Below are 57,671 nucleotides of genomic sequence, written 5' to 3' on the forward strand. Positions count from 1 at the left end.
GATCAAGCCCTCGCTCCACGCACTCGACCGAGGCGTAGAAGGATTTTAGATCGATGACGGCGTAGGTGCTTGGGGGTAAATTCTCGCTTCGGTTTAAGGTTGAAATTCCGTTTTCGGTAAAATCGGTTTTTGAATCATTATCTCTAGATACCGTTAAGGTTTTATCAAATACGCTTTTGTTTTTCATGACGAGATTATAGAAAAAATTCGGTAAAATTTACGACAAACGATCTAAGCCGTATCGCCCTCAAATTTAAACCCTCCACCTAGCCAGCAGCCTTCTTTTATCTTCGACGTTTAAGCTTATAAAATCAATCCCAAAAAGCTTCGTCAAATTTTCGCCTATAAACTCTATAGTAAAAGTTAAAAGAAAAAATACTTTATGAATGTTTGTGGCTATTGCATAAAATATTTTTGTTTACTATTGTAGTTACGCAAGAACTAAATTTAAAGCATCATTTTAGTTTGATGAAGGCAAAATAAGTTTTTACTTCCATAGCATAATTCAATGCTACGCCTAGCATAAAGCAATCTACTAAAAAATAAGTTTTAGCTCCTATGGTGCTAAAACTTACTTAGCACCATCGTTTCACGATAGTGCTGTAAGGTCTTAGCCAGACAAGCAAATAGCCTAGCGGCTATTATAAAAATCAGCATAATTTTTATAAAATTAAACGGCTGATTTTTATACCAATCGGAGCATCCATATCTCAAATCAAAAGTCGCTCATTAGCTTTTTGCTTAAGATACAGGACTAATCCGCAAAATCTATTTTTGGTGAACTGTTTATGTTTTTATGCTGCAAGATTATTTGACTATTTTGCAAAGAAATTGTTATGTAGGAAAAATAGACGTTACATTCTCGGCCGAATAAATAGATGAAGCTACTTGCCATAAGGCCACAAGTTTGTAAGCATAGGATCAAAGATATAAAATTCCCGATTAAATTATTTTAGATTAATAGAATAAGCCCCGCAAGATGATACAATACCGTCTCAATAGAATTTGAAACGGTATTTTTTACTGGAGAAAGATATGAAATTTAAAGATTTTAAAGCTACAAACTGTGCTAACTACGACTTTTTCACCGCCGAAGAGCTAAGCTATAAAGAATTTATCAGTCTTAGTTTCGGCGAGTTCGCCCGCAAAAATCCAAACTCGAGCTGGATGCTTAGCATCGACGACAGGAGCCTCGATTCATTTCCAAATTTTACTCAAAAGCATCCAATTTGCTTATCCGATCTAAATTTTAAAGATAGCATCTTTCAGTTTAGGATATGCTCCGAAAACAGTGTCCAAAGTCTAGGGCACCGCATTTTCACTTGCCTAGACGGCATCCACAAGGACTTCGTCGCAAGCGAGATCAAGCAAACCGACGAAGTGATGATGAAGCTAAAGATTGGCGTTTTGAAGGACTTTGCCTGCGTCTCGAAGTGCGGCTGGTGGATAACCGACATCTGGCGCGATATGTATCCGGTGACGGATGAGAGCGAGAGTGAAAATTTCGTCGCGGATATGCTTGGTAGCGAATTTTCGGCTCAAATGCGGCTCATAAACGAGCGGCTTTTGAGCGCGCAAAATAGCGGAGAGCTTGACGAGCTCATTGCTGAGCTAAGGACGCAGAAGTAATTTTTAAAATTTGCCCATATTTTGTCCCTGCTATGGCGGGCGTACTCCCATATTTTATGGATAGATTTTGAAATTTACCGACTTAAATTTACCCCAGCCTGCCGTTTGTCGCACAGCTATTTACGGGGTACGGCGTGAGTCCGTAGTCTGCGGATTCGACATTCCAAAAGTCCAAATTCGCGCTGCGCGAGACGATATACTCAAAGCCCTTTTGATTTAGCTCGATCAAAATTTCAAATTCCTCGCCGTTTTTGCAAACGATACTTTCGAAAAAGTGCGAAAAGCAGGCGATTTTCGCGTTTTCTTTCTGCATCGATTGATTTAGCATGAGCTCCATATTGCTTAGAATTTTAAATACCGTCTGGCTCGTCTCAAACCTGCCGAAGCGCGCGTAATACTTCTCTAAATTTTGCTCATTTAGCGTAACGGCTTTGGTGCAGTTTTGCGTTATTTGCTCGTATATCACGCCAAAAAGCTCAATTGACGCGTTTTGATTATCTACTGCCTTGTTTTCGTGGTTTTCGATGACGACGAAGCCGTCTTTTATGCAAAATTTCTCGTTTTTATAGTAAAAGCTCACTCTCGCGATCTCTTGTTCGAAGCGCTTTTTATAAGTGAAGGGTAGATAGGTCGTAACGCCCATTTTATCGACGATCGCAGAGCTTTTTACGCCGCCGTCCAGCTCGTGCTGCATAAAGTAGCGGATGAAGCTACCCTGCTCGATATCGAAGCTATTTAAATACTCGATCTTATCCAGATACGCACAGCGGTAGAGCCGCACGAACTCTGAATTTAGCGAGATATTGATCTCGTCGGGGATGTCGCCGTATTTCTCGCTTTGCGGCGCGTTGATATGCTCTATGATATTCATCTGTTTTTCGACTTTGTCTTTTACGAAAATAGTTATTTTTACTTGCTGCATCTCATAAAAGCGTTTTATTGTCTCGGTTGCGCTCTTAGTGATGTCGGTTTTAAATTTTTTCGCGAGCTCTGATTTTTTGAGCGTCAGCGAAAAATCGCCGTTTTTTAGCTTATTCTGCGAATACAGAAGATAAAGCAACTCCTCATAAATCATCAAATGCGAATAGGTCAAAAAGGTATTATCTACAACTATGACATAGTAACAGCGCGTTATGGAGTATCTTCTATTGTTTTCTAAAAATTCTTCATAAATTTTTTGTTTGACAGAGTTTTTGCATACTTTAAAGACGTCATAAGATTCTAGAAATATATTTTCCATCTTTACCCCTTTATTTTTTGCTTGTTTAAATTTTACCCTAACTTTGTTTAAGCTAGTTTAAAATTTATATTTAAGAATTTAGAAGTATTAGGAATAAATCAAATATGATAAATAATATCCAATTTCTTATAAATAACTTATAAAAACTAAAAAAGTATTCAAATATATGTTTCTATATGGATAATATAGAAAAAAAATAAAAAAATGAGCAAAAAAATATATATTTTAATTTTAATTTAATAAATAAAATTATAGAATTTATTTCAGATATAGCATGCTTAATATATCAAATTTATTAAGAAAGGACGGTTTGAAATGGAATTTCTTATTTTGACGCTATTTTTGATCAGCGGGCTTATATTATATTTTAAGCCGCAGAGGAAAAATTTAGCTACGGGCTGCGCGGCGGTAGGCTGCGTGATACTGATCGCGCTCGAGTTTTACGTAAATTTATGGGTCGTCGTGCCGGTAGGCAACTTTTAGGAGGGCGATATGCAAAATTTAGAACAAAATCAAATTCCCGCCGCTGAGCGAGGATTTTTTAACCTAATGTCGCTAGCCATCATCGCCCTCGTGGCGCTCCCGGTCGGTATAGCCTGTTTGATACTGGGTTTTGGCATGGGAGATAGCCCGTGCGTGATGTGTTGGTCGGAGAGGATCACGATGATAGCCATTAGCCTCATTGCGCTTTTTATCCTTAGATACGGCCTAAGACCCGGTTACGTCGCGGCGCTTTTACTAATGGCTTGCTGGGGGATGTTCAATGGCTTTATCCATTATAGCCTTGACGGGACATTCGGCGGCTACCTCGACATAAAGCAGGGCTTCGGACTTGAAATTTTGGGTGCACACACGCAGCTTTGGGTCATCGTCGTAGATTTTTGCGTGATCGCATTTTTGGCGGTCATATTTTTATGTAGCAAAAATTTAGGCGAGATAATGAAAAAGAGCGCGAGCGGCGAATACGGCGAGTTTTTGCGCTATCTGCCTCTGGGCAAGATTGCAAATTTAATCTTCATCGTCATCATCGCCGCAAACTGCGCGCAGGCTTTCATCGTCTCAGGCCCGCCGCCGTATCTGGGCTCTAGTACGCCGGCTAGACTAAGTCTTGATCCTGCAAAATGGTTTTGGGAGAAAGATCACTGGCAAAGCGCACTTGATTTTAGATTTGATTGGAATCCGGAGCTTCCGGATCTGCCAAACTAAGGAGTAAAAAGATGAAAAAGCTGATGATTTTTACTGCGCTAGCGGCTCTGGCGTTTGGGTTTGAGTTTAATCTCGATGGCAAAGCGGGCGCGCTCGAGGGCGTGAAGGAGCTCGGCGCACCGAGTGCTGAAGTGAGTTTAAGCTTACAAAACGACGCGCCGATTACGGGAGCGGACTACGACGCAGATAAAAAGCAGTTCGCGCTGGTTTCTAAAAATAACGAATTTTACGTTGCGAACGAAAATTTAAAGCCGCTTAGATACGGCAAGCACGATCGCCATTTTATAATGGAGATGGAGGCGACCGTGGGTGCTGCGTGGTATAAAAATGAGCTCGGCATGATAAGCTTTAATAAAACCTTCGTATTTTATGAGCCTACGGACGGGCTTAGTGCAGAGGAACAAAATAGCCAGTGGAGGCATTTGACAGAGGGCTGGGATAAATGGAAGCTAAACGATCTCGGTAACAAAGGGCGCTTCTCCACGCTTCGAGCGAAGCAGCAATATATCCTCGGCTGGGATTACGACGCGGCTGCGAATAAATTTATCGTTGCGTCCGTGCCTAACGACGTGAGGGATTATTGGAGCGTGGCGGTGTTTGACGGCGACGATAAGATGATTTTGGAGGAATTTATTCCGCAAATCGGCTCAAATTTAAAGCTAGAAGAGGGCAGGAGCCTTGGCGAATACTACGTCACGGGCATCGACGCTCAGCCTGACGCAGTTTATCTTTTGAGTAAAAATTTCTCGACCATTTTAAAGTTAAATTTACAAACGCATGCAATTGAGGATGCGTATAGTTTTAGCGGAGCAGCAAATGCGAGAGCGCTTGCGGTGAAGGACGGCAAATTTTATGTTTTTTCGCGCGAAGGCAAAGAAAATAAAGTTTTCATATACGATATGAAATAAAGCCCACATTTAAGGAGAAGAGATGCAAAGACGTTCTTTCTTAAAAGGCGCGGGAGCGACTCTGGCTACGGCGGGAGCCTCTCCAAGCCTATTTGGTATGGAGCAGTTTGAGGTGGATTTTAAACCGAAATCCTATAAAAACGAACAGGGCGTAGAGTATCACTACCTCACCTGTCCTAGAAATTGCCGCGACGCCTGTTCGATGATCGCAGAGATCAAAGACGGTAAGATGGTTAGCATCAAAGGCGATCCGAAGCACCCTCTAACGCAAGGCACGGTCTGCGTCAAAGGACATACCTACGCGATGCACCTATACAACGCCGATCGTATAATGTATCCGATGAAGCGCGTCGGTAAAAAGTGCGAGGGTAAATGGGAGCGCATCAGCTGGGATCAAGCGCTAAAAGAGATAGCCGCCAAGCTTACCGAGATCAAGGCAAAATACGGCGGCGAGGCACTGACGGAATTTGTCTATTCGGGCAACGAAGGGCATATCTCAAAGACTATTTCGTCTGGAAATTTCTTTGAAAAATACGGCGCTACGAGGCTTGTGCGCAATCCATGCGACTGGCCGCGCTATGCGGGCACGCCGAGCGTCATCGGCACGGACTTTTCAAAAGACGCGCTGGAAGTCGATGAGAGCGATATGTATATCAGCTGGGGCTCAAACGAAGCCTATACGGCGGTGCACTGGATCAGATTTGCCCACCGCGTCAAAAAACGAGGCGGCAAGATCATCGTCATAAATACGATCAGAATTCCGCTCGCAAACCAAGCCGATATGTTTATCCAACTAAAGCCTTCAAGCGATCCTGCGTTTTGTCTAGCGGTGTGTAAGGTGCTGATAGAGGAGGATCTCTACGATCACGAATTTGTAGAAAAATATACGATGGGCTTTGACGAGCTGGTTAAAGAGTGTAGCCTCTACACCTATGGCGAGCTAAGCGATATGTGCGGCGCAAGCGTCGATCAGATCAAGGTTTTTGCGCGAGAATACGCTCATGCTAAAGCGCCCGCCATTATGCACGGCGACGGCGGGCAAAGGCACTTTAACGGCGCAAGGCTCGTGCGAGCGGTTACTTTCTTGCCGGTACTTACGGGTTGCCTTACAAAACTTGGCGGCGGATTATTCTGGGCTTACGTGCACGTAAAGGGCTGCTTTAACTTCGATAACTGCATGCCAGATCTTTCGCCGAAAGACGCGGAAGGCAAAAAGATAGAGCGCCAGCAAATAAGCTATATAGAATTTGGCAAAGGCATTCAAAAGGAAAATCCGACCTATCTAGGTAAGCCGATAAATACGGTAATTCGAGCCTGTATCAACTATAACTCAAATTTGATGGTAACGGCGCCCAATACGAATTTAATCAAAAAACGCGTGATGGACGACGATTTTTTCTTGGTAGTCATCGATCCTTACGATACCGACACCTGCGATTACGCTGACTACGTATTGCCGGGCGTTACCTTTATGGAGAGCGAAGATATTCAAAACGATCAAATTTCGGGCTACGTCTGTTACAACGCCCAAAGCGTCAAGCCGCTGGGCGAAGCCAAGACGAATTTGGAATTTTTTAACGCTCTAGCCAAGGCGATGGGATATAAAGAGGAGTGCTTTGATTGGGATAGCGAGACGGTTTGCAGGAGGTTTTTGGATACGGAATTTGCCAAAAAGCAAAATATCACCTACGAAAAGCTAAAGAGCGTAGGCTGGATTAAGCCGTTTAGGACTCCTGAGACGATGAAAGATCAGTTTCCTTACTACCCTTATGCGCCGAAGGACAAGCTTGTATTCGGTACTAAAAGCGGCAAGTGCGAGCTCTACTCTGAGACATTCAAAGAGGCAGGTTATCATCCAGTGATCGATCTTGATGACGATTGGGATTATTACCGAGCACATAAGAGTTTCGGCGACGGTTATCTCAAAAAATATCCGCTTTATTTTATGACGCCTGGCACGCAGCTTCAGGATAACTCAAACTGGGGCAATATGCCTTACATCCTAAAACGCGTCATAGTAAAGGGCAACGCTGAGCTATTTATGACGCGCGAGGATATGCTGGCGCGCGGCATCAAAGAGGGCGATACGGTTGAAGCCACGAACGAAAAGGGCACGGCGATATTTACGGCGGTTGAAACCAATCAGATGCAGCCGGGCATCGTCTATGCATGGAACAATATCTGGGTTAAGGTTACCAAGTCTCGCACGGGAGCAAATATCCTTTGCTCGGACGGAGTGAGTGATTTAGGCAACGGATCGACCTATACTGCAAGCTTTTGTGAAGTAAAAAAAGCTGCAAAACAGGAGGCATAAAATGAAACGAAAACAAGGATTTTTATTTGATTATAACTTTTGTATAGGTTGTAAGGCGTGCGAAATTTCATGTCAGGTCTATCATAACCAAGACCCTGACATCAACTGGCGCCATGTTGATATGATGCTTATTCATGAAGACGAGATTGAAAAGGAAATTTTCATATCGCACTCATGCCATCACTGCGATGAGCCTGCATGTATGGACGTTTGCCCCGTAGGAGCTTATATTAAACTTGAAAACGGCATAGTTCAGCCGTTGCACGATAAATGCATAGGCTGCGGATATTGCTTAGTCGCCTGTCCTTACGGCTCGATAACCAAGGGTAAAGACGGCAAAGCGCAAAAATGCAACCTCTGCGCCGAGAAGCTCGAGCGCGGCGAGGAGCCTGCGTGCGTAGCGGGCTGTCCTTGCGACGTGCTAAAGCTAGTTGATAGCGATGTGAGCGATAGTGCGGGAATGGAGAAAGAGATGCCTGGCTTTAAGCACTTTTTTACAAAACCAAACATCCGCTTCTATCCTAGGATGAAGCGCAATGAGTTTATCCACTAAGGATCAAAAGATGCGTAATTTAAAGCAGAGCCTTTGCGTCGAGGACTTTTTAAGGCAAGTATTTTTGGTGCCTCTTACAGATGAAAATTTGAACGAGCTTTTAAATTTGACACAGGATTTTGCGCCTAAGTTTAAAGAGCATAAATTTATCCTCGAATTCACTAAATGCAAAAACGAGTCAAATTTAATCGATGAAATTCGCTACGAATTCAATAGGCTCTTCGTAGGCCCTAAGCGCCCCAAAGCCGAGCCTTACGAGTCGGTGTATTTCGACTATCAAACGATGTTTGGGGCAAAGACGATGCAGGTGCGAAGCTTTTACGAGAGCTCTGGGCTAAAACTCGAGGATGCGCAGCTTGATAAATTTCCCGACGATTTCATCGGGTACGAGCTGCAATATCTTTACTTTTTAAGTTTTAGCGCGCTAAAGGCGGAGGACGAGGCTAAATTTAACGAAATTCTACGTAAAAAGGCGGAATTTATCGCCACTCATCCGTCGCAGTGGTTTTCTAAATTTGCCGCTCGCTGCGATGAGCATGCAAATTTAGACGTTTGGAAAAGTTTTGGGGGCTTTTTAAATCTCTACCTAAATAGTGAGATTGATGCGCTGAAAAGGGCACTAAAAGATCCTGAAATTTTTAAAAATTTAAAGGAATGACAATGGTACAGACGACTTGGGGATGGCTCATAGTCATCTATTTGTTTTTAGGCGGTTTAGGCGCCGGGGCGTTTTTGTGCTCGGCTTTGGCTTACAAAGGCTTTTTGGGCTCATTAAACGAGAGGTTTTATAAGTTCGGCTTTCTGCTAGCACCCGTTGCGGTAATAATAGGAACCGCGCTTTTGCTATTTGACCTGGCGCCGAGCGCTGCGATAAATCCTCTTAAAATTTTGCAGCTCTATACGCGTCCGGTATCGATGATGAGCATAGGTACGTATCTACTTACGTTTTTTATCGTAGTCAGCGTTTTGGTGCTTTTGCAGATTAAAAAGAGCGGTAAAATTTGCGATATGATGCTCACGCTCGGAGCTATTTTGGCTCTTGGCGTGATGGGATATACGGGGCTACTGCTTTACGTCGTAAAGGCGATCCCGCTTTGGGCTAGCGTGTGGCTGCCGATTTTATTTACGATCTCGGCGATCTCTACTGGGCTTAGCGCAAATGCCGCCGCTACGCTAAATGCAGGACACGGACTAAGCCACTGCGCGCATAAATTTCACGTTGTGTTAGTTGCGCTTGAGATCGTTGCGGTGTTAGCGCTGTTTGCAAGCGTGCGAAGTGAGGCTGCGGGCATGGCTAGCATAACTAAGATAGTCGGCGGCTCGCTTGCGCCGATGTTTTGGATAGGCTTTGTCGTGTTTGGGCTTACTTTGCCGCTGCTCGGCGGAAGCAAATTTATGCTTCGCAGCTGCAGCGTGAATGCGGACGGCAGCGTCTGTGCGCACGCCGGCGAGGAGATAAAAAGCTGTGTTTATAATGAATACGGCGTGCTTGTGGGCGGCTTTTGCCTAAGAGCGTTTATCGTACTCGGCGCGGTCTATATATTTTAGTTTCTCCCTTTTCCTAATACTTGGGTCGGATGAAAGTCCGACCTTTAAAATTTTAACTTTAAATTTTGATTTTTTGATAGATCTCCAAAGACGACACGGTGTTACAAAGCTCTTAATTTCAAAGTTTTGGCGCAAATTTTGACCACATAAACATAATAATCGTACAAACATGAAACCCACATAGACTCTTGCTTATTATCAAATTTGTGTTTCCTTACAGGTCTCCCAAGTGGCTAAAAGATAACTAGCCAATGATCCAGATAAATTAACAGCCAGCTCGGCATGACGCGATGCAGGTTTCGCACCGACTTTTCCTTTGCCGTGAGCATCGCTTAGACGGTTACGAAGTGTTCCTAATCCCTCAATAACGGCCGTGCAACCACCAAGAATTTGTTTGAATACTTCTTCCGTGTGCTGAGATGGAGCAAGATTTAAAACTTTTGCGGTTTCTTTATAAAGTTTGGGTAAATCCACCGTGTCATCATATTGTACATTCATATCATCAAGGATGTGCTTACAGACGGTTTCTATTAGCGTTCGAGCTGATGTAATTGCGCCTTCTGGATCGTTTGCTCTTCTGTCCAATGCTTTTGACCATGCTGTTTGCACGTGAGCAGAATCAATTTTCTTTATACCATTGGTCACAAATTCATCAGACGGAGCCAAGCCGCCTCGTTCTAGGACTTCTAATAATGAAAAAAACTCAGACCATATATAATCCCGACGTTCAGCATAACTGCCGAACTTATATTTTATAAACTGCCAAAATTGATCAAGATTTCTACAAGTTTTTATAAATTGAGGAACATATGCGTCAAGTGCTGTATTTGCAAGGACTGTCTGTCTTAGACGCGTGTATTCAACATTATTTTCTCGCCCTCCAGTGGCATGAGAAATCAAAAGGTTTTGTAGCGTTTCAGTTTGAGTAAATAATTCATTCATTCATTTATCCATAAAATTAAAAAATTATGCGGGTAGCTCACTAAGATAATCCAACTAGTTTTATGGCTACTAGCAGTTTTGGGATTCGTTCTTGTCTACTTTGGGTTAAATTCACGACGATATTATAGCAAACGGAGACTTTAAGCGACATAGTAAATCTATTTGATGGGATGTAAATTTGATAGAGAGTAAAGGGCTAAGCACCTTGTTTTGGATTATTTATAATTTTAAGCCGCCAAAGACGGCTTAAAATTTATCTCTCAAAAACGAAAATTTTATTGGCTCCGTTTTCTCTCGTCGCAACGTAAAATTTGTCGTCCTTGATAGCTAGCGCATGCGCGTCGTTTGTGCCTTTAAAGCCATAAACTTCCACGATCTTTCTGCTGCGCGGATCGAGCTTTAGGATGCTTGAGTATTGCTTCGAGAGCAGATAAACAAACTCGCCTTGCGCATCCATGCCCGTGACGTAGTAGTCGTTTATATCCCTGCCGTCCTTTATGCCGAGGGCTTCATCGAAGCTCGGCACGAACTCGGTCGAGAGCATGTTGTCGGCATCGCTAAAGCTCGCTATACTCCAGCTTTGCTTTATATTATCTGGCACGCTAGTGACGAAAAACTTGCCTTAGAAATCCGAGTGATCCCACGAGAGGATGAACTGCTGCTTGGTGCGCACGGTGGAGTAGCGGTCCTTGAAATCGAGCGTGAAATTTTCATATCCGTCGTGCAGATAGCGCCACGCCTTGTTTGCTTCCTCCTTGCTTTGATTCGGTGCGGGTTTGAAAAACTCATAGGTTTTATTATAACTCATGAGTCCTACCGAGTCTTTAAAAAAGCTCGCTGCAACGGTCTCTTCTATCTGTATTATCCAATCGGGCGTGCTTCGTAGATAGCTTTTTACGGTTTTTAGCTCGCCGTCCATTTCGTAGAGCTCGAATTTTAGCGTACCGACCAAAAAGCTTCCACTTGCCGCGTCGTAGTCAAGCCCCGTGACGGGATTATTGTTGTTTAAATTTAACGTTATCTCGCCGCTTTTGCGTAGCGGAGTCAAATTTGCCACGGCGCCGTCCGCATGATTTAGGTTAAATTCACCACCGAATGCTAGCGTGGCACACAATAAACCATACAGCAAGAATTCTATGCAGTCGCTTTTAGAACCAAGATATATAATACCCTAGAGGAGCTATAAGATTATTTAGATAAATGGCTAGAACATTACAACATGGAAAGAACTCATCAAGGAAAGAATTGCCAAGGCATGACTCCCATGGAATGCTTTGAAAAAACAAAACATCTTGCTAAGGTCAAGATGATAGGTTACAATCCATCGGGGTCGCAATATAGAGTGCCATAATATATGACAAATTTTATAAGAGCAATTGTCTTGTGTCAGATGAAGTTTAGATTTGTACAAACTATATACAGATATTGGCTATAGCATAGCTTTAATCTATCTCAATCCCCATATCCCTTCTTTCAAAAACCTCTCCTTTTATCTCTGGGGCATTGTCGTAGATAAACTCCTTTATGGCGGGAATTTTATTCGCTACGCTCTTAAAGAAATTTACAACTTTATCTTTAAAGGCTTTAAGCAGAGCATTCTCCTCTTTTAATCTTTTGTTTTCTTCTTCTAGCTTCTGTTTTTCTTTTTGTATCGTTCTATTGATTTTTGTGGCATTCTTTAGTTTATAAAGCGTTTTTTCTCGTTTTTTATTTAGGATTTTTGCTTTATCGGCTTGCTTTTTATATATGTTTATTTGCGTTTCTAATTTGGCTTTTTCTTCTTCTATATACTTGTTTTGTATTTCGATATTAATCTTTTGACCTTCGATATATCTTAACCTTTTCATTTCTGTCTCATTAGTCTGAGCTTGTTCTAGGATTTTTTCGTCGCTTGATATCTTATTTTCGAACTCTTTTACGACGATATCCTTTTGTTTTATAGCCTCTTTTAATTCCTTAATTTCGTTTTGTTGCGAGATGATTATCTCTTTATCGCTAAATTTCGCGTTTAATTCTTTTAGTTCTGAATTTTCTTTAAGCAAGAGTTCATTATTTGCCTCTAGCTCTTTGTTTTGTGCAAAAACTTCACTCTTGCTAGCTAATTGTTTTTCTAGCTCGTCTATCTGCTCTTTTAATTCAGGGGCTTGAAGTATCGTAATATTTTCTTCGGCAGCATCATAGATCACTTCGCTAATGGTTTTTGTGAACTCGCTCATGCCGTCCTTGGATATTTTATAGTACGACTCGCCTATTAGTGGGTTTACCTTCTCAAAATTTTCATTGACGTACTCTTGAACACTGGAATCTATTTCATTTTTTAACGCTTTTTCGTTTTCATAAGAGATCTCGGTTTTATGCATTTGTTTTAAATTTTGGTGGATCGCTTTGCTACCTCTTATTCCTCTGACGGCAATATTCTTAAAAGCATCTGCGCCCATATCTTGCAGTTCCTTGCCGTATTTGGACATCTGCGTTTTATTTCTCCTAATGCAAGTGTGATTGACATAATCGTAGTTTTCAAAAATTATCTGCCAATGTTTGGTCTTTTCGTCGTTGTGCTCGCATGCAGCAATACACTCTACGCCGTATTTGTTGCAATATTCATTTATAAATTTGTTTGCGTGAGAAAAAATATCTAAAGCATTGACAAAATCGGACTCCTCCTTGTTTAACCCTTCGTTTCCCCCCTTTTTTCTTTGAGTCCCGAAAGAGAGAATAATTTCGGTAAAAGGTGTCATCTTCTTTTGCCAAGCTCTCTTTTTTGCTTTTCCATTTTTATCGGTTATCTTTTGCTTTTCATAATCGGCCTTAAATTTAGACAGTTTTTCTTTTATAAGTTTTTCGATGTTATCGTGCGTCGTTTGGGTTTGAGACATATCCACTAGAGCACCAAAAGGGCTTTGAACATAATACTTATTGCTTTTAGAATCTCTTCTTAAATACCGAATTTTCTTGGCTTGTTTGGGCTCTCTTAAGTTGTGAGCCATCCTGCCGATGGCTTCTTGCGGAGTTAAATTATCGGATAAAACGTTAATTACGATCTCGTAGCCGTTTATTTTCATGAGTTTCCTTTATATTTTTGAATCTAAATTAACTTAATTATAAAAACTCAGGTTGGTTAAATAAAAATACTTAAAAATAATTCAGTTATTTAAAAAAAATGCTCCCCATTGCCATATAATAATAAACCACGAACCAAAGATCGTGCCGCAAACAAATGCTTTAACTCGTATCCATCTTGCTCTATGCTTAACCATCGAAGATAAGCAGGAGACGAAATCCATATAATATCTCATATCGTGAATTCTAGGATAAAAGTTCTTTTCATAAAATTTCATGCATTCGCCAATCTTTCCTGCGGCTTCTTCAGCGGAATCTTTACCTATACCGTCTTTTAAGCTTGCTATTTTACCGTCCATCTCTTCAAATAAAATCGCAAATTCCTTTATATCTTTTTCTAATTTTAACTCTGAAATACGCAATGCTCTGGTGCCCATATTAAATCCTTTTTATATAAAAATATTGGGCCCCTTTGGACCCATCAAGTCTCTAAGCTATATATAGATACTCATCTGATTCAAAAAGCTCGTCTAGTTCATTTTTCGTACGCTCATCAAGATAAATTACTTGCCTGATCGATCCATCGCTAATCCTTTTACATATAAAAGAGTTATTGGCCCTATAAAGCTCTTCATTGTAAATTAGCACTTCGTCTTCGGCGATATTTTCAGTAGCGTAGGCACTAGCTATGTTGTGCAATTTTTGAAACGCGAGTTCGGCTTTTAAAAGATCATTTTCTTTGATAAACATGGGTTTAGCTTTATAAATTTGACCCTCGTGATAATATTCAAAGGAACTAAGTTTGCTAAAATCTCTATTGGTTCCATCCGCATACTGTTTTTGTGAGTTTTTAAAGAAGTACTGGCGGCTCAAATTTCCGACTAACTCTTTATATCTAGCTTCGCCCCCTATACTTTGCTTCAAGATGTCTTCGTTTTGAAAAGCGAGTATAAGCTCTACTTTGGCTTCTCTTAATACGTCTGCGTAAAGATCGGTTGAGCCATTAAGAACCCTTTGGGCTTCGTCTATAAATACGCTTACCGGATTTTTATCACTTTTGGCTATTCTTTTAACTAAATTTGAAAGGGTCGAGTTTATCATTAGCTCGGTTGCGTTATCTTTTAGGCCGGCACAGTTAATTATAACGATTTTTCCATCATTTAAAAGCGAGCTTATGCTAGCGCCGTCATGATTTAAAAATTTAGAATCCGCCAAATCTTGTAGAGCCAGAAGCATAAAGCTATAGTTGCCGTAAAATTTCTCCTTTTGCTCCCTTGTGTCATGGTTGGCGCAATAAGCGTATTCACTAAAAGTTTCTAAGAAGCTGCCAACTTTATCTTTTACGGCAATTAACTTATGTATGTTTTTGGCTACTTCGGCTCTTAAGTCAGCTGGATCGTCTTTAAAATTTTGAAAACTTTTAAGAACATCGCTACCATTACGAATATAATTTTTGTATTCTTTTACCGTGTCGTAAAAAACTCTAAAATTAGATATTGCCTGAGTATGTTTAAATAGGTTTTTTATATTAGGCGTAGCATCTTCTAGACGTCCTCTCATAAGCTCGCAAAAACCGCTTTTGTTAAATTTATCGATACTGGCCAATAAAGAAATGCTTTTTAAAGCTATGCCTGTAGCCATATTGGCCCAAAAAGGATCGTTTTTGCCTCCGAAGCTTAACTTGAAAAAATTCTGTAATAGTTTTTCGCTAGCTTCTGCGGTTATGTTAATGCGTTCTCCCCAAGGAACATTAATCATAACTACGTCTTTTAGTCTTTTGTGTTTTTTGGCTAAGTACTTTATCTTAAAGTGTTCGCCGCCTTTATAATCAAATGTCAGCAATCCGTAGCCGGATTTTATGCGATCATCCATAATAGGCAATATAGCCGAAGTCGTTTTGCCACATCCGGTTTGACCGGTAATCATGGCATGGGTGAAGTCTTTATCTATATGAATAGCACCCTCTTTTTCTGCTTGACTACAAGACTTTGCGTCCACTTTTTTGTTTGACTTGTTTAAGATTGAAAATTTAGACATTAGTTATCCTTTTTATTTGATTTTTTGTTTTTCTATTTTTTGTAGGTTTTATGATGTCGTCAGCCAAGCCGTACTCCAATGCTGTTTGAGCATCTATATAGCAATCCCTATCGGTTATGCTCTCAACCCTTTTAAGATCTAAGGCGCTGTTTTGCGAGATCATATTGTTAATCCATGCTTTCAGCTTTAAAATTTGCTTTGAGATAAGCTCTATATCGCTAGCTTGCCCAGAAGCTCCACCTAAAGGCTGATGAAGCATGAGCTGTGAGTTTGGCATCATGTATCTGCGGTCACCGTTTAAAAATATTAGAGCCGACATCGATGCGGCTTGCCCTACGCATATGACGTTTATACGAGATTTTATCGTTCTCATGATATCTATTAAGCCCAGACCGTCGTTTATTGAGCCTCCTGGTCCCGATATATAGATATTTATATCGCTTTTGTCGTCTATGCCGTCAAAGTATAAAAGGGTTTTTTGGATACCAAGACAGATATCTTGATTTATTTCGCCGTAAAGAAATATATTTCTATCGGCCAGCAGAGAAGTCTGTATGTCGTTTGGATGAAACGAAATTTCGTTTGCCATTTTTTCTCCTTGTTTTTTGTTTTACGAGGAGAATTGTAGACTAAAAGGCGCTTGATTTCATTCCACCTATACTAGCTAGATCTGCAGTTGTGGGGGTTTTATAGAATTCTTATTTTAACGAACTTCTTATAAAAGTATATTTGAAAGTATCGGAGTTTTTGTATTTTTTGACAAATTCCGATAAAGATATGCCTATTTCTTCCCTCAAAAGGAGTAGCGCAACATCTTCTCTTGAAAGCGTTTTATTGCACCAGGGATTGCTGGCTTGATAAAGAAATTTTAGATCGCTTTTTAACCAAGCTTCGTTTAAATCGTTTTGTTCTTGTTTTGCGTATTTATATGATAGCGATTTTTTAAATTCCCCACCTAAAGCATCTTTAAAATCGTTCGATAGTAATAAACTACTTCGTTCGATGAGTCTCAAAGACTTATCAATATCCAAAGAGCCAGAGAGACAAGTATTTACTATGCGAGCAAAGGTTTCTTTTCCGTATATCTTTCGTCCTGCCCTAACGGCATCAATATTGTCCGTCGTCTCATCGAATTTGCCAAATCTAGGATATTTTCTTGAAAATATTACTAGACTATCCTCATATCTAAAGCTTATCCATCTATCTTTAAATATATCAAGTTCAAAAATTTCCATTCCTATATCTTTTAAATCTACGGTTCTATAATCATTATCTACGAGGGTTACTCCGCCTTTATAAGCTATTATTGCGGCTACGTTTTTTATGAAGTAATCAAATTTTATATTGCCGACTTCATTAGGGGTATAAAGATACAATACCATAGGGGAACTTGTGGCAGGTTCTTTTTGCATTTGTTCTTGCTTGAGTGCGGCTTCTTTTTTTAGAAGGTCTTTTATTGTTATAATTTCCCAAGTGTAACTAGCCTTAAGGCTGGTTAGGACTATAAAAGCACTATCTTGAAAAAGCCTATACTCTTCGTATTCGTCGATTTTAAAGCTTTTTATATTTCTAACGTGATTTTCCAAAACTTTGCATGGAGATATTATGTAACAGTTTTTATCGTTTATAGCCTGGGGTTGAGAAGATTTATTTTCAATACTAAGCAACGTAAGCCTTTCAAATAAGTCGTTAAATAAATTTTTAAGATGCCTATCCTCACTCCTGGTGTTCGACCGATTATTACTTATGTACTTTTTTATATAAAAAGTATTGATTAGGTATTTGTGCGGATCTTGCGCGCACTCTAAGCCCAACGTATTTTTTACTTGATCTGCGATCTTCTTTTCTCTGCCATAACCTTTCTTTTTGGTATCCAATAACGGATTGTAAGCTATACTTTTTAATTTTTCGTAATCGTTAGTCTCGTAATCTTTAAAATCGTAAAACTCTTTTTGTTTTAAGGCTAAGGCATATAGATTAATAATTGAATCTTTGATAAGTTTTTCTTTATGCTCATCATTATTTAATCTATAGACTGTTTTATTCGTCTCTTTTAGTTTTTTAGAATGAATGTTTGCGGTTGAGATAGAGATACACTCTTTGTAACTTATTTTAAAACTACTACCCATGATGTTTTCCTTTGAATTCTATTATACGATAAATAGATGCTAGAAGCAACATTTACGTCGCTTCTAGCGTAATAATTTTACTTATTAAACCCTAGTTCGCCTAAATAGCCATGCCACCACTCAAATACTCTTCTTTTTTCCGATTCGAATTTGGCTCTATTGTATGCTTTGTCCGACGCTACCGCGTGTCTTAGCCTATGGTCTATACAAAGCGAAAGGATTTTATCGCTAAATCCTTGAGCTATGGAGTTTTCATCGGCTATAGTTAAAAACGTGGTTCTAAATCCGTGAGATACGGTATGGTCACCAAACCCTATACGCTTTATGGCTTGATTTAGGGTGTTTTCGCTAAGCATTCTGGTTTTTGAGATTCCGGATTCAAATACATATCCGCTCTTTTTGACACCCTGTTCTTTTAAAATTTTTATAGCTGTATCGGTTAATGGAATAATAAAGTCCTGAGTCATCTTTATCTTTTCACCGGGTATAGTCCATATCTTTTTATTAAAATCTATCTCGTCCCAGCTTATGTTTCTAGCGTTTTGAGAGCGTAGGGCGTATAGCATCTGCCATTTAAGGCAGTTTAGTATACTAGCGTCTCCGCAGTAAGAGTTAACGCAGGCTATAAATTCTTTTAAAACCTCTGGATCGGTTATGGCTCTAAAATGTTTAGTAGGTTTTTGAACCATAAGGGATTTAAAGTTCTTGCCTATGATATCTGCAGGATTCGTTTTTAGATATCCTTTCATGATTGCAAAATCTAAAGACATTCTTACGTATCTTACGCATTTTCTTAGGGTTTCGGTTCTAGGGTTATCAGGAGTTTGAAGCTTTTTAAACTGAGTAAGAAGCATATCGGTAGTTTTTGTGTCGTTAAAGTTTTTAAGCATTATATTTCCTATTAAAGGAAGTATGCAGCGCTCTACTAAATTTAAAGTGCTCTCGTCGCTGCTATGCTTTATATCCGTTCTTGAGGCTCTTTGTTTTCTCCACTGAGTCCAAAGATCGCTATAGCTAAGCTCTATCTCTTTACTAATGCTTCCAGTTTCCTGATAATACATAAGTAGCTTTATGGCATCGTTTCTAGCTTCTTTTATAGAATATACCCCTTGCCTATACTCTCCTAGAGTCTTAGTAGTTCTATCGCCCGTTAGTTTATTTTCGTAGCGAAATTTAAATATCTTAGCTCCGCTTGCAGTAAGTATGAGTTTTAATTCTCTTAAGCAAGCTAGACTATGCATCTCTTTTTTTCCGCTTACGGGAAGTTTTTGTATCTGTTCTTCCTTGGTAATTATCATCTATGTTTTCCTTATTATCTTTTTATCTTATGCGTTCATTATAATGTTTTTTAAGATTTTTAAAAAGCAAAAAGGGGATCTAGAATGCCTTTTTGTGATCTTTTTTCTAAAAACCATATAGGAACGCCTAAAATTGGGTCTTTGAAAAACATTGCGGTATCTCTTAGGGTATCTCCTTTTCAAAAAGTAGCGAAAAGTTTCGTTTTTATCTAAAAAATTGCTATTTTTTACTTTCCAAAAAGTTGCGAAAAGTTCCGAAAAAAGGCACTTAACTCAAATTTATGGTATCTCCTAAAACCATATTTTTAAAGGAGATACCCTAAGAGATACCATGTTTTTCGGAACCATGATACAAAAAAACGAAAAGAAATAGAATAAAATGGAAATATAAGTAAAAGCAAATCTCGTATTTTAGGGCTTTTTTGATAAAAATCAGAATTAATCGGAAGCTTAAGGAAATATTAAGTGGCTCCGGATGCTGGATTCGAACCAGCGACCAATCGGTTAACAGCCGACTACTCTACCGCTGAGCTAATCCGGAACGTTTTAAAAGAAGTCGTATTATAGGCAAAAACGTATCGTTTGTCAATTAAATTTAGCTTAAATTTACTGATGGCAAAAATTTAGCCGTCAAAAAGGTAAATTTCCTTCGTAAAAATCACGCAAGTCGGTAAAATTTAGTCCCCGCCGCATCTACTATTTTTATCATTCCGTCCGATAAAAGCTCCTGCAAATTTAGCTTCGAGCCCTCAGAAAAGCTATTTGTTACGTCGTTTTCGCTTTGCGGGCGGCGTTTTACGAGCTCTAGTAGTTCCTCTTTGCTAAGTTCGATTTTTTTATCGCCGTATTTTGCCGACGCTATCACGCACGGTACGCCGGAAATTTGCTGTGCAAGCTCGTATAGGAGCTCTCGGCTCACGCCTTTGACCGGGTATGCGGGCGGGCGGTCAATGGTGCTTATGTCCGCGCGGGCTGGCAAAATTTGATTTAGCGCCGCATTTAGCGCTTCAAATTCGGCCTTTGTGTCGTTTAGCCCTTTTACGACCAGGATTTCAAGCACTAGCTCGCCTTTAAATTCTCGCCTAAATTTAGCCATCGCAGCCACTAGCTCGCCGACGCCAATTTTTTCGCCCAAGCGATCTATCCTAGTAAAGGTCTTTTGCACCACGCTATCAAGGCTAAATTTGACAATATCAAGCCCCTTTAACGCCTCGCAAATTTTAGGATCAAGCACGCCTGAGCCGTTTGAGAGGATGAGCGTTTTGGCGCGACCTTTTATCAAATTTAGCTCGCTTACGAGCCCTGCCAGATCCGGATAAAGCGTCGGTTCACCGTTTGCCGTGAGCGTGATGACATCAATGTGCGGATGCGCGGCGAGCGCAGCCTTCACCTCGGCGACCACTTGCTCTACGCTAGGCGGATTTTCTATCGCCGCGACGGGTTTTGCCGCCGTGAGCTCGCAGTAAACGCAGTCAAAGTTACAGCACTTTTGCGCAGGCGATAGATCGACGCCCAGCGAAACGCCAAACCTGCGCGAACTAACGGGACCAAAGACGATGTGCATTGATTTTCCTAAATTTAAGATGTGCGATTATACTAAAAGCCGGGGTAAAATTTATTAAAGCGGATAAATTTGAGGTAAATTTGACGGCCCTGCAAAAAAACAGAGCCGTCACGAGAGTTAAAATTTCTTCTTCCTCACGTCTTCGACGATAGCTTTAGCCATGTTGTCGACCTGAGCGGTTACTTCGTTAGTTCTACTTACGACGCCTACGTTGTTGTGAGTGAGCTCGTCTATCTGAGCCACAGAGCGATTGATCATATTTATGCCTTCGCTTTGCTCCTTGATGCTCTCGCTCATCTCGTTGATACTTTGAGCCAGTACGTTTGCGTTGGCTTCGATTTCACCGAGCGATTTTTGGGTGCGTTCGGCTAGCTTTCTAACCTCATCGGCTACAACGGCAAAGCCGCGTCCGTGCTCGCCTGCACGAGCAGCCTCGATAGCTGCGTTAAGCGCTAGTAAGTTTGTCTGATCGGCGATATCTCGGATGATCACGATGATGTTTTTGATCTCTTCACTTTGTCTCATGACGTCACCAGTCTTTTGACTGATGGCGTTCATAGAGCTACTCATCTGCTCTACCGCAGCGGCGCTTTCTTGTAACGAGCTTGCTTGTACGTTAGCGCCGTTTGTGAGCTCTTTCATCGACTCGGCCAAAATGCCTGCTTTTTCTTCCAGCAACTTAGCTTGCTCTAAATTTATATTGAGCATATTTGTGATCTCTTCGCCTAGCGAGTTGATGCCCGTAGCCATCTTGCCGCTATCGTCAAGCCTTTTTGTGAAGTCTTGCGCTTTAAAGCTCTCTAGCAATCTTATAACCTCATTGCTATTTTCAGCGATCGCGTCTTTTAGGGCCGCTTGAAGCTGAGCAAAAGTAGATTTTAGCTGATTTAGCGCAGGGTTAGAGGTATGCGCATCAAGAGTCGCCGTAAAGTCGCCCGCTTTTATCTTATCCACAAAAGCGTTTGCTTCTTTGATAAAGTTATTTTCAGCAGTATTTGACGCCTCTACTTTGCTTATATTTTCGTTTATAAGCGCCGCCATAACCCCAAATTCATCCTTCGTGGCCACATTTGCTTTAAGCGGCTCTTTGGTTTCGTAGTTGAGATATTTGAAAAACGCATCTAGCGCGCTTGATATGATACCAAGAGGCTTCAAGAAATATCCGACCATAAACACCAAGATAACGACGATAATTGTGATAAATACGAGCGAAGATACGGACTGATTTAATAAAACGCTATCTAGTATAGGATCGTAATCTTCTACAGAGTTATTAGAGCACACGAGCCAATTTGCTTTATCGTATTTTTGGCATGCAAAAATTCTTTCATCGTCGCCAATCTTATTAAAAAACGCTTTACCGCCGTCTTTATTGTAGCTATTTATGACAAAGTCGACAGATTTTTTGATCTCCGGATCGGAAGATAAAATATATTTGCTATCCGGATGATAGACAATGAGTTGAGTATCTAGATCTATGATCAATGGAACGCTAGTTTTAGACTCTTTTGATTTTGCCAAGCTACTTGCAACGCCGTCTAGATACAAATCCGCAGCCACTACGCCTGCAGCTTTACCGTCTATCGTGAACGATTTAGCTATTGTCATAGTGGTTTTTCCACTAGATTGTGCTATATACGGAGGCGTAAAGTAGAGCTTACCGCTAGAAACGCTTTGTTTAAACCAACCCTTTTCTCTAGAGTCGAATTTATCCTTTTCAGGCGTCAATTTTAAAAATTTAGGCCCTCTTCCAGCTTGCGCGACCGCATCATAAAGCTCTCCGTTATCTGCAAAGCCTATGTAAAACTCAGGTATATCTAGAGTAGTAGCCATAGTCATCAATCGATCTTTGAGCTGCTCTCTATCTGCCATGAGATGAGGATTTTCCTCTATATATCGCATTAGCCCCTCTACTGCATAAACCTTACTGCTAAGATACTCGTCGACGTAAACCTCCAAAGAACGCGCGATGGCCTCCTTTGAATTTTTCGAAACGTCCAAAATAGTATTTTTAGTACTATTGTAGTTCATGGCCGCAAATATAGTAAATAGTACGGCCAGCAATGCAAAAATGATAAAAGCTATCTTATTTGCAACCTTTTTCATCTAACCCTCCTTTGGTAATTTTTATTTTTGTTTTAAAATTTCTTTTTTCTCACGTCTTGCGCGATAGCTTTAGCCATCTGATCCACTTCGGCGGTAACTACGTTGGTTTCGTTTGCCACCCTGACGTTTTGCTTGGTTAGCTCATCGACATGAGATACGCCTTGATTGATCAAATTTATAGCCTCGCTTTGCTCCCTGATACTTTCGCTCATTTCATTTATGCTTTGAGCTAATACATTTGTGTTGGCTTCGATTTCGCCGAGCGATTTTTGGGTGCGTTCGGCTAGCTTGCGAACCTCATCGGCTACGACGGCAAAGCCACGTCCATGCTCGCCTGCGCGTGCCGCCTCGATAGCTGCGTTTAGAGCTAGCAAATTCGTCTGATCTGCGATATCGCGGATGATCACGATGATGTTTTTGATCTCTTCAGACTGGCGTATTACGTCTTGCGTCTTTTGGTTGATAGCGCTCATCGAGCTACTCATTTGCTCGACCGCGGCAGCGCTTTCTTGTAGCGAGCTTGCTTGAGAGCTCGCGCCGTCGGTTACTTGTTTCATAGACTGAGCTAAAAACTCCGCCTTTTCCTCTAGAATGCGAGCTTGCTCCAAATTTGTCCTTAACATGCCGGCTATCTCTTCGCCTAAAGCATTGATGCCCACGGCCATCTTGCCGTCATCTTCGAGTCTTTTTGTAAAGTCTTGCTTTTTAAAGCTTTCGAGCAAATTTAAAACCTCGTCGCCGTTTGCGGCTATGGCTTGTTTTAGGGCGATTTGTAGGTCTTTAAAAGTTTGCTTTAGCTGGCTAAGAGCCGGATTTGAAGTGTCGGCGTTTAGTTGAGCTACATAGTTGCCCTTGCCTATCTGTCCTACAAACGCGTTGGCTTCCTTGATAAAGCTATTTTGCTCGGCAAAATTTACCTCGATTTGCTTGATGTTTTCGTTTATTAGCGCGCTCATCTGGCCTATCTCGTCGCTACCGCCGCGATTTAGCAGCTTGGCTTTGTCTGTTTTATTGTTTAAAAAGTCGAAAAATTGCACGAGTCCGTTTTTGGTCTGGTCGATACCCGAGATCAAATTTCTACCTATAAATGCGGATACCAACAGTACAAGTATAATACAAATTGCGATAACTACGAGGCTAACGACCATCTGAGTATTCGCGTCATCTTTAACGATCGCGGCATCCTCTTTCATGTTGTCTAGTAGTTTAAGCTCAAGTTCTCTCATGGCATCTATAGAGATACTTATTTTTGAAAACCATTTTGGCGCTTCGTAAGATACGTTTTCGGTCGCTACTACGTCTTTAATGATATTTATCGCGTCGTTAAAGTCCGTTTTTTTTCTCGCGATATAATCAAATTCCTCGCTATATTCTTTCGGGTTATAGTCGTCAAAATCCTGCATAAATTTATTGATTACGCTATTTAAGGCAACTACTTTGTTGTACTCCTCTTTACTTATGCTTTTTTTTGTAAAAACGCCGTTTAAAGCAGCTCGTAAGATACCGAAAGACTCTTTTATCTCGCCCACGATGATGATACGGTTTAGATCATCTACTATGCTAGGCTCGAGTTTGTCGCTATAACCATTGATAGTTATAACTTCTTTTCTTAGGATATTCGTTATACGTCCGATGAGATTATCCCCGCTTCTTTGATCGACTCCTGCGCGGATCTTAGATAGCTCGGATGCTATCTCGCTTTTTTCGGCTAGCTTTTCAAGCGTCTCGTCTACGTTTTTTCTCTGAGCTAGTAGTTTAGCGTTATCCCCGCCCGAAAGTACTCCCGAGCTAAACCCTCGCTCTTTTTGCATCTCGTGGATAAAACTAGTTTGATTTATGATGGTATCTACGATATTCTCGCTATATTCAGCCTTTGCCCTAGTTTTTGCGATACCGTTTAGTAAGTATGCACTCATTACGCCAAGCCCGATGAGGCCGACGATAGCTATCGTCATGATCTTAAATTTGATACCGACGTTGTTCACTTCCTCTCTCCTTTTGTGCTATCTTGCGCTTTTTTCTTGCACTCGTTTTATAAAATATTTCGCGTTTTCTACGGGAACGTCCGGCAAAATACCGTGCCCGAGATTAAAGATATGCGGCACGTTTTTCATCGTCTGCAAAATTCGTTCCACACCGGCGTCGATCGCCTCCTTGCTGCAAAGGCGCGTAGGCTCCATGTTTCCTTGAAGGACGTATTTTGGGCTTAGTTTTGCTTTAGCAAGCTCGATCGGCGTACTCCAATCCACGCCGAAAACCTCGAAATTTCCCGAAATTTTATCCAGATATCCGCTTATACCTTTTGGAAAAACTATAACCGGAATTTGCGGGAATTCAGCCTTAAGCGCATCCACTATATCCATGATATACTTCCAACCGAACTCAAAATACGCCTCATCCTCCAGCGCAGCCGCCCAGCTATCAAAAATTTGCACCGCATTTACGCCGGCTTTTATCTGCTCTTTCATATATCCTATGAGCGCGGCCGTAACCTTGGCTAAAATTTGATGCATAAACTCGGGATCTGAATACAAAAGCTTCTTGCTAACCGCGTAGGTTTTCGTCCCGCCGCCCTCGATCATATACGTAGCTATCGTCCACGGCGCCCCGCAAAAGCCGATTAGTGCTTTATCCTGCGCCAAATTTTCGCGCGTTAGCTTGATCGTATCGTATACGTAGTCTAAATTTTTGACTGATTTTTGGACGTCTAGCTTATCTAGATCCTCTCTCGTCTTTATCGGATCGCTAAATACGGGCCCCTCGCCTTGGACGAATTTAAGATCCATGCCCATCTCAAGCGGCACGACGAGGATATCGCTAAAAAGTATCGCCGCATCGACGCCTAAAATTTCAACCGGCTGTATAGTGACCTCGCTGGCTTTTTTATAATCCTTGCAAAGTGATAAAAAATCTCCCGCCGCAGAGCGAACTCGCATATACTCAGGTAGATACCGACCTGCCTGCCGCATCATCCAAACGGGCGTATAGGGCGTGGGTTTTTTAAAACAAGCGTCGATGAAAATCATATATTTCCTTTAAATTTTTAGCGATTTTATCTAAATATTTATTAAATTCTAATCCACCCACTTACTTTCGTCTAATTTTTTTTCATTTTTGGCCACAACTAGCGCGCCCAACATATCTCCCGTGACGTTCATCGACGTGCGCCCCATGTCAAGGATCGCATCTATGCCCAAAATCAGCGCATACGCAGCGGCTACCGCGCTTCCGCCCTCGACTTTTAGACCGACTGATTCAAGCACCATCAAAAGCATTATCGCGCCCGCTCCAGGCACTCCGGCAGTCCCGACGGCGGCAAGGACGGCCGTTAGTATTATAGTCATTTTAGCCCCCGAGTCAAGCTCCACGCCTACGGCGTTAGCGATAAACATCGCGCAGATACCAAGATATATGATAGTGCCGTTCATATTTACGGTGGCGCCCACGGGAAGCGCAAAGCCGTAAATTTGCTTTGGGATACCCATGTCTTCTTCGGCCGTTTTCATCGAGATAGGCAGCGTTCCGCCCGAGCTTCTGGTTACAAAAGCCGTCAGCATAGGCGGACGAACTTTTTTTATAAATTTAAACGGATTAATTTTAACGATCAAGCAAATCAAGAAATAAACGACGAAAATTTGAGCCGCAAAGCCGATATACGCGCTAACCGTGACGCCCAAAAGCGGCCCGAAAGCCTTTACGCCTTGCTGAGAAAATACGATAAATATAAGCGCAAAAACGCCAAACGGCGCGTACTCCATGATCCATCTTATGACGTAAAACATGATGTGGTTGATCCCGTCAAATACGTCGTAGATCAAATTTCCCAGCCTACTAAGCCTCTCGTCCTTGCTATCCTTTAAAAACGAAAGCGCAACGCCGAAAAATAGGCTAAAAGTTATGATTTGTAAAATTTCGCCCTTTGCAATAGCTTCAAAAGGGTTGGTTGGAAATAAATTTACGAGTATCGACGACATACTAGGCGCATTTGCGGCTTTGCCGCCTATGTCGCCGCTGCCGGTTATGTGCAGTCCGGCTCCCGGCTCCAAGACAAGCCCGACCGCAAGTCCGACTATGATGGCTAAAAACGACGTCAATATGTAAAAAATCAGCACCTTTGCCCCTACTCTGCCAAGATCGGAAGGCGAGATGGAGCTACAGCCCACGATGAGCGAGGCCATAACGATGGGCACGATGATCATTTTAAGAAGCCTTATGAACACGTCGCCAAAAGGCTTTAGGATAACTATCGCGTCCTTTGCGTCTTGAAAAATGATGCCGCAAACGGCGCCCAAAATAAGTCCGGCTAAAATTTTTAGAAGCAAATTCGCCTCGAAATATTTCTGAACTATTCCGCGTTTAGCGTTTGGTTGCACGAAATCTCCTTTAAATTTAATCCGCGAATTATAAGTAAATTTTTCTTAAACTACAAACACTTCTGTTTTTTAAATTACGGATTAAATTTAAAGCGAGAAAAAATTAAAAGGTGCAAATTTTAGTTTTTAGCCGCCAGTTCGTCTAGCAAATTTTGCAAATTTACGCCCGCTAAACTATCAAACATCGCTTGCTGCGCGGAGCCAAATTTAGGCGTCAAAAGCGCCTCGATCCTACCTCCTAGCGGACAAGGCGGCGGCGAGTTTTTGTGGATTTTAAAGATATCGTTTTCGCCCTCGTTTACCGCCGAAAATATATCAAACAGCGTGATCTGCTCAGGCGTTTTAGCCAGACTCGCCCCACCCGTACCTGCGCTTACGTCTATCAAATTTGCAGATTTTAAAAGCCTAATGATATTTCGTACGATGACGGGGTTCGTGCCGATCGTACCGGCCAAAAATTCGCTCGTGTTTTTCTCGTCCTTAAAAAACTCGCAGCTAAGCAGGATGTGGATAGCGATGGAAAATTTTTGTCCTATTTGCATAATCAGCCTTGGTTTAAATTTAAAAGCCGCGCGTCCCTTTTGCGCGGCCTTATTTTAGCTAAATTACGCAAAATTTTAAACTCACGCCCTCTCGCCGACTGCGGTAAAGCGCTTTTGCACGAAATTTCTATTTTTTAGCTCGTCAATGATCGCGATCGCAAGATCGGCGTAGCTGATGTAGCTCTCGTTTTGCGAGTTTAGTATGACGTGATCGTTACCGAGCACGTATTTGCCCGTGCGAGCTCCCTGATCGTCGTATTCGCCGGCCGGACTTACGTAAGTCCAAAGCACATCGGTTCTACCTTTTAGCTCGAAAAACGACTCCGCAGTCGCCCTTGCCACGCCCATATACTCAGGCGGGAAGTCAGGCGTATCCATAGCCATAGTGCCTTTATCGTCCACGTATAGCGTACCCGCGCCGCCGATCACTAGTAGCCTTGTTTTCGTACCGCTAAGCGCGTCTGCAAGGTGTTTTGCTACCTTTTTATGAAGCCCAAACGTCTCCGGCGTCCATGCCGCAAACGCACTGATAACGGCGTCAAAGCCGGCTAGGTCGGCCTTTGTTAGCTCAAAAACGTCTTTATAAACGACTTTTACGTCGCCGTTTTTATACTCTTTGTTTCGCACAAAGCATGTTACGTCATGCCCTTGTTTTAAGGCCTCTTGCACCAAATTTGAACCTGATTTTCCGTTTGCTCCGATGATTGCTACTTTCATTGTATCTCCTTTAAATTTGATTTGCTTGACTGCCACGTAAATTTACAGCCAGCTTGGCTTTACGTCCTCGTTTATCACGCCGTCATTCATCGTATACTGCTCTAGGCTACCGCGTTTAGTTTGGATACAGATAAATTTCATTCCTTGTGCGCCCGCCTTAAAGCAACGTTTGCCAGCCGGATCGATGCGGATTGCGTCGCCCTCTTTAACCTCCTTTTCCTCGCCGTCGATGAAAAGCGCGCCGCCGCCTTTTAGCACCAAGTAAAGCTCCTCGTTTTGCTTGTGCGAATGCACGAATGGCACGCTCGCGTTTGCGGGAAGCTCATTGACAGAAAGCTCGCAGCCGCTTAAATTTAAAGCATCTTTCAGCTCGACTCTCGACTCATTTTTCGTTGAAACGATCTTGCAGTTTGACATTTTTTCTCCTTAGATTTTTGTTGTAACTTTATAGCTTACAACCGATGAGCGAAGTATAATAAAATTTTGTTGTAATGTCAAGAGTTACAGCAAAAATTCCAAAATTTGACGCAAAATTTAAAATCAGCTAAAATCCGCGCGATTTTATCTGGAGGATTTTTATGCAAAATAGCGCATTTAAGACGCTAACGCTCATCGCAAAGAAAAATTTTAAAAAACTGTTTTTAACGTTTAGTCTAGTTTTGGCGGAAAACGGGCTATTTCTCGTCTATCCCGTACTAGCCGGCATCGCCATAAACGCCATCGTAGCGGGCGATACACTTTTGGCACTTAGCTACTCGTGCATGGTATTCGTGGGCTGGGGGCTTGGCTCGATTAGACGGCGCGTGGATACGCAGGTGTTTACTAGGATATATGCAGGACTTGCCGTAAGCGTGATAATGAATGAAAAAAGAGCCGCAAAAGACGAAAGCGCCGTAATCGCAAGGGCAAATTTATCTCGCGAATTCGTGGATTTTTTCGAGCAGCACTTTCCCGTGTTTTTCACCTCAGTCGTCTCGATTTTCGGCTCGGCGATCATGCTTTTGTTTATCGAGTTCTACGTAGGTTTGGCCGTTTTTGCTCTGCTCGCGATTTTTGGCATTTTGCTGCCAAAATACATCACTAAAAACGACCGCTTGTATCTAAAGCTAAACAACCAGCTGGAGCGCGAAGCAGGACGCATAAGCGTAGGCGACGAATACACGCTAAATCGCTACTACGACGTACTTTCAAAGCTTCGTATCCGCATTTCAAACAGAGAGGCAATGAGTTTTTTTATCATCGGCGCGAGTGCGGCGGCGATTTTTAGCTTGGCAATATTTTTACTCTCGAGCAATCATGCAAATGCGGGTCACATCTACTCGGTGCTTACCTATCTCTGGACGTTTGCGATCAGTCTTGACGACGCGCCGAGGCTAGTGGAAGATTTTAGCAAGTTAAAAGACATAGGCAAGCGCGTAAACGTCGAGCTAGAGGGAGATTTGGCTAAAATTTAAGCGCTTTTTGGGGTATAATGTATCTAAAATTTGCCGAAAAACGAGGTCAAAATGCACGAAAATCACGCCCATTGCGCGCATTCGCACACGTCAAATAAAACCGTTTTGAGAAATTCCTTCCTTATGATATCCGCTTTTATGCTGATCGAGGTCGCGGGCGGCCTCGCGACGAACTCGCTCGCCCTGCTCTCGGACGCCGGGCATATGCTATCAGATGCAGCGGCGCTCGGGCTTTCGCTGTTTGCGTTTAAATTCGGCGAACGCAAAGGCAATCTGCAAAAGACTTTCGGCTACAGGCGGATTGAAATTTTAGCCGCGACGATAAACGCCCTCGCCCTCGTCGCGATCGCCGTTTTGATCGTCATCGAGGCGGCCAGGCGCTTCCAAAACCCGCCCGAAGTAGCCACCGCGGGCATGCTTGCTATCAGCACGCTGGGACTTGCCATAAACATCGTCGTGGCGCTTTACATGCTGCGCGGCGGCGACGTGAGAGAAAACGTCAATATGCGCGGAGCCTATGCGCACGTGCTGGGCGACGCCCTGGGCTCGGTAGGCGCGATCGCGGCGGCACTGCTGATGATGTGTTTTGGCTGGGGCTGGGCGGACGCGGCGGCCAGCGTGCTCGTGGCTGCGCTCATCGTAAAAAGCGGCTGGGGCGTGCTAAAAGACAGCCTAAACATCCTGATGGAAGGCTCGCCAAAGGGCGTGTGCCTGGACGGGCTCGTCGCGCAGATCAGGGGCATAGACGGCGTGCTTTCGGTGCACGACCTGCACGTCTGGAGTATCACGAGCGGCGCAAACGCGCTAACGGCTCACATCGTGGTCAGCGGCGAGCTGAGCGTGCGCGAGGCGGAGCGAATCTTGCGCGAAATATCGCACGAAATGGAGCATCTGGGCATCACGCACACGACCTTGCAGCTTGAGAGCAGCGATAACGAATGCGGCGGCGAACTCATCTGTGAAGTAAGGTCAAATGGCGCAGGCGGGCATTTGGGGCATCATCACTAAATTTAACTAATGCGACTAAATTTTAGAAACAACCTCTTTGGTCGCTTCTATCTTTTTATCAGCCCACAGCACGACGTCTTTTATGACTAGCTTTTCGATAGCTTTTATGAAATTTCCCATAAATTCGTAGTCGATTTCACCATCAGAAATAGGCAATAAAATACTTAATTCATCAGCATCTTTTGCATAAAAATTACGTGCGTAGCTAAACCGCCCGGCATTTGCTACTTTATGGATAGCCGTTGTAACGTAAATAGCGGCATGTTTAGATAAATTTTCAGTATGCACGATCGCCACATGATCATCGGCTCCATATTTATAGTTTCGATATTTCGCGGAACCAAACATATCTATCGTTACAGTATTTTTATCAAAAATTTTGACGTCATTACTTATAAAAGCAGATATTCCCATATCGGCTTCGCCGGCAGTTACGAAAGGCAAATTTCCATCAAATCTATCCGCACCTTTTAAACGTTTTCCGCGAGTAGCATTTCCAAAAAGTTTTTTTAGATTAAACTCCTTCGCCACCCCCTCCCATTTGCCAAATTTGTCAAATTTAGCCAAAGCGTCTTTTTCTTTCTTGCTTAATTTATAATCTTTAAATCCCGTTACCGCAAGATACGCGTCGAGCTCTTCGACGCGTTCGCGCTCGAGCTCTTCGATAAATTTTTCCATAAAGGAAAAATTTATCTCGCCGCCTAGCGTCGGCAAGAGAATTTTTTCGTTTTTTAATGCTTTTTGTGAGCGCTTTTTCCCATAAGAATAATCTAAAACACGCGCCATTCTATTTAACAAAGTCGCAAGATAAAGTGCTATTTTTTCATTTATTTTAAATTTTGGTCTTAAAATTTCAACGTGGTCGCTAGCGCTAAAATTCTCTTTTTGATAAAAAGCCGTTCCTAAAACAGCACTATCTATCGTTATACAATTACCTTTTTCCGTCCAAAAGTTATAAAACCCAGCAATTCCATTTGATGTAGCTTGTGTTGTAACATAAGGAAATTTTCCTAGTCCTATTTCCTCTAACTTTAATTTCGGTGTTGTTTTACTTCCACTAATCTCAAAAATTTCATCAAGCCTAAATTCCTTAATTTTTCCGCCACTCGCCTTAAATTCTTGCTTTAAAATTGCAATTCGTTGACTTACAAGACTGCTTTTACTGGGACTATCCTTTTTTAAAATTTGCGACACTTCCCAGCTTAGATAGTCGCTTACGGTCTTTTTAAAATCCGCTAGCGTCGGCATAGTATCAACTGGGCGAGATTTATTCCAGTCGGCGCCATTGCTCGGATCAATCGTCGCTTCGTAGTATTCGTTTTCGCTAAAAATTTCAAGTTTGCCCTTGCCGAAACGCACTAAATTTACAAGCTCGTCATAACGCTCCTTAGCCCTATCTGTATCTCTTAGATTATTACTCGCTTTTTTGCGGTTTGAGCGCGTATAGCCGTCTTTTGAAAAGTCGATAAATTTTACGATTTCGTCTTTTTCGTGCTTTTCACCTATTTTAAAGACGTAGATATTCGTTTGCACGCTTGATTTACCGACAAAAAGATCTATTGGCATTTTTATACTCGCAATAAGAGTATTTCGCTCGAGAATTCTTTTATTTATCTCTTTTGCCTTGCCGCTACCTGCCGAATTTTGGATAATTATCGCCGCATATCCACCCTTCATCATATTTAGGGCTGTCTCGACGAATATCATCCCGTTGCCCTCAGCGGAATACGGAGGGTTTAGTACGAAAGCATTCGCAGGGAACGGCTCGTCGTCTTTGCCAAAGCCGTAAACGCCTTCAAAATCGGTCAAACTATCTTTATTTAAGATATTCGAGCTTCCGTCGCCCATCATTATCATATTTAAAACCGCAAGCATATAAACGCTAGAAAGTAACTCCAAGCCTAAAAGCTGATAGGCCTTTATATGCGCCTCTTTTTTAGCTAGCTCTTCGGGAGAGCTTATGCTATTTTTAGCATCCTTTAGCATTTCGTTCATTGCCGCGACCAAAAGCCCCGCCGAACCGGTAGCAAAATCCCAAACATAGCTATCTTTACTTACCCTTGCAAGCCTTACTAAAAGCGTAGCTACGTATGAGGGCGTAAGTACTACGTCGTTTAGCTTGTCCTGCGTAAAACCTAGCCACGAATACATCTCGTTAAAAAGCTTGCCCGTAAAATCCGTCGTCAGCCCAATTTTATAATAGATACCTAAGTCGTCTACGATTTTGCAAAATACACGTTTTAACTGCGTTTCGCCGTTTGATATTTTGTTGATATTTTCGGTTAAAATCGTGTTTGAAAGCGTGCGGATGATAAGCTCTTTCTTTTCGCTCGGCAAATTTTTCTCGTTTAAAAAAGCTCTTATCTTTCGCATTAAAATTTCGCCATCGGTATTGCCTCTTTCACTTGATGATTTTAGCTCTAATTTTTCGAGCGGAGCGACTTTGCCTGGAATACCAAGAGTGGCGATAATGGAGGCTGCGACCAGATAAACTCTATCGTTTTCGCCAAGTCCTTTTTCATTGCTATAAATGTCGTTATTTAACTTTACTAAACTCGCATCGATCTCTTTTTCGCGCTTTTGCTTGATTTTTTCTAGCTCGTCGGGAGTTAAATTTAGATTTTTAAGCTTATCCGTAAAATCGTTAAAATGCGTCTTTTTTAAAAACGATAAATCGGTAAAATCGCCTACTTTACGCCCTACTCCCAAATTTGATTTTGAAACATAATAAACACCGATTTTAGTTTGTAATTTATCCTTACTATCTTTATATCCAGTAACTCCTATAGCGATTATGTCGGTGTAACTAGTGTGGTGCAAAAGCGCATTTGCATAATGCACCGCGCCATTAACCGCGTAATCTTTAATGTTTTTAAAATTTGGCTCATTTTTGGCGGTGCGATTTTCTACATTGCCGTCGGCGTCTAGCTTTTCTAACTTATCTTCATAGCCTTTGTATTCAATCAATACGGGATAAAAATTTAAGCCGCCATCTTGCAAAAGCAGTTTAGCATCAGGACGATTGCCACCCTTACCGCCGCTTTTAGTGAAATACTCTTGTAGGGCGTTGTCTATCTCGCTATTTAACGACTCTTGTTCTAATTTATAATCAAGCCTATATGATTTTAGCTGTGAATTTATCGCATCTGCCACACTTGGTTCTACACTTCGAGTATTTGCCATCTTGCGCCTTTTTTGTTTGATTTTAAAATTTACGATTTTAGCGATTTTTTACTTAATATTTAAAATAAAAATTATGCAGACTTTAAATCAATTTTAGGCAAAATAAAAGCCAAAAATTTAATCAAAAAGTAAAATTTAAATGAAAAACATCAGAAATTTTAGCATCATCGCTCATATAGACCACGGCAAATCCACTCTCGCAGACCGCCTGATCCAAGAGTGCGGCGCCGTCAGCGACCGCGAGATGAGCAGCCAAATCATGGACACGATGGACATCGAAAAAGAGCGCGGCATCACGATCAAGGCTCAGTCCGTGCGCCTAAACTACGCGCTTGACGGGCAAAATTACGTCCTAAATTTGATCGATACTCCGGGCCACGTGGATTTTAGCTACGAGGTGAGCCGCTCCTTAGCTAGCTGCGAGGGCGCGCTACTTGTCGTGGACGCTTCTCAGGGCGTAGAGGCGCAAACCATCGCAAACGTCTATATCGCGCTAGAAAATAACCTTGAAATCATTCCCGTCATAAATAAAATCGACCTCCCCGCAGCAGATCCGGAGCGCGTAAAAAACGAGATCGAGCACGTTATAGGGCTTGATTGCAGCGGAGCGATCGAGGTTAGCGCAAAAACGGGCATCGGCATCAAAGAGCTGCTAGAAGCCATCATCACGCGCGTCCCCTCTCCCGGCGGCGAGGCGGAAAAACCGCTAAAAACGCTCATCTACGACAGCTGGTTTGACAACTATCTGGGCGCTTTGGCGCTCGTGCGCGTCTATGACGGCGAGCTAAAGAAAAACGACGAAATCCTAGTCATGGGCACGGGCAAAAAACACATCGTGCTAGATCTCATGTATCCAAACCCCATCGCGCCGATAAAAACGGCGAGACTGGGCGCGGGCGAGGTCGGCATCGTGGTGCTGGGACTAAAAAACGTCAGCGACGTGCAGGTGGGCGATACCATCACGCTAGCTCGCAACCCCGTAAAAGAGCCCGTCGGCGGCTTTGAGCGGGCTAAGCCGTTCGTATTTGCGGGACTTTACCCGATCGAAACGGATAAATTTGAGGATCTACGCGACGCTTTGGATAAACTCAAGCTAAACGACAGCTCTATCAGCTACGAGCCCGAAACCTCGGTCGCGCTTGGGTTTGGCTTTCGCGTCGGCTTTTTGGGGCTACTGCATATGGAGGTTATCAAGGAGCGTTTGGAGCGCGAATTTGACCTCGATCTCATCGCTACAGCTCCGACCGTCACCTACGAAGTCGTACAAACCGACGGTCAAATTTTACGTATCCAAAACCCTAGCCAACTCCCGCCGGTCAATAAAATCGAGCACGTCAAAGAGCCCTACGTCAAGTCCACGATCATCACTCCAAGCGAGTTTTTAGGCAACATCATCACGCTGCTAAACAACCGCCGCGCCGTGCAGACTAAGATGGACTACATCACGCCCGAGCGCGTGCTGCTCGAGTACGACATCCCGATGAACGAGATCGTGATGGACTTTTACGACAAGCTAAAATCGAGCACAAAAGGCTACGCGAGCTTTGACTACGAGCCTAGCGACTACCGCGTGGGCGATCTAGTCAAGCTTGATATCAAGGTCGCGGGCGAGACCGTGGACGCGCTCTCTATCATCGTGCCCGAAAGTAAAGCCCAGTCCAAAGGACGCGACTTTGTAAAAGCCATGAAAGAGATCGTGCCGCGCCAGCTCTTTGAGGTGGCTATTCAAGCCAGCATCGGCAACAAAGTCATCGCGCGAGAAACGGTAAAATCTATGGGCAAAAACGTAACCGCCAAGTGCTACGGCGGCGACATCACGCGTAAGCGCAAGCTACTCGAAAAGCAAAAAGAGGGCAAAAAGCGCATGAAAGCCATCGGCAAGGTAAATTTGCCGCAAGAGGCGTTTTTAAGCGTTTTAAAGATAGACTAGCGGCGTCTTGCGAGCGTTTTGCGGAGCTTTTCGCTACGCTCGCGGCCGCTTTTTATTTTCTCACGGTCAAATTTGACCCTCCCAGACCTGCACCGCGTAAATGCTAAATTTGACGCTATATCCGATTTTAAAATCTCAAAAATCAAACTTAATAAAATTTATACAAATTTCCAATTTCCTCCAAATTTTACGCAAATTTGGAAATTCATCTCAAATTTGGATAGAATTTTGCTTGCGTGATGTAAAATTTACGAAAGGATTTTTTATGAAAAATTTTATACTTTTATTTGCGGCGTTCCTTTTTACGGGATGTTTTGGACTGTTCGAGAGCTCGCCGGAGATCGCTCAAACCGAGGGTGGCAACGCCAAAGGCTACAAAGAAGTGATGCGCATCAAAGCAGACTGCTCCTCGTGCGCTAGCGGTGGTCAGGATATCAAGATAAACGGCACGGACTACACCAGCGACGTCGCGATAAAGTGCTGCATCGCTCAAAGCAGGATCGACACGGGCGCGGCTATCAAAAAAGTCTATATCCACAAAATAGCCGACGAAAGAGCAGCGGATAGCGGCATAAAATTTATATCCAAAAACGGAGCGAAAATGCTCTATCCAAAAGAGCGCCTTGAGAGGCTTTTTCATCTTTTCTTGCAAGACGAGCTGCTAAACCGCGGCATCATGGTCGTGGATAGCCAGACCTCGCCTTACACCTACCGCGTGGATTTTGCATTTACCGACTACGCGGCGTCGTATAGCGAGCCGTCGCAGTATCTAAGCGCGGCGATGAAAGGCAAACTAGGCGTCAAAAACATAAATAAAACCCGCGTGCTAAATATCTCCACTAGACAAGACGTGCGCAAGCTCGAGGCCGAGGATACGCAGGACTTTAACCTCTACGTCTACCTTTTGGTTAAACAGGCCGCCAACAAAGCCGCCGAAGAAATCTCGAAACTATAAAGGAAAAATATGAAAAATTTAGCTTTTTTCGCCCTTGCCGTCGCGCTTTTTGCCGCGGTCATGAGCGGATGCTCGCAGCGCAGCTCGGTGTTAAATTTAACCCCGTATCAATCAACCTCGAACCAGATGGGTTACCAAAAAAATATCCGTATAAATAGCATCGAGGACGCTCGCGCCAACAAAAGCATCGTCGCCACGATCACGGGCAGTAACGGCAACGTAAAAGAGTACGTCACGCTACAAAACAGCATCGAGAGCTGGCTACAAGACGGCCTTAGCACCGAGCTAAAGCGCCTGGGCGCAAATTTGAGCGACTTTGGCGATATCGTCGTGGACGTGAGGATCGTCGAGCTTAAAGCAAATCTAAGCGGCTACTCTACCGACAACCTAAAAGGCTCGGCAAAGCTCACGATAACGGTGCACAGAGGCGATCAGACAATCACCAAAAACGTCTCGCAAGAGCAGACCAAATTTGCCCCGATTCACACGAGCGGCGCGTTTAAGAGCTTTTTTGACGAGCTACTCCAAGATATCGTAAAACGCGCGGCGATCCAGATCCTAAAAAGCTGATGAGATGCGCTAACTGCGGGCATCTGAGTCTGGGCGTGATCTGTCAAATTTGCAAAGATCACCTGCTCGCCTCGCCCGCAAGGACGCGTGTTTTGGACGGCGATTTTAAAATTTACAGCTTTTTTGACTACTCCGAAATTAAAAATTTACTCCACTCAAAGCACCTATTTCACGGCTCTTTCGTTTACGGCGCGCTCGCAAATTTGAGTTTTAAAATTTTTGCTAGCAAATTTAGCTTCGGCTCGCCCGTAAACGCCGTGCCGATCGACGATAGAGCGGCTTGCAACTACTCGCATACGGCAATCTTGGCTCGCGCGTTAAAAAGTACCGAAATCCGTCCGCTTTACGCCTGCTTGCATGCGGGCTCAAACGTCAGCTATCACGGTAAAGACCTCGCCTTTCGCCTAAAAAATCCGAGAAATTTTAAGCTCTTAAAAACGCCTAAATTTCCCGTTATCTTGATAGATGATATCGTGACGACGGGAACGACGATAGACGAAGCCAGACGGACGCTGCAAAAAGCCGGCTGCGAGGTGCTTTTTGCGCTGACGCTTGCGGATGCGAGATACTAAAAGATAGCGGTAAATTTTGTAAAATTTAGTATTCTAAAAATAGCAAAATAAAACCCCAAATTTCGGCTAAATTTAACCCGATCAAGCCAAGAAAAAGCGTATCTATTTAGCAAGTTTTTATCAAATTTAAGCTAAAATCGGCAAGTAAATTTTAAGGAAAAATATGGAAAATATATTTGAAAACAATCAAGACATCCAAACCGTCGATATCGAAGAGTCGATAAAAACGAGCTACCTCGACTACTCGATGAGCGTCATCGTCGGTCGCGCCCTGCCTGACGCCAGAGACGGTCTAAAGCCCGTTCATAGACGCATCCTATACGCGATGAACAACCTCGGAGTCGGCAGCCGCAGCCCGTATATGAAGTCCGCGCGTATCGTGGGCGACGTTATCGGTAAGTACCACCCGCACGGCGATACGGCCGTTTACGACGCGCTCGTACGTATGGCTCAGAAATTTTCCATGCGCTATCCGGCGGTCGACGGCCAAGGCAACTTCGGCTCCATCGACGGCGACGGCGCGGCTGCGATGCGTTATACCGAAGCTAGGATGACTAATCTCACCGAAGAAATTTTACGCGATATCGAAAAAGACACGGTTGATTTTATCCCAAACTACGACGACAGAGAGACCGAGCCCGACGTCCTACCTAGCCGCGTGCCGAATTTGCTGCTAAACGGCTCTAGCGGTATAGCAGTCGGTATGGCGACTAATATCCCGCCGCACAGCCTTGATGAGCTAATCGACGGGCTTTTGCTCGTACTTGAAAATAAAAACGCGACGCTAGAAGAGGTGATGCAGTACATAAAAGGGCCGGATTTCCCGACGGGCGGGATAATATTTGGCAAAAAAGGCATCATCGAGGCCTACCGCACGGGACGCGGCCGCGTGAAACTACGCGCCAAAACCCACATCGAAAAAAAGCCGAACAAAGACGTTATCGTCGTAGACGAGCTGCCGTATCAGACGAACAAGGCTCGCCTCATCGAGCAGATAGCCGAGCTGGTCAAAGAAAAACAGATCGAAGGTATCAGCGAAGTGCGCGACGAGTCCGATAAGGACGGCATCCGCGTCGTCATCGAGCTAAAACGCGACGCAATGAGCGACATCGTGTTAAACAATCTCTTTAAATCCACGACGATGGAGAGCACGTTTGGCGTCATAATGCTTGCAATAAACAACAAAGAGCCGAAGGTATTTAACCTAATCGAACTTTTGAAGCTATTTTTAAATCACAGAAAAACCGTCATCATCCGCCGCACGATATTCGACCTAGAAAAAGCCCGCGCTAGAGCGCATATTTTAGAGGGCTTAAAGATCGCGCTAGATAATATCGACGAGGTGATCGAGCTCATCAAAAATAGCGCCGACACGCCTAGCGCTCGCGAGGGCTTGGTAGCGAAATTCGGCCTTAGCGAGCTGCAAGCAAACGCCATCCTGGATATGAGGCTAAGTAAGCTAACGGGTTTAGAGCGCGAAAAACTAGAGGCCGAACTAGCCGAGCTGATGGCAGAGATCGCGCGCCTTGATGAAATTTTAAAGAGCGAAACCTTGCTAGAAAAACTAATCAAAGACGAGCTGCTTGAAATAAAAAATAAATTTAAAGTGCCGCGCATCACCGAGATCGTGGATGATTACGACGACATCGACATCGAGGACCTCATCCCTAACGAAAACATGGTCGTAACCATCACGCACCGAGGCTACATCAAGCGCGTGCCGAGCAAGCAGTACGAGAAGCAAAAACGCGGCGGCAAGGGCAAGGTCGCGATAACTACGTACGACGACGACTTCATCGAGAGCTTCTTTACTAGCAACACCCACGATACGCTGATGTTCGTGACCGACCGTGGACAGCTTTATTGGCTCAAAGTCTATAAGATCCCTGAAGGAAGCCGCACTGCAAAAGGCAAAGCGGTAGTAAATCTCATCCAGCTACAGCCCGACGAAAAGATCAAGGCGATCATCCCGACGACTGATTTTGCGGAGAGTAAATCGCTCGCGTTTTTCACTAAAAACGGCATAGTAAAACGCACGAATTTGAGCGAATTTAAGAACATCCGCTCTATCGGCGTGCGCGCCATCAACCTAGACGAGAACGACGAGCTAGTAACCGCTCTAATCGTAGAAGGCGAGGAAGAGCCGATAAATCTAATCGACGAGCTTGGCGTAGAGACCGAGATAAACGAGATAGAGGCGATAGAAGCTCAGATCGATGAAGAAAATAGCGAAGAAAACGACGAGAACGCGGCCGAAGGAAGCGACGATAGCGAAAAGATGCTATTTATCGTAACCAAAAAGGGAATGTGCCTCAAATTTAAATTGAGTAAAGTCCGCCAGATGGGCAGAACGGCTCGCGGCGTGACGGGTATTAAATTTAAAGAAGCCGGCGACGAGGTCGTAGGCGCAGCCGTCATCGAAAGTAATGAACAAGAAGTGCTAAGCATATCTCAAAAAGGTATCGGTAAGCGCACTACTGCAGACGAATACCGCCTAACAAATCGCGGCGGCAAGGGCGTAATCTGCATGAAGCTAACTAACCGCACCGGCGATCTGATCGGCGTCGTGATGGTCGATGACGAACAGGATCTGATGGCCCTAACCTCAAGCGGCAAGATGATACGCGTCGATATGCAAAGCATCCGCAAAGCGGGCCGAAACACCAGCGGCGTCATCGTAGTAAACGTAGACGGCGACGACGTAGTAAGTATCGCAAAGTGCCCTAAAGCCGACGAAGGCGAGGATGAGGGCGGCGAAGAGACGCTAGAAAATTTAGAATGAATTTAGTGTTTTTGGAATACAATTTGCTAGTAAATTTGCAAACAAAAAAACAACTAAATTTAAAGGTTCAAGAATGAAAAAAATTACATTCGCGGTTTTGGGTGCGGTAGTCTTTTTGACGAGCGGTTGTTCCTTTAACAACCCTTTTTCCTCCGACGAGACCACGTCGGCAAAGCAAGACATCGTCATCCAAAAGGTCGATAAAGAAGACATCAGAAGCGTGATGAAGCAAGAAAAGATGATATACGACATCGAGCAAGTCGATGCAGTATTTGGTGCCGTGGGCGAGGGTATCGCTCCGACTAACACCGTCTCTCACGCGCAGTCGCTAGCCCTAGCTAAGCGCGCAGCCATCGCCGATGCGCACAGACAGCTAGCCGAGAAGCTCTACGGAGTCAAGATAAACTCTAAAGATACGGTTAGAGACGCGATGCTTAGAGACTCCACTATCACGGCTCAGGTCGCAGGCCTCATCAAAAACGCTTCCATCATCGAGCACGACTTTAAAGACGGGCTCTACCGCGTCAGAATGGAAATGAAAATAGACCAAAGCAAGTGGCAAGAAATTTTTGCTTACTGATTGCCGCTGCGGCGCTTCTCTACGGCTCGGAGGAGTTTATCCTCTGGGCCAAAATCTCCACTAAAAATCACACCGTAGTTTACGACGATATCGCGCTTTCAAAGGCTATGGTTCTAAGCGAGCTAGAGTACGAATACCTATGTGAAATAGACGCTTCCAAGCAGCCCGCACAAAGCTCGCTAGAGTTTTTAAATTTACATAAAAACGAGCTTTTCGAGTGCTTTTTGCCTTATAAATTTAAGGTCGAAGATCGCTTCGTCCAACACAACAAAAATATGAACTCCGCAACCGATCTTACGCTATTTCCCGTGCGATTTACGGTGAAATTTAAGCCCTCTTCGGCTATCATAAGCGTATTTAAAAACAAAGAGTAAAAGATGAACATCGTAATAGTAGAAGACGACATAAATATGCGCAAGTCCCTAGAGATCGCGCTGGGCGAATACGACGATCTAAAAATCAAAAGCTATAAAAGCGCGGTTGAGGCTCTTAAAAAAATGGGCGACGACGTCGATCTCATCATCACCGACATCAACATGCCCCAAATGGACGGGCTGGAGTTCATCAAGCGTCTGGAGGGCAAATTTGACGTCATCATAATGACGGGCAACGCGACGCTAAACAAAGCCATAGAGAGCGTGCGCCTGGGCGTCAAAGACTTCCTCACGAAACCTTTTGACGCGCAGACGCTGTACGAGGCGATAAAGAGAGTCGAAATTTTACGCCGAAAGTTACCTGCGACAAGCCTAAAAGCCGCACAAAACGGCTCAAATTCGCAGGCCGATTCTACTGATTTCGTAGCTAGCTCGCCCGCGCTTGCTAATGCGTTAAATTTAGCCTCGCGCGTCGCAAAAACGGACGCCTCGGCGATGTTAATGGGCGAGAGCGGCGTGGGCAAGGAGCTGTTTGCTAAATTTATCCACAAAAACTCGCCGCGCAAGGACGGTCCGTTTATCGCGATAAACATGGCTGCAATCCCCGAAAATTTGATAGAAAGCGAGCTTTTCGGCTTTGAAAAGGGCGCATTTACCGACGCCTCGGCGATGAAAAAGGGGCAGTTCGAGCTAGCAAGCGGCGGCACGCTGTTTTTAGACGAGATCGGCGAGATGCCGCTAAATTTGCAGCCAAAACTCCTGCGAGCGATCCAGGAGCGCGAGATTACGCGTCTTGGCGCCACAAAGAGCGTCAAAATCGACGTTCGCATCGTCTCCGCGACAAACGCGAATCTGCCCGCGATGATCAGCGAGGGTAAATTTAGAGAGGATCTGTTTTACCGTCTAAACACCGTTCCAGTCGCCATCCCGCCGCTAAGAGAGCGCAAAGATGAGATCTTGCCTATCGCCGAGCGCTTTTTAAAGCAAAGCTGCGAGGAGTTTAATCTCGGCGCAAAAAGCTTTTCCGAAGCGGCGGTAAAGGAGCTTGAAAACTACGATTTTCCCGGCAATATCCGCGAGCTAATATCCGTCGTGCAGCGAGCGGCGATACTGAGCGAAGGCGAGGAAATACAACCCGGCGATCTTTTTTTGCAGGCTCGCAGCAGAAAGTAGCTTAAATTTAAGCTTTACGCGAGTAAAATAAGCGAAATTTTAGCTTAAATTTTAAATTTAGCCGGCCGAGACGGCGACGCTAAAATGCGACGTGCGGTTTGGCAAATTTGAGCCGGCAAGAAGCAAAATGCAATCGCAAATTTGAGTTAAATTTAGCAAACAAGAGCGGTCGCGATTAGCTTTTTATGCCAAAACCCAAATTTAGCGAAACAAGTTTGGTCTTAAGCGCGCGATTCAGCTGACGAGACTAACCGCAAGACGGCAAGCCGTCTAAGAAACAAACAAAAATTTAGTCCGCAAAGCCTGACGAGTCTTTGGCACCGGGTTAAGCCAAAGAGGCTTGTCGCGAGAGCTTTGCCGACCGAGAAGTAAAACAAAGGAGTCTAAAATGAGAAAATTTAACGTTGCCGTCGTGGGCGCGACGGGCGCAGTCGGAGAGGAGCTTTTCCGCGTTATGGAGGAGGTTGATTTCCCGGTGGGCCAGCTACTACCGCTAGCAAGCGCGAAAAGCGCGGGCACCCAAATAGAGTTTAAAGGCAAAAACCACAAAGTCGTGGAGCTTACCGAGACCGTTTTTAACGAGCACGAGATCGACATAGCGTTTTTTAGCGCGGGCGGATCGGTATCTGAAAAATACGCCAAATTTGCGGCCGCCAGCGGCGCCGTCGTCATCGACAACACCAGCCACTTTAGGATGGACGCGGACGTGCCGCTAGTCGTGCCTGAGTGCAACCCGCAGGACATCGCGCAGTGGAAAACCCGCGGCATCATCGCCAACCCAAACTGCTCGACCATCCAAATGGTGCAAATTTTAAAACCGCTGGACGATGCGTACGGTATCAACCGCGTGGACGTCTCGACCTATCAGGCGGCTTCGGGAGCCGGTAAAGAGGGCATGGAGGAGCTAGTCGTACAGCTGCAAAAGTTTTTCGAGTTTAAACTCGACGAGTGCGAGCCGAAAGTCTTCGCGCACCAGCTAGCCTTTAACGTCATCCCGCACATCGACGTATTTTTGGACAACGACTACACGAAAGAAGAGATGAAAATGGTCAACGAGACCCAAAAAATCCTCCACAAAAATATGGAAGTGAGCGCGACCTGCGTGCGCGTGCCGGTGCTTCGCAGCCACTCAGAGGCTATCACGATTCATTTTGACAGAGACGTGGACGCCGCAGCCGCTCGCGAAATTTTGCGCAAAGCGCCTAGCATCGTAGTCGTGGATGAGCCAGCCGCGAAAAAATATCCGATGCCGAGCATCTCAAGCGACACCAACGAGACCTACGTCGGACGCATCCGCACGGATAACTACCGCAAAAACGTCCTTCATCTGTGGTGTAGCGCCGACCAGATCCGCGTGGGAGCGGCGACCAATGCCGTAAGAATCGCACAAAAATGGATAGAGATGCAGGAGTAGCCCGCCCGCATTTCGTTTTAAATTTACCGAATTTACGCTTTAGTTCTTGGCGTAAATTCGGCTAAAATTTTGATTATTTTAAAATATAAAATCGCTTTTTTCCGATACGAATTTTCTACCAGCTTTTTAAATCTGACTCGTAAATTTATCCGCACCTTTACGGCGCAAACCGCCGCAATCAAACCGCACCGTCAAATTTACGCAATCAAATTTAATAAACTCAAATTTGACTCGCCCATCAAGCCGTCGCGGCTCGCGCAAAAGAGCGTTATAAAACACGCGAAACTCAAATTTAACCCCGCCCGATAACAACCCAAACCGCACGCGCCGACTCTAATCCACGCCCTAGCTTTAAGGAAAATATTATAAAATACGCGTTTTATTTTTAAACAAAGGAAATTAATGCGTAAAGCTTTTGAAAAAATCCTACTCTTTAGCAACAACTTCACGCTCCTGCCCGTAGTCTTTGGCTTGCTTGGCGCGATCGTGCTTTTCGTCATCGCCAGCTACGACGTGGGCAAGGTTTTCGTCGCCGTTTATCACTACTTTTTCGGCGATTTTCACCCCGAGAACTTCCACTCCGACGTCGTCGGCGAGATCGTGGGCGCGATCGACCTCTACCTCATGGCGCTCGTGCTTTACATCTTTAGCTTCGGCATTTACGAGCTGTTTATCTCCGAGATCGAGGAGCTCAAGCAGTCCAAACAGAGCAAAGTCCTCGAAGTGCACTCACTCGACGAACTCAAGGATAAACTAGGCAAAGTCATCATCATGGTGCTTATCGTTAACTTTTTCCAGCGCGTTTTGCATGCAAATTTCACCACGCCGCTTGAGATGACTTATCTTGCCACCTCGATTTTGGCGCTTTGCTTGGGGCTTTATTTCCTACACAAAGGCGAGCACTGAGGCTTTTTGCGAGTCTGGTTTCGGGCTCGCTTTTAAATTTCGATTCAAATTTTCCGCCGTGCCGTATGTGAATAACTTTTAAATTTCGCCTTTATCATTAAGTTTTATTTCAAAATTTCCTCAAATTTAAAGCTATATGAATTTAAGTTCTACTTTAGCGATAAATGCCGATTTTAACGGCTTTAGGGATTAAATTTAAGATTACAAAATTAACTAAAATAATATAAATTATTTCACTTTTCACTCCGTGAAAAAAACGTGAAAAGTTACGTTTAATTTCGGTCTTTTTTGAGCAAATTTTACGCAGTTAAATTTGAGCGGCACGACCCGCATCTTTACGGCATAAACCAAAATTGATTTGAATTTTTCGGCTCGTAAATCGGGAGTTAAATTTGATGTTTCAAAAAATAGGTGCAAATTTAAAAACGGCGCAGACTCGTCGCATGCGCCGTCAAGGGGTAGATTTAATCAAAACCGGCAACCAAAACGTCGCCCAAAATCAGTCAAATAGCGAATTTACGCTTTCGTTGTGATACACGCGTCTGATCACTTCGCCAAAAATCGGAGCGACGCTGAGCACTTTTATCTTTTCGTTTTCCTCGCGTAACGGTATCGTGTCGGTCACAACTAGCTCGTCTAGCGCGCTATCTGCTAGGTTTTCGTAGGCTTTGCCCGAGAGCACCGCATGCGTGCAGCACGCTATTACCGAGGTTGCGCCGCGCTCTTTAAAGACCTTTGCCGCCTTTACTATCGTACCGCCCGTGTCGATCATATCATCGACTAGTATCACGTCCTTGCCCGCTACGTCGCCGATTACGTTCATTACTTCGCTTTCGTTAGCCTTTTCGCGGCGTTTATCGACGATAACGATGTCGAGATTTAGGGCTTTTGCGACGCTTCTAGCGCGCGCGACGCCGCCGATATCGGGGCTAGCGATGATAGGATTTTTGAGATTTTTATTTTTGATATGGTCGTTAAAGATGATCGAACCGTAGAGGTTGTCGACTGGGATATCAAAAAAACCCTGAATTTGGCCCGCGTGAAGGTCGATCGTGACGACGCGGTCAATGCCCGCCGTTTGCATCATATTTGCCACGAGCTTTGCCGTGATAGGCACGCGGGGAGCGGCTTTGCGGTCTTGGCGCGCGTAGCCGAAATACGGCACCACCGCCGTTATCGAGCTAGCCGAGCTGCGCTTAAGCGCGTCGGTTAGGATCAAAAGCTCCATCAAATTTACGTTTGCGGGCGCGCAGGTAGGCTGGATGATAAAAATATCCTTGCCGCGCACGCTCTCGCCGATCTGCACGCTGATCTCGCCGTCGCTAAAGCGTTTGATCGTAGCTTCGCTAAGCGGAAGCGATAAATAATGCGAAATTTTCTTTGAAAACTCTACGTTTGCGGTGCCCGAAAAGATTTTGTAACCTCTCATAACGATTTGCCTTTGTGAAATTTTTGCTCAATTTTACCGAACTAAAACTTAAATTCGTAGATTTTGCGGTTAAATTTGAGATTTTTACGTAGCCCTAAAGCTTAAAGCGCGAGATTTTGCACAGGAAGTAAGCAGCCTTCTTTAGCGCTTTTAGTAGGCTTGGATAAATTTAGTAAATTTAGGCGGCATCTCAGACTTGCGGGCGTAAATTTTAGATTTTAGGCTGCAGTTTTGCGTAGGCGGCTAAATTTAAAAACCGCACGTAAAAGCGCGTACGACAAACGCGTTTAGGCCGTAAAGCGGGCTACGTTTGGCGTTTTTTAGATACTAGCAGGGCAAGTAAATCTAAAATTTTAGTTTTAAATTCGAGCAAAAAGCGGCAACGAAGCATTTTTCGCCGCGTTCACGGCTTTTAAAAATATAAAATTAGGCGGTTTTACGGCTGCGTACGCCAAATTTCGCGCAAAGCTAGGTCTTGCCCGCAGCAAGCCAAGTCGGCAAAGCTAAAGCTCGCACAGCCAACAAACAAGGCGCAAATGAGCCGAGCAAAGCTGCGCGCGACAAAGCTTCGGCAAATTTCTCTCCTACGTCATGCCTTAGCCAGAAGTCCGGTAAAAACATCCGCAAGCGCGCTAAAGCAAAACTACGCAAAAGCTCTGCCGCAAGTCGCAAACTAGCGCGGTAATACAAAACCCGGGCGCAAACTTACTGCGTCGCTCCCATCATCACGCTTGCGTATTCCCCTTGCTTAGCGTCCGTTTTTTCCGGCTTTTTGATCTCGATCCTGTTTTGATCTAAGCCTGCTTTAACCAGCGCGTCTTTTACTACCTGCGCGCGCGAGTTAGCTAGCTTTATTAGCCTTTCTTTTTCTACTTCGATACCCTTTAGCGCCGCTTCTCGTTGCGCTTTTTCATCGCCGTCTTTGACGCCCGGAGCTAGGATGGCCAAGGCGCCCGCATAGTCTTTGCCTGTTTGTGCCATAGTTTGAGCGATCTTAGCGTTTAGTTTTTCGTTTTTAAACGCCTCTTCATCGACGTCCGCGTACACAGGCGTTATGCTTAGCTTCATCTTAGGCTTTGCGCTCGTTAGCTTGATAAAGTCGCCTATCTTAGCCTGCTCGGAGACTATGAGCTCGTTGCTAGCGGCCATAAAGTCGATCGTGCTTAGATCCTCGCTGCCTAGCCCTAACGCATTTCCTAAAAATCTAAACGGAGCTAGCGTAATATCGGCAAATAGTTTTTTTACCGCTGCCCAGACGATGCCGCCGTATTTAAAATCAGGGTCGTTTAGATCGCCCTCTACCGGCAGGTCGATATTTATCTGATTGTTTTGATCGCTTAGTATCGAAATAGCAAGCGATAAAGGCAGATCTACCGCGTCTTTAGACTCGACCTTTTCACCCAAAGTTAGCGTGTCTAGATTTACTATGTTGCTACCTTTTAACTTAGAGTCCGCAACCTCGTAGTTTAGGGTCAAATTTAGCTTGCCTTTTTCTATCTTATAGCCCAAAAACTGCCCGCTATACGGCGTCACGTCTTTTAGATCTATATCTTTAAAGCCTAGTTTTATCTCGGTGCTTTTTTTAAGATCAAACGGCAGTAGCTTTAGCCCGATCTTGCTAAAGCCACTCTTGCCGACCACGCCTTCAAAAGTACCCATCGTAGGGCGTTTTTGATCCACTTCAAATAGCACACCCTCAAGCTTAGCTATCCTCGTAGCAAAAGGCATAAATAGCGATGCATCCGAAAAATCTACCTCGCCGCCCTCTACTAAAATTTGCTTCACAGCAAATCCGAAATCGCCCTCTTTTTGGTCTTGCTTAGCGGCTTTAGCGTCGTTTGTTTTATGCTCGGTTTTTACCTCTTTTTTATCGATGGCGCTAGTTTTTTTAGGCTCGGCATTTGCGGTTTTTTCGGCCTTGGCGCCGTCTTTATTTTTTACAAGTCGGCTTAAATTTAACTCGCGCTCCTTGTTTAAATGCGCCTTTAAAAACGGCGCGCTAAGAGTCACGCGCTCTAAATTTAAGAAATTTTTCGCAAACGAAATTTTAGATAGTTTGAGGTTTTTAAAGGCAAAAACCTTATCGCCGGAGCTGTCTGTAAGCTCGATATTTGCGATATTTGCCTTACCGCTTACGGAGGCGTCTGCGGCGTATTTTACATTTAGCTCGGCGTTTAGCTCGCCGCTTTTTAGGCTCGCGTCCAGATAGTTTTTAGCGTAGGCGAAGTAGCGAGGTAGATTTGCGTCGTTTAGTTTTACGTCAGCCTCGATATTTAGGGGTTCGGGCGTGATTTTGCCGTTTAGCGCCAAATTTAGCTTTTGCGAGCTTTTCATGTCGATTTTGGCGCTTACGGGCGAGGCTAAATTTTCGCTGATATTTTGTAAATTTACGTTTAGCCCGTCAAATTTGTGCGCTATCTTTTGTCCCTCAAATATATGCGTCACGCCGATATCTGCGCCCGTAACGGCGACGTTTTTGACGCTAAATTTAAATCCGCTCTTTGTGTCTTGAGCGCTTTTTTGCTCGGTTTTTTGGCTCTTTTTCGCAGCGGTTTTTTCTGCCGTTTTTTGAGATTTGGCGAGTTTTTTCACGCTTTCGTTTTTGCTTTTGGCGCTTGATTTTTTAGCGGTGGCTTTTTCGCCGCTTAGTCCAAGCTCGCTAATAGCGCTAAGCTCGCCGTTTTCTTTTAGCTCGGTTGCAAATTTAGGCTTATTTATACTGACGCTTTCGATGCGTAGCGCCGTTTTAGCTATATCTAGATCCGTATCCTTTACGCCGATTTCAGCGATGGTAGCGAGCTCTTTATTTTTTGTTTTTAGCGCGATTTTTTGCGCTTTTACTTCGCCGATAGAAGCGGCGCTGGCGTTATTTTCCAGCGTAAATTTAGGCGCGTTTATGACGAGCTTTTCTAGGCTTGCCGCGCCGTTTTTACCGACCGGGGCGGAGGCTGCGTTAAGAGTTAAATTTTTTAGGCTAGCTACGATATTTTGCCCGTTTATTTTTGCGCCCAGCTCGCTTGCGTTTGCGTCTTTTAGCTTTATCTCGCCGACGCTTTTTTCGGTCAAATTTATACCGCTAACGCCCACGGTTTTTAGCGCTGCAGACGCGTTTATATCGCCTTTTTCATTCATATCCGCCTTGAGCGCGACGCCACTTAAATTTAGCATGTTTAAATTTGCCTGCGCCTCGCCTTTAAAGCTCGTGTTTTTAAATTTTATCTCGCCGATATCGGCCACGAAGCTTCTTTTTTCGCCGGCAAGGGCGCTTATCTCGATGCTCGGTAGATCAAGCTCTTCTAGGCTCAAATTTTGCCCCCCTAGCTGCGCCTCAAACGACTTTAAATTTAAAGCTGCATTTTTTAAAGCGGCTTTGATAACGCCGCCGTCCGCGCTTAGTTCATAGCCGGTTTTCGCATTTATAAGCGCGCTGTTTATGCGCAGATCTTGCGTGTCGATGAAACTAAGAGCGACGGGGCGGACGTTAAAGTCCTTTAGGCTAAGCTCGCCGTAAACGCGAAGCGGCGCGAGGTCGATCCCGCCCTGCCAGTCTAGCTTTTGCGCTAGCGTGGAGTTTGCGTCAAAAACGTGCTTGCCAGCGCTATTTTGCTCGGTATTTATACCCGAGATTTCGTAGTTTATGCCCTCAAATTTGGCGCTAAAAGGCTGTTTTAAACTCTCGTCCGAGTAGGCAAACGAGCCGCCGATTATCTTTGTGCTGTTTAGAGCGAAATTTATGCTGCTAGTTTCGTTATTCTCGGTGCTAGTAGCGTTTGATTCGCCCAAAAACGTAGCTAAATTTAGCGTGCCGTTTTTATCTCTAGCGATATTTACGCTTGGGCTTTCAAGGCGCAAGATATCGACCTCCGCGAGTTTTTTAAAGAGCGAAAAAGGCTTAAGCTTGACGTCGATTTGCTCCGCGCTAAAAAGCGGCGCGGTCGTATTTAGCTCGGGGCGCGTAACGTTTAGCTCGAAGGTAAATGGGTTAAATTTAGCCTCCGCCACGCTAAGGCTCGCGTTCATATCCTTTAGCTTTGTGGGCAGTGTATTTTTAAGCGCGTAAGGAACGCCTAAAAAGCCCGCAAGCGTGTAGATGAGCAGCAAGCCCGCGAGCGAGCCTAGGATAATAAGAGCGATTTTTTTACTTTTTTGCATAAATTTGCCTCGATTTTTTGGCGGATTTTACTAGGATTTTGATTAAAGGGCGGTTATTTTGGCGGATTTGCGAGTAAAATTTGAATGCAAAATTTGGAGATATTTTGAGATTTGAAGCGGGCGTCAAATTTAGCCCGCAAATTTGATAGCCTCCAGTAAATTTAGCTTTTAAGGCCAAATTTACGGGACTAAATTTATAGATCGCTCAAGCTCGGCAATTTTTAAATTACCGAGCTTAGCGGTCAAATTTACAGATCAGTAGCGACGTCGTTTTCTACCTTGATCGTCACGGTTTGAGGTGCGCCGTTATTGTCGTTTGCGCTACCTGTAAACGATTTATGCGTAGCGTCAGATCCGTCCGCACTCCATTGACCGCTCGATTTTGATTTTACGGTATCGTCGCTGCCGCCCTTGATCTCTAGTGTATTGCCTGATGCACCAAGGTCTAGCACGTCTTTTGGATCGACGTTTAGCACGGCGTTATTTACGGCGCTTACGTCGACCGAGTTTATATTTTCCGCTACTTTTGCGATCTTTGATAGATCGATATTGCCGTCTCCGTCTAGGCTGTTTACGACTATGTTGCCGCTGTTGTTGGTCGTGGTCATCTTAGTGTCGTTGCCGGTACCCAAACCGACGCTCCCTACGGTCGCGCCGTCTTGAACGATGAGCGTATCGTCGTGATTGCCCGTTCTTACGGCGTTTAATAAGGTGCCTGCGTCTTTTAAGATGAAGGTATACTCGGTATTTCCGCCGGGATTATTATCGTCTCTAAAGTCGACAGCCGTATTTATGACGTTTACCTTCGCTCCGCTTTGAACGACGATAGTCTGCTCGCCGCTGAGTCCATAGGCATATAGAGCACCCCTTACCTCGGCGCCGTCTTCGACGGTGATAGGCGCATTGCCGTTGCTTTGTATTCCGCCCACGCTAGTGCCCTCACCCGAGACCGTTACGGTGCCGTTTCCGGTGTTTGCGCTAACTGCGTGCTCGATATAGGCTTTGTTGTCTACGCGTATAGTATCATCGCCGGCGTGACCGCTGACGGAGTGCGCTCTCGTGCCGCTTCCAGTTACGGTTATCTTATCGTCGCCGCCCCAGCCGGCTATGCCTGCATTTACCGCATGCGCTCCGTCGCTTAACACTATCTTATCATTGCCTTCGCCGCCCGTGATGCTTCCGTTTACTCTAAGCTGCGGAGTGGTTAGCGCTTCGCCTACTACCGTTCCGGCGCCGGTTACGGTTATCTCGTCTTCACCTGCGCCGCCGTCTACGGTTTTTTTAACTTTTGATCCGCTTGTTACATCGATTTTGTCTGCACCGTCTCCGCCTCTTACGTACTCATTTACGACCGCACCGTCTGAAATCTTGATAGTATCATTGTCTTCATTGCCGTCTACGCTACCGGTTACGACCGTGCCGGCTCCGGTTACGGTTATATTATCTTTACCCCATCTTCCGACTATGCCGTCGACCTTAGCCTTGTCGCTAACTAAAATAGTATCATCGCCGCCTCTACCGTTTATCGAGCTAACGTAGGTTTGATCGCCGGTTACGGTTATTTTGTCGTCTCCCGAATCACCCCTCACCTCTCCTTCTACGTTTGCGCCATTTTTTACAGTGATGATATCAGCGCCGTCTCCGCCGAATATATGTTTTGCACTGGTTCCCGCACCGCTTAAAGTTATAGTATCGGCATCGGCGCCGCTGTCTACTATATCCAAAGCCGGATTTACCTGCTTTTCGTATATATCATTCATAGTTTTAGTGTCGCCTCTTATCTGTCCTACGACTTTGGCGCCGCTTTCTAGGGTTATGGTATCTTTTCCGGCTTCCCCTAATATATTGTTTATCGAAGAATTTCCTTTGGCAGTTATCACGTCGTCGCCTGCGCCGCCGCGGATGTTTCCTCTTACCGTAGCGTTTTCGACGTTTATGGTATCTATGCCGTCGTTGCCAAACACGTTACCTACGGTAGCGTTATTTTTAACGTTTATAATATCCGTGCCGTCGTTACCTTCTATAGTAGCGACCTTGGCTTTATTTTCGACGGTTATAGTATCGTTGCCTTTATCGCCTTTTACTTCTTTTACGTAAGTATTTTCTCCAGAAACCTCGATAGTATCATTATCCAGATCCCCAGTAACGTAGCCTTCTACTCTAGCGCCGTTTTTAACGTAAATTTTATCATCGCCGTGTCCGCCTTCGATTTTTTCTGCCACGGTGGCGTTATCTACGGTAATAGTATCTACGCCTTTATCGCCTTGTACGGATTTTACTTTGGCTTTATCGCTGATCGTTATCGTAGAGTCGCCCGAGCTTACGTCGCCGACGCGAGATACTTCGGTATTTTCTCCGGTAACGGTTATGGTGTTATTTCCGGTTTCGCTGTACATCCCCGCATTGGCTCCGTAAACCCAGCCGGCTACTTTAGAGCCGCTCTCTACGGTGATAGCATTGCCGCCTTGATCTCCGGAAATATTTCCTTTTACGTTAGATTCGTTTTGCACCAAGATCTTATCATCGCCCTCTGCGCCTACTATAGCTACTCTGAACAGGTTTCCTTGGCTATTTGTGGCGCTTTTGCCTTCTATGGTAGATTTATTTACGGTTATATCGTCTTTCCCGCCCTCGCCGTAAATAACTCCGCCGATAGTGCTATTTGTGATATTTATAGTATCCTTACCGTCCACGCTACCGTCAGTAACGTTTTGCCTATGATCTGCGTCGCCGAATACGTTTTTCTTTACTTCGCTGTTTATTATATTGATCTCGTCATCGCCTCTGCCGCCCCAAATTTGACCGTTTACGGTTGAATTTTTGATAGTGATCTTATCGTTGCCGTGCTTGTTGTAGTCGTTTTGAGCCCCGCCTAGATAGCTATCCGCGTGTACGCCTTGGTGATTATGCGAAAGATCAGACGATTGTCCGGTTACTCTATTGACGTATACGCCGTAAAAGCTATCCGCTCCGCCTATTTCGGAGTCGGTTATTTCTATCTCGTCGCCGCCGCCCTCGGTCAATATCCCGCCTACCTTAGAGCCGTTTTTGACAAATACCTTATCGTCGCCAGAATTTGTAAAGATAGTCCCTTTTACGGTAGCGTCGTCTACGGTGACTTTTTGATCATCCCTACTGTCTATATCTATATCAAAAGCAACGGTAGCTTTATTTTGAACGGTTACGTCGTTTTTAGTCTCAAGCGTTCCTCCGCCGTTAGCTTCTCCAAACTTATAGCCTGTTATTCTACTTACGCTAGTGTCTGTTCCATCGACTACTACCTTGTTATTTCCGGTGCCTAGTTGTACGCCGGCGTCATACTGATCCTTGGCTGTGCTAGAGTCCCTATCTCCTACGGTAGCGCCGCTTTTTACCTTGATTGTATCATCGCCGTCGCCGTCAAAGATAGCTTTTTTGATTACGGCTTTATCGCTAACGTTTATCGTATCGTCACCGCCGCCCGCAAAAACGCTGCCTTGTATCGTCGTATGCTCGCCTTCTATATTGATCTTATCATCGCCGCTGCCGCTGTTTACGTTATTTAAAATTTCGGCTCCGTTTTTAACGGTAATCGTATCGTCTCCGGTTCCGGTCGAAACCATATCGACTTTAGCGCCGTCTACGGTGATATCGTCGGCCTTATCGGAACCGAAAATTTTAGGTTTTACCGCGTTGTTAACTTTCACGATAGTAGTAGTTGCGGGATCGTACCCCGAAGTATCGGTCGTTTCGCTTGCTACCACTAACTTTTTAGCTTGATCAGAGCCTATGATTACGCTCTTATCCTTGCTTATATACCAACCGTCTTGAATGTCAAATTCCTCGGTGTTGTAGTTTAGATAAGCCTTTTCAAATGTCTGCGAATTTACGGTTTTGTTCTCTTTAGTCACGGTATATCCGCCCGGGATCGCCGAACTAAATAAAGAGCTCGTATTAGCCGTATTAAAATCTGCATACGGAGCCGCTACTTGACCGCTTACGGCACTGTCTAAGGCCTCGAAGTACTCATTTGATTTATCTAAATTTGTAGTTCTAACAGCTGCTTTAGCGCCTGTTTGGCTGATCTCCGCATCATACGCCGATGATGGGATTTCGATCTTTTTCGGATTTAGCTGAGGTTCCGGTTGCGACTGCTGAGAACTAGCGCTCTCGGAAGCGCCCCTTGCAGCTGAGCCCTGATAAGCGTTACTGCTTTGCGAGCTTTGGCTAGCTCCGCCTAAATCGCCGTAAGTAGCGCTCACGTTTGATATATGACCGCCCTGAGTAAAAGAGACTTGGCTTAGACTAACGCCGTCTCCGTCGGCAGCGCCAGCACCGCCGCCTGCTGCGGTCGCTTCTAGATCTTGCAGTTCGGTTCCGTTAAGCAATGCTTGTTGTAACGCCTCAACATTAGCCATCATCGCCTCGTTTCCAAAGCCCTCGTTTAGCGCTACACTTTGATCGAGCACCAGCGTATCTTTACCTAGCATTACGATATCTTTGCCGTTGTTTGCCGATATTACGATCTTAGACGCCGCGTCCTGCCCGACGACGCTCTCGCCGAGATAAACTAGATCTCCTACGTTTAGCTCTCTTTTTACGCCGTTGCTACCGATAGCTACGACTTTGCCCTCTATACTTTTTACTATTCCTGCTTGAGTTGGCATAAAAATTCCTTTTTGTGTTTTAAATTTGTGCGGATTATATAGTTATTTGGGATTTTTGTATATTGTACCAAAGTACAATGAGTTAAATTTTAGAGGCGTTGTAGCCAAATTTAGAGGCGCAAATTTAACTCTGCGCCCCTCAAATTTAGCCTAAATTTTAAAATTTCTTCTTTCTCACTTCCGCGACAATATTTTTAGCCATATCGTCGATCTGGCGCGTTATGTCATTTGTCGTATTTACGATAGAGATATTTTCGTGCGTGATGTTATCTATCGCGGATACCGACTCGTTTATCATATTTATCGCGCCGGTTTGCTCTTTTATATTTTCGCTCATATCGTTGATGCTTTGGGCTAGTACGTTTGCGTTGGCTTCGATTTCGCCGAGCGATTTTTGAGTGCGTTCAGCCAGCTTTCTAACCTCATCGGCCACGACGGCAAAGCCTCGTCCATGCTCGCCTGCGCGTGCCGCCTCGATAGCTGCGTTTAGAGCTAGCAAATTCGTCTGATCGGCGATGTCGCGGATGATTACGATGATGTTTTTGATCTCTTCGCTTTGGCGCGTCACGTCCTGTGCTTTTTGACTGATGGCGTTCATAGAACTACTCATCTGCTCGACCGCGGCGGCGCTTTCTTGGATAGAGTGGGCTTGTTTGCTTGCGCCCTCCGTCAAATTTCGCATAGAATCGGCCAAAATTTTAGCTCGCTCTTCTAGCATCTGCGCCTCTTTTAGATTTTCTTTTAACATATGACTCACGGCGGCGCCGGCACTCTCTATCCCTACGATCATATCTTTTAGGTCGCTTTCTAGCTCCTCCTGCACCTCGACTTTAGCTGTATAGTCGTTTTTATTGTAGGAACTTAGCACGCGCGCGATATCTTTTAAATTTGACGAGATAGAAGCAAAGAATCGGTTTAACAGCTCTTTTAGCTCGACTAGTGCAGGGTTGTTTGGATCTGCTTTGATAGTCGCGCCCATATGGCCCTTTATCATGAGGTTTGCGATGCCGTTCATCTCCTCGATTAGGGAGCTGTCTTTTTTGATGCCGCCTATGACCTTATCGATATTTTCATTAATAGCTCGGCTCATAACGCCAAATTCATCCTTCGTACTTACGACTAGCTTTTCAGGGGCTTTAGATGCTTCATAAGTAACAAATTTAAACGTATCGTCAAGCTTTTCTTGGATAGTTTTTATCGGGCTTAGCGATTTTTTAAGCAGTACGTAAACAAATAGCGAAAGCGCGCCGATAAATACCGCAGCTAGCATGAGCTGAGCTTTTAAAAGCGGCAAAGTGTTGCTAGAAAAAGTATCAGCGCCGATGGCTGCGACCGCTAGCCAGCCTTGTTCATTGATAGGTATGAGCTTTGCCGTTACGCTTTCGCCTTTGTAGTTGACGTATGGGATCAGGCCGTTTTCGTCAAACCTTTTTGCAGCGTATTCTTCCGCTAAATATTTACTCGCAGGGACGGTTTTTCCTACATTTGAGGGATCGCTATGCATTAGTATTAGACCGTCTTTATTCATCACGTAAACGTAACCGTATTCGGTCTTGCCCATATCGAGGATCTTTTTACTTAGAGCGTCGATTTTTAGATCTATCGCCGCTACGCCCGCAAATTTACCGCCCTCGTTTACCGGCACGGCAAAGGTCATAACTAAAATTTTATTTATCACATCTACGTAAGGCTCGGTATAGATAGTAGCATTTGCGGATTTTGCCTGCATATACCAGTCGCGACCGCGAGGATCGTATTTGTCGGCTTCGGGAGTAGATTTTGTATTATCTGACTGGAAGTAGTGACCGTCGCTCTCTCTGCCGTAGTAAATATAATCCACGATAGAATTTGACTGATCTTTTTCTAGAACTAGTGTTTTTAGTAGCTCCTCTTCGCTATATTGCGCTTTTTGGATTTTTACGCCTAGTTTTTTTACTGTGTCGATATAGTCTTTAAAAAACGATTCCGTAACAGCATCGACGTCTTGTAAAATTTGAGCCTGATTTTGGCTGACGAGCTGGACGACTTTGTTTTGCGCCGTATAGTAGCTAACGGCGGAAATAGCGGCAAATGAGACGATCAGCGAGACGATGAGCATCACGGCTATCTTGTTCGTAATTGACCTAAACATAAACGCTTCCTTTACAAATTTAAATTTAAAATAAACGCTAATTATAGGCTTACAATAGTAAAACGGTGCTTAATCTTTAAATTTTATCTCTTGCGCTACCGATAAATTTGTTTTTTGGAGTAAAATTTAGGTCAAATTTGCAAAAAGGTATTTTATGTTTAAGGCTTTTAGAATTTACGATTTTATCAAAGATAACGAAAGCAGCGATTTTTACGGCGTATTCGTCGATAGACTATATCCTCGCGG

At 44.1% G+C, this 57,671-nt stretch carries 45 protein-coding genes, 1 tRNA gene and 4 pseudogenes (1 of these 50 running past the window's edge); 22 read left to right on the plus strand and 28 right to left on the minus strand.

Annotated elements, in window-relative coordinates; genetic code table 11:
* A partial coding sequence (locus RWM02_RS03585; RefSeq protein ID WP_314069187.1) for a hypothetical protein occupies positions 1-187 on the minus strand: 187 nt, incomplete at its 3' end.
* 848 nt (positions 188-1,035) lie between these two features.
* On the opposite strand from RWM02_RS03585, the gene RWM02_RS03590 reads away from it, so the two are divergent.
* Positions 1,036-1,629, plus strand: coding sequence for an effector protein (locus RWM02_RS03590; protein WP_314069188.1), 594 nt, complete (start codon positions 1,036-1,038; stop codon positions 1,627-1,629).
* Between the two features lie 88 nt (positions 1,630-1,717).
* On the opposite strand, the gene RWM02_RS03595 is transcribed toward RWM02_RS03590, so the two are convergent.
* Positions 1,718-2,869 carry a hypothetical protein gene (locus RWM02_RS03595; RefSeq protein WP_314069190.1) on the minus strand — a complete coding sequence of 384 codons (1,152 nt, stop codon included), beginning with the start codon at positions 2,867-2,869 and terminating at the stop codon, positions 1,718-1,720.
* Between the two features lie 315 nt (positions 2,870-3,184).
* Between RWM02_RS03595 and RWM02_RS03600 the strand changes: the two genes are divergently transcribed.
* From RWM02_RS03600 to nrfD, 7 genes are read left to right on the plus strand one after another with little or no spacing between them, the layout of a single operon-like run.
* Positions 3,185-3,352 carry a hypothetical protein gene (locus RWM02_RS03600; RefSeq protein WP_297958910.1) on the plus strand — a complete coding sequence of 56 codons (168 nt, stop codon included), beginning with the start codon at positions 3,185-3,187 and terminating at the stop codon, positions 3,350-3,352.
* Positions 3,353-3,361: 9 nt separating this feature from the next.
* A complete protein-coding gene (locus RWM02_RS03605) occupies positions 3,362-4,075 on the plus strand; it encodes a disulfide bond formation protein B (protein WP_314069194.1) in 714 nt (237 codons plus the stop codon).
* 11 nt (positions 4,076-4,086) lie between these two features.
* Positions 4,087-4,983, plus strand: coding sequence for a hypothetical protein (locus tag RWM02_RS03610; protein WP_314069196.1), 897 nt, complete (start codon positions 4,087-4,089; stop codon positions 4,981-4,983).
* Between the two features lie 22 nt (positions 4,984-5,005).
* A complete protein-coding gene (locus RWM02_RS03615) occupies positions 5,006-7,297 on the plus strand; it encodes a molybdopterin-containing oxidoreductase family protein (protein WP_122863380.1) in 2,292 nt (763 codons plus the stop codon).
* A gap of 1 nt (position 7,298) precedes the next feature.
* Positions 7,299-7,850 carry a 4Fe-4S dicluster domain-containing protein gene (locus RWM02_RS03620; protein ID WP_169765895.1) on the plus strand — a complete coding sequence of 184 codons (552 nt, stop codon included), beginning with the start codon at positions 7,299-7,301 and terminating at the stop codon, positions 7,848-7,850.
* A 10-nt stretch (positions 7,851-7,860) separates the two neighbouring features.
* Positions 7,861-8,508: a TorD/DmsD family molecular chaperone gene (locus tag RWM02_RS03625; protein ID WP_314069201.1), complete on the plus strand. Its 648-nt coding sequence runs from the start codon at positions 7,861-7,863 to the stop codon at positions 8,506-8,508.
* A 2-nt stretch (positions 8,509-8,510) separates the two neighbouring features.
* On the plus strand, positions 8,511-9,398 hold the full coding sequence (nrfD, locus tag RWM02_RS03630) for an NrfD/PsrC family molybdoenzyme membrane anchor subunit (RefSeq protein WP_314069203.1): 888 nt from the start codon (positions 8,511-8,513) through the stop codon (positions 9,396-9,398).
* Positions 9,399-9,596: 198 nt separating this feature from the next.
* On the opposite strand, the gene RWM02_RS03635 is transcribed toward nrfD, so the two are convergent.
* From RWM02_RS03635 to RWM02_RS03725, 20 genes and pseudogenes are all read right to left on the minus strand, one after another.
* Complete coding sequence (locus tag RWM02_RS03635) at positions 9,597-10,340, minus strand: abortive infection family protein (protein ID WP_314069205.1); 744 nt, start codon at positions 10,338-10,340, stop codon at positions 9,597-9,599.
* 253 nt (positions 10,341-10,593) lie between these two features.
* On the minus strand, positions 10,594-10,941 hold the full coding sequence (locus tag RWM02_RS03640) for a hypothetical protein (protein ID WP_314069207.1): 348 nt from the start codon (positions 10,939-10,941) through the stop codon (positions 10,594-10,596).
* A 21-nt stretch (positions 10,942-10,962) separates the two neighbouring features.
* Positions 10,963-11,469 (minus strand): hypothetical protein, encoded by a 507-nt coding sequence (locus RWM02_RS03645; protein WP_314069326.1) that lies wholly within the window; start codon positions 11,467-11,469, stop codon positions 10,963-10,965.
* Positions 11,470-11,782: 313 nt separating this feature from the next.
* Positions 11,783-13,402 carry a hypothetical protein gene (locus RWM02_RS03655; RefSeq protein WP_314069209.1) on the minus strand — a complete coding sequence of 540 codons (1,620 nt, stop codon included), beginning with the start codon at positions 13,400-13,402 and terminating at the stop codon, positions 11,783-11,785.
* Between the two features lie 81 nt (positions 13,403-13,483).
* The gene (locus tag RWM02_RS03660) at positions 13,484-13,837 is read right to left on the minus strand and encodes a hypothetical protein (protein ID WP_314069211.1); all 354 of its coding nucleotides are present in this window, start codon (positions 13,835-13,837) and stop codon (positions 13,484-13,486) included.
* A gap of 52 nt (positions 13,838-13,889) precedes the next feature.
* On the minus strand, positions 13,890-15,437 hold the full coding sequence (locus tag RWM02_RS03665) for a type IV secretory system conjugative DNA transfer family protein (RefSeq protein WP_314069213.1): 1,548 nt from the start codon (positions 15,435-15,437) through the stop codon (positions 13,890-13,892).
* Entirely contained in the window at positions 15,430-16,026 is a 597-nt protein-coding gene (locus tag RWM02_RS03670; RefSeq protein ID WP_314069215.1) for an ATP-dependent Clp protease proteolytic subunit, read from the minus strand. The genes RWM02_RS03665 and RWM02_RS03670 overlap by 8 nt, the downstream gene beginning before the upstream one ends.
* 109 nt (positions 16,027-16,135) lie before the next feature.
* Entirely contained in the window at positions 16,136-17,566 is a 1,431-nt protein-coding gene (locus RWM02_RS03675; protein WP_314069217.1) for a hypothetical protein, read from the minus strand.
* 77 nt (positions 17,567-17,643) lie between these two features.
* Positions 17,644-18,864, minus strand: coding sequence for a tyrosine-type recombinase/integrase (locus RWM02_RS03680; protein WP_314069219.1), 1,221 nt, complete (start codon positions 18,862-18,864; stop codon positions 17,644-17,646).
* A gap of 466 nt (positions 18,865-19,330) precedes the next feature.
* A tRNA-Asn gene (locus RWM02_RS03685) sits at positions 19,331-19,405 on the minus strand.
* Positions 19,406-19,522: 117 nt separating this feature from the next.
* A complete protein-coding gene (locus tag RWM02_RS03690) occupies positions 19,523-20,428 on the minus strand; it encodes a radical SAM protein (protein ID WP_314069220.1) in 906 nt (301 codons plus the stop codon).
* 117 nt (positions 20,429-20,545) lie between these two features.
* Complete coding sequence (locus tag RWM02_RS10575; RefSeq protein WP_390887728.1) at positions 20,546-21,598, minus strand: methyl-accepting chemotaxis protein; 1,053 nt, start codon at positions 21,596-21,598, stop codon at positions 20,546-20,548.
* A gap of 378 nt (positions 21,599-21,976) precedes the next feature.
* Positions 21,977-22,534: pseudogene (locus RWM02_RS10580) on the minus strand (cache domain-containing protein); the annotation flags it as partial.
* A gap of 32 nt (positions 22,535-22,566) precedes the next feature.
* Entirely contained in the window at positions 22,567-23,760 is a 1,194-nt protein-coding gene (locus RWM02_RS10585; RefSeq protein WP_390887729.1) for a methyl-accepting chemotaxis protein, read from the minus strand.
* A pseudogene (locus tag RWM02_RS10590) lies at positions 23,737-24,489 on the minus strand (nitrate- and nitrite sensing domain-containing protein); the annotation flags it as partial. The gene RWM02_RS10585 and the pseudogene RWM02_RS10590, both read right to left, overlap by 24 nt.
* A 48-nt stretch (positions 24,490-24,537) precedes the next feature.
* Entirely contained in the window at positions 24,538-25,560 is a 1,023-nt protein-coding gene (gene hemE / locus RWM02_RS03705; RefSeq protein WP_314069224.1) for a uroporphyrinogen decarboxylase, read from the minus strand.
* Between the two features lie 48 nt (positions 25,561-25,608).
* Positions 25,609-26,907 carry a dicarboxylate/amino acid:cation symporter gene (locus RWM02_RS03710; protein WP_314069226.1) on the minus strand — a complete coding sequence of 433 codons (1,299 nt, stop codon included), beginning with the start codon at positions 26,905-26,907 and terminating at the stop codon, positions 25,609-25,611.
* A 119-nt stretch (positions 26,908-27,026) separates the two neighbouring features.
* Positions 27,027-27,449, minus strand: a complete 423-nt coding sequence (locus RWM02_RS03715) for an Rrf2 family transcriptional regulator (RefSeq protein WP_314069228.1) — start codon at positions 27,447-27,449, stop codon at positions 27,027-27,029.
* Positions 27,450-27,530: 81 nt separating this feature from the next.
* Positions 27,531-28,166 carry an NAD(P)-dependent oxidoreductase gene (locus RWM02_RS03720; protein WP_314069229.1) on the minus strand — a complete coding sequence of 212 codons (636 nt, stop codon included), beginning with the start codon at positions 28,164-28,166 and terminating at the stop codon, positions 27,531-27,533.
* Between the two features lie 42 nt (positions 28,167-28,208).
* Complete coding sequence (locus RWM02_RS03725) at positions 28,209-28,583, minus strand: cupin domain-containing protein (RefSeq protein ID WP_314069231.1); 375 nt, start codon at positions 28,581-28,583, stop codon at positions 28,209-28,211.
* 161 nt (positions 28,584-28,744) lie between these two features.
* Here RWM02_RS03725 and RWM02_RS03730 point away from each other — a divergent pair, with 161 nt between their 5' ends.
* Both RWM02_RS03730 and RWM02_RS03735 read left to right on the plus strand, forming a co-directional pair.
* Positions 28,745-29,620 carry an ABC transporter six-transmembrane domain-containing protein gene (locus RWM02_RS03730; protein WP_314069233.1) on the plus strand — a complete coding sequence of 292 codons (876 nt, stop codon included), beginning with the start codon at positions 28,745-28,747 and terminating at the stop codon, positions 29,618-29,620.
* Between the two features lie 51 nt (positions 29,621-29,671).
* Complete coding sequence (locus tag RWM02_RS03735) at positions 29,672-30,628, plus strand: cation diffusion facilitator family transporter (RefSeq protein WP_314069235.1); 957 nt, start codon at positions 29,672-29,674, stop codon at positions 30,626-30,628.
* A 15-nt stretch (positions 30,629-30,643) separates the two neighbouring features.
* On the opposite strand, the gene RWM02_RS03740 is transcribed toward RWM02_RS03735, so the two are convergent.
* Positions 30,644-33,811, minus strand: coding sequence for a restriction endonuclease subunit S (locus RWM02_RS03740; RefSeq protein WP_314069237.1), 3,168 nt, complete (start codon positions 33,809-33,811; stop codon positions 30,644-30,646).
* A 139-nt stretch (positions 33,812-33,950) separates the two neighbouring features.
* Between RWM02_RS03740 and lepA the strand changes: the two genes are divergently transcribed.
* From lepA to RWM02_RS03790, 10 genes are all read left to right on the plus strand, one after another.
* Positions 33,951-35,741: a translation elongation factor 4 gene (gene lepA, locus RWM02_RS03745; protein WP_314069239.1), complete on the plus strand. Its 1,791-nt coding sequence runs from the start codon at positions 33,951-33,953 to the stop codon at positions 35,739-35,741.
* A gap of 265 nt (positions 35,742-36,006) precedes the next feature.
* Positions 36,007-36,696 (plus strand): hypothetical protein, encoded by a 690-nt coding sequence (locus RWM02_RS03750; RefSeq protein WP_314069241.1) that lies wholly within the window; start codon positions 36,007-36,009, stop codon positions 36,694-36,696.
* 9 nt (positions 36,697-36,705) lie between these two features.
* Complete coding sequence (locus RWM02_RS03755) at positions 36,706-37,266, plus strand: YajG family lipoprotein (protein WP_122863313.1); 561 nt, start codon at positions 36,706-36,708, stop codon at positions 37,264-37,266.
* On the plus strand, positions 37,266-37,838 hold the full coding sequence (locus tag RWM02_RS03760) for a ComF family protein (protein WP_314069244.1): 573 nt from the start codon (positions 37,266-37,268) through the stop codon (positions 37,836-37,838). The genes RWM02_RS03755 and RWM02_RS03760 overlap by 1 nt, the downstream gene beginning before the upstream one ends.
* Positions 37,839-38,001: 163 nt before the next feature.
* Complete coding sequence (gene gyrA, locus RWM02_RS03765; RefSeq protein WP_314069246.1) at positions 38,002-40,620, plus strand: DNA gyrase subunit A; 2,619 nt, start codon at positions 38,002-38,004, stop codon at positions 40,618-40,620.
* A gap of 73 nt (positions 40,621-40,693) precedes the next feature.
* Positions 40,694-41,200, plus strand: coding sequence for an LPP20 family lipoprotein (locus tag RWM02_RS03770; RefSeq protein ID WP_314069247.1), 507 nt, complete (start codon positions 40,694-40,696; stop codon positions 41,198-41,200).
* Positions 41,176-41,574 (plus strand): hypothetical protein, encoded by a 399-nt coding sequence (locus RWM02_RS03775; protein ID WP_314069248.1) that lies wholly within the window; start codon positions 41,176-41,178, stop codon positions 41,572-41,574. The genes RWM02_RS03770 and RWM02_RS03775 overlap by 25 nt, the downstream gene beginning before the upstream one ends.
* Before the next feature lie 3 nt (positions 41,575-41,577).
* Entirely contained in the window at positions 41,578-42,747 is a 1,170-nt protein-coding gene (locus RWM02_RS03780) for a sigma-54-dependent transcriptional regulator (RefSeq protein ID WP_314069250.1), read from the plus strand.
* A gap of 388 nt (positions 42,748-43,135) precedes the next feature.
* Entirely contained in the window at positions 43,136-44,161 is a 1,026-nt protein-coding gene (locus RWM02_RS03785) for an aspartate-semialdehyde dehydrogenase (protein ID WP_314069252.1), read from the plus strand.
* Between the two features lie 402 nt (positions 44,162-44,563).
* The gene (locus RWM02_RS03790) at positions 44,564-45,067 is read left to right on the plus strand and encodes a YqhA family protein (RefSeq protein ID WP_314069254.1); all 504 of its coding nucleotides are present in this window, start codon (positions 44,564-44,566) and stop codon (positions 45,065-45,067) included.
* A gap of 499 nt (positions 45,068-45,566) precedes the next feature.
* Here RWM02_RS03790 and RWM02_RS03795 read toward each other — a convergent pair whose 3' ends face one another.
* Positions 45,567-46,496: a ribose-phosphate pyrophosphokinase gene (locus tag RWM02_RS03795; RefSeq protein ID WP_295143990.1), complete on the minus strand. Its 930-nt coding sequence runs from the start codon at positions 46,494-46,496 to the stop codon at positions 45,567-45,569.
* A gap of 536 nt (positions 46,497-47,032) precedes the next feature.
* Here RWM02_RS03795 and RWM02_RS03800 point away from each other — a divergent pair.
* Positions 47,033-47,173 (plus strand): hypothetical protein, encoded by a 141-nt coding sequence (locus tag RWM02_RS03800; protein WP_314069257.1) that lies wholly within the window; start codon positions 47,033-47,035, stop codon positions 47,171-47,173.
* Between the two features lie 28 nt (positions 47,174-47,201).
* Here the strand turns inward: RWM02_RS03800 and RWM02_RS03805 are convergent, their stop codons facing one another.
* The 4 genes and pseudogenes from RWM02_RS03805 to RWM02_RS10600 all read right to left on the minus strand — a co-directional run.
* Positions 47,202-50,648: a DUF748 domain-containing protein gene (locus RWM02_RS03805; RefSeq protein WP_314069258.1), complete on the minus strand. Its 3,447-nt coding sequence runs from the start codon at positions 50,646-50,648 to the stop codon at positions 47,202-47,204.
* A gap of 248 nt (positions 50,649-50,896) precedes the next feature.
* Positions 50,897-55,294, minus strand: a complete 4,398-nt coding sequence (locus RWM02_RS03810; protein WP_314069260.1) for a retention module-containing protein — start codon at positions 55,292-55,294, stop codon at positions 50,897-50,899.
* Between the two features lie 157 nt (positions 55,295-55,451).
* Positions 55,452-55,853 (minus strand): annotated as a pseudogene (locus RWM02_RS10595) (methyl-accepting chemotaxis protein); the annotation flags it as partial.
* A gap of 834 nt (positions 55,854-56,687) precedes the next feature.
* Positions 56,688-57,425: pseudogene (locus RWM02_RS10600) on the minus strand (cache domain-containing protein); the annotation flags it as partial.
* Between the two features lie 154 nt (positions 57,426-57,579).
* On the opposite strand from RWM02_RS10600, the gene RWM02_RS03820 reads away from it, so the two are divergent.
* Positions 57,580-57,671: the start of a DUF488 domain-containing protein gene (locus tag RWM02_RS03820; RefSeq protein ID WP_122863300.1), read on the plus strand. It continues 277 nt past the right edge of the window; the window shows 92 of its 369 coding nt (coding positions 1-92); it begins with the start codon at positions 57,580-57,582; the stop codon falls past the right edge of the window.

The sequence above is a fragment of the Campylobacter showae genome, assembly GCF_963515975.1.
GTDB lineage: Bacteria > Campylobacterota > Campylobacteria > Campylobacterales > Campylobacteraceae > Campylobacter_A > Campylobacter_A showae_F.

What these genes read in the sequence shown, in the direction of transcription:
- RWM02_RS03590 (WP_314069188.1), top strand. Translation starts at nt 1,036, where the DNA reads ATGAAATTTAAAGATTTTAAAGCTACAAACTGTGCTAACTACGACTTT.
- RWM02_RS03595 (WP_314069190.1), bottom strand. Translation starts at nt 2,869, where the DNA reads ATGGAAAATATATTTCTAGAATCTTATGACGTCTTTAAAGTATGCAAA.
- RWM02_RS03600 (WP_297958910.1), top strand. Translation starts at nt 3,185, where the DNA reads ATGGAATTTCTTATTTTGACGCTATTTTTGATCAGCGGGCTTATATTA.
- RWM02_RS03605 (WP_314069194.1), top strand. Translation starts at nt 3,362, where the DNA reads ATGCAAAATTTAGAACAAAATCAAATTCCCGCCGCTGAGCGAGGATTT.
- RWM02_RS03610 (WP_314069196.1), top strand. Translation starts at nt 4,087, where the DNA reads ATGAAAAAGCTGATGATTTTTACTGCGCTAGCGGCTCTGGCGTTTGGG.
- RWM02_RS03615 (WP_122863380.1), top strand. Translation starts at nt 5,006, where the DNA reads ATGCAAAGACGTTCTTTCTTAAAAGGCGCGGGAGCGACTCTGGCTACG.
- RWM02_RS03620 (WP_169765895.1), top strand. Translation starts at nt 7,299, where the DNA reads ATGAAACGAAAACAAGGATTTTTATTTGATTATAACTTTTGTATAGGT.
- RWM02_RS03625 (WP_314069201.1), top strand. Translation starts at nt 7,861, where the DNA reads ATGCGTAATTTAAAGCAGAGCCTTTGCGTCGAGGACTTTTTAAGGCAA.
- nrfD (WP_314069203.1), top strand. Translation starts at nt 8,511, where the DNA reads ATGGTACAGACGACTTGGGGATGGCTCATAGTCATCTATTTGTTTTTA.
- RWM02_RS03635 (WP_314069205.1), bottom strand. Translation starts at nt 10,340, where the DNA reads ATGAATGAATTATTTACTCAAACTGAAACGCTACAAAACCTTTTGATT.
- RWM02_RS03655 (WP_314069209.1), bottom strand. Translation starts at nt 13,402, where the DNA reads ATGAAAATAAACGGCTACGAGATCGTAATTAACGTTTTATCCGATAAT.
- RWM02_RS03660 (WP_314069211.1), bottom strand. Translation starts at nt 13,837, where the DNA reads ATGGGCACCAGAGCATTGCGTATTTCAGAGTTAAAATTAGAAAAAGAT.
- RWM02_RS03665 (WP_314069213.1), bottom strand. Translation starts at nt 15,437, where the DNA reads ATGTCTAAATTTTCAATCTTAAACAAGTCAAACAAAAAAGTGGACGCA.
- RWM02_RS03670 (WP_314069215.1), bottom strand. Translation starts at nt 16,026, where the DNA reads ATGGCAAACGAAATTTCGTTTCATCCAAACGACATACAGACTTCTCTG.
- RWM02_RS03675 (WP_314069217.1), bottom strand. Translation starts at nt 17,566, where the DNA reads ATGGGTAGTAGTTTTAAAATAAGTTACAAAGAGTGTATCTCTATCTCA.
- RWM02_RS03680 (WP_314069219.1), bottom strand. Translation starts at nt 18,864, where the DNA reads ATGATAATTACCAAGGAAGAACAGATACAAAAACTTCCCGTAAGCGGA.
- RWM02_RS03690 (WP_314069220.1), bottom strand. Translation starts at nt 20,428, where the DNA reads ATGCACATCGTCTTTGGTCCCGTTAGTTCGCGCAGGTTTGGCGTTTCG.
- RWM02_RS10575 (WP_390887728.1), bottom strand. Translation starts at nt 21,598, where the DNA reads ATGGTCGGATATTTCTTGAAGCCTCTTGGTATCATATCAAGCGCGCTA.
- RWM02_RS10585 (WP_390887729.1), bottom strand. Translation starts at nt 23,760, where the DNA reads ATGAGAGAACTTGAGCTTAAACTACTAGACAACATGAAAGAGGATGCC.
- hemE (WP_314069224.1), bottom strand. Translation starts at nt 25,560, where the DNA reads ATGATTTTCATCGACGCTTGTTTTAAAAAACCCACGCCCTATACGCCC.
- RWM02_RS03715 (WP_314069228.1), bottom strand. Translation starts at nt 27,449, where the DNA reads ATGCAAATAGGACAAAAATTTTCCATCGCTATCCACATCCTGCTTAGC.
- RWM02_RS03720 (WP_314069229.1), bottom strand. Translation starts at nt 28,166, where the DNA reads ATGAAAGTAGCAATCATCGGAGCAAACGGAAAATCAGGTTCAAATTTG.
- RWM02_RS03725 (WP_314069231.1), bottom strand. Translation starts at nt 28,583, where the DNA reads ATGTCAAACTGCAAGATCGTTTCAACGAAAAATGAGTCGAGAGTCGAG.
- RWM02_RS03730 (WP_314069233.1), top strand. Translation starts at nt 28,745, where the DNA reads ATGCAAAATAGCGCATTTAAGACGCTAACGCTCATCGCAAAGAAAAAT.
- RWM02_RS03735 (WP_314069235.1), top strand. Translation starts at nt 29,672, where the DNA reads ATGCACGAAAATCACGCCCATTGCGCGCATTCGCACACGTCAAATAAA.
- RWM02_RS03740 (WP_314069237.1), bottom strand. Translation starts at nt 33,811, where the DNA reads ATGGCAAATACTCGAAGTGTAGAACCAAGTGTGGCAGATGCGATAAAT.
- lepA (WP_314069239.1), top strand. Translation starts at nt 33,951, where the DNA reads ATGAAAAACATCAGAAATTTTAGCATCATCGCTCATATAGACCACGGC.
- RWM02_RS03750 (WP_314069241.1), top strand. Translation starts at nt 36,007, where the DNA reads ATGAAAAATTTTATACTTTTATTTGCGGCGTTCCTTTTTACGGGATGT.
- RWM02_RS03755 (WP_122863313.1), top strand. Translation starts at nt 36,706, where the DNA reads ATGAAAAATTTAGCTTTTTTCGCCCTTGCCGTCGCGCTTTTTGCCGCG.
- RWM02_RS03760 (WP_314069244.1), top strand. Translation starts at nt 37,266, where the DNA reads ATGAGATGCGCTAACTGCGGGCATCTGAGTCTGGGCGTGATCTGTCAA.
- gyrA (WP_314069246.1), top strand. Translation starts at nt 38,002, where the DNA reads ATGGAAAATATATTTGAAAACAATCAAGACATCCAAACCGTCGATATC.
- RWM02_RS03770 (WP_314069247.1), top strand. Translation starts at nt 40,694, where the DNA reads ATGAAAAAAATTACATTCGCGGTTTTGGGTGCGGTAGTCTTTTTGACG.
- RWM02_RS03780 (WP_314069250.1), top strand. Translation starts at nt 41,578, where the DNA reads ATGAACATCGTAATAGTAGAAGACGACATAAATATGCGCAAGTCCCTA.
- RWM02_RS03785 (WP_314069252.1), top strand. Translation starts at nt 43,136, where the DNA reads ATGAGAAAATTTAACGTTGCCGTCGTGGGCGCGACGGGCGCAGTCGGA.
- RWM02_RS03790 (WP_314069254.1), top strand. Translation starts at nt 44,564, where the DNA reads ATGCGTAAAGCTTTTGAAAAAATCCTACTCTTTAGCAACAACTTCACG.
- RWM02_RS03795 (WP_295143990.1), bottom strand. Translation starts at nt 46,496, where the DNA reads ATGAGAGGTTACAAAATCTTTTCGGGCACCGCAAACGTAGAGTTTTCA.
- RWM02_RS03800 (WP_314069257.1), top strand. Translation starts at nt 47,033, where the DNA reads ATGAGCCGAGCAAAGCTGCGCGCGACAAAGCTTCGGCAAATTTCTCTC.
- RWM02_RS03805 (WP_314069258.1), bottom strand. Translation starts at nt 50,648, where the DNA reads ATGCAAAAAAGTAAAAAAATCGCTCTTATTATCCTAGGCTCGCTCGCG.
- RWM02_RS03810 (WP_314069260.1), bottom strand. Translation starts at nt 55,294, where the DNA reads ATGCCAACTCAAGCAGGAATAGTAAAAAGTATAGAGGGCAAAGTCGTA.